The sequence below is a fragment of the Dyadobacter tibetensis Y620-1 genome, assembly GCF_000566685.1.
Taxonomy (GTDB): domain Bacteria; phylum Bacteroidota; class Bacteroidia; order Cytophagales; family Spirosomataceae; genus Dyadobacter; species Dyadobacter tibetensis.
In genome coordinates, this window is sequence record NZ_AZQN01000001.1 from 1 (window position 1) to 57,671 (window position 57,671).

The window sequence follows — 57,671 nt, forward strand, 5'->3', positions numbered from 1 at the left end:
GGGGGCGTCTTAGCTGGCCATATGATTCAACCATTTTAATAATGAATGTTTGCCAGATTTTCCATATTGTTTTTAATAAGCCTTTCTCAGCTGATCTGCCAGCTTGTCGGGAAGTGAACTAATTTCAATTGCCTTAGCTGCTTTTTCAATGTCATACTTTACCCGAATAAAATCCGTCTTAATATAGTCTGAATCAGCTGGGTAAAATGCATTTTTCGGCGATTGATTATCATCAATGTTTTGTTTTCTAAAGTTATTCCATTCCTAGAAGCTTCAAAGAAAAGTAATGATGGGGTTATACGGGCTGTTGTTTTCTTTCAATTAACGCCTATAGAATCTGGCAAGTCAGTCATCAGCAATGGCATGGTAGGCATGAGATTCCATTACTTTTTTAAAAAAAAGTTACAATTTTAGTTACTTGTGAGTTCGATATTAGTCCTAAAAAAAGCTGGATGATGTTCGATTTTATGGCTAATGTATGTGTAGAGTCTTGTGGCTCTAAAATAGTTTGTAAAAGCCTCATCTATATATAAAATAGCAATGTAGAATTATTTAATCGGTAAAATATTAAACCAATCAAGCAGAAAAAATATGAAAAAAATAAATTATGAACAATTATTTGTTGGTGAATTTACTAGAGCCAATTGTATAGCTTTCTAGAAGCTATTGAATTGGGAGTACCATATCTGATATGCTATTGGCGTTTATACAGAACAAATGAGAAGGGAATTCGGAGTAGGGGGGGAACAAGAAATTTACGGTTATTCGGTTCCGGATTTTAAGAATAAGTTATAAATAGGTTATTCGGATTCAAGATCTAAATTTTATCTATCGAATATCAAAAGAAATTTGAGAGGTGATGATGAATTATTTTAGTATTCATTTTGGAAAAAGTGGTTTTATATATAGATTTATGTTTAATTATTTAGATCAAATCTTGACTAAATTGGATTTTTTTGTTGGCTCCCCTGGCCTATATACGACTATAATATAATAGCAAGTGATAATTAATACATGGTTTCGCCTATAGTAGAATAGGACTCACATTAATTATAACCAAGAAAACATCAATCTCATATTTATTAAATATATCTGAACTTCCAATCAGTATTTAAGTTAAGCCCATTTTTACCATTGTATTATGGTTAGGGCCAGATTTAGAGCAAGCGTTAAATGACTTGAATTCAATTTAACCGGTAATTATTGCATACTATTGATGAAATGATATGATCAGAAACTTACAGTAGTTAGAAATTGGTAAGCAGAAATCATTCATATTTCCTGCTGGTTGCTTGTGGTAAAATTGCAGCTGGTGCGATAAATATAAATTTTTCAATTAGCTCGTCTATCTGGGAGCAATCCATACAAGTTAAAACACCCATATTTTGGGATTCGGAGCAGCAAACCTCCGAATATCAATGAATTATTCAATTCACTCAAGAAGTATTTTAATCTATTTTCTTACCTAAATACACTTATAATGAAAAATCACATACTATCAATTGGATTAACATTGGTTTCCGTATCGACTGTTTTAGCTCAATCAAAAATTAAGGATGGTACCGTTTCGGGGACATCTTCCTTACCCAACGCGAATGCTATTTTAGACTTGGAAAGTGCTAATAAAGGACTGTTACTCCCAAGAGTAGCGCTGAGCAGTACGACATTGGCAGCTCCATTAAGCGCTCACGTTGCGGGTATGGCCGTATATAATACTGCAACAACTGGGGATGTAGTACCTGGATACTACTATAATGATGGAAGCAAATGGGTGGCAGGTGTAAGTGCCGCGAGCTCCACAGAGCCTTGGTTTAACCAGGCAACGGATGCGGAAGCAAACGCCAATACCCAGAGTATATACCAGATGGGTAATGTAGCAGTGAATAAAACGGACAATCTTGTTGGTACATCGTTGGATGTGGAAGGAGCAGTTCATGCTGGTACCGGCCATTCGGGCACTGTAGGTTTGAATTCCGCAACTTTTGGTCAAAATAATGTGAATGCAGGGCCTTATTCATTAGTAGCAGGGGGGAATAACGTGCTTTGGGGGACAGGTTCTGCCGTGTTTGGAAGGGATAATAATATTGGTGCTGCCTCCAATGAGGGTAACTGGAGTCTAGTAGCCGGTCTACGAAATCAGCTAGACGCAGGTCCAGCATTTGTTTTCGGGACAGATAATTCTATTGTATCTCACCCCAGTGGAAATACTAGCAATTATATTCTAGGAAATAACAATAACGTTAACGGTCGTTATAATGCAGCCATTGGACGGGATTTAGTGCTAAATACGGGTGATCAGGTCGTATTAGGTAGGATGAACGCAATAAGAACTTCGGGGAATGCCGACCCAAATTCTATCCCTGCGGCAACGGATCCAGTATTACAAGTAGCTGTAGGTAATACGCAAAAAAATGCTATGACAATCCTTCAAAACAGCTTCACAGGTATCGGAATAACTGGTACGGAAGCTGCAGCCAAACCAACTCAAATGTTGGACGTCGGCACGGGCAACGTACGCGTAAGAGATATTAATACAGTGGCCGGAGGCGTCTCCGATAAAATGGTTGTGGCTGATGCCAACGGAGTTTTAAAAACGATGCCCAAGCAAAATACTTTATTAGTTGGTGGAGATTTGTCTGATGCCCTCTCAGTCGTCACCATTACTAATACACCCGCAGCCGCCACTTATAATACTTCATTACTAAATAGTTATAGCATAGTGATCACACAGAAATCCCTGGTTACCTTTTCCTATGATGTGAGTTTTACCGTCAATGATGCGGCTGATAATAAAGCTCGGTTTATCGAAACTTATTTTGATATCGCCAGTAAACCTGCAGGGAGCAACTTAGCCCTCAATAGTGCATTTGCGCATGTACGAGTTCCATATTCTACTGCTACTGGAGGAATTCCGGGTTTTTATCATAATTCAAGCTCCAGTAGGTTGGTATTAGAGCCGGGAACCTATACCGTGAATATAACGGGTGGTTTTTATACACCAGCATCTGGTGGTGGGACCGTCATCTTTGGAGGAGCCGCAAACGATCATGTAACCATAGTCGCCGATCCTAATTTTTAATGAATTATCCACATTGGGTATCCGAATTTTGAGAGGAAAAATCTTAGCTGGTCAGAAAAGGCTTTTCAAGCGCATATTACGTTTTCAGTCTTTCCTGATAGCTCTGTTTGTGATTTAACACCCAGGTAATAAATAACTCTTATTCATTGAAGCGGTCGCTTTTAATCGAAATTAAAAGGTTTTATGCAGACACTTCGATTGTATTATAATGAGAGTCCCTTGGAGAGTCGCTTGGAGTATATTGGGGTTGTTTGGGTTGATGAACTCATTCCTGCTGGATTTTCCTCAATTCGATATAAAGCTTAATTAAAATAGAAGCACTATGAAAAATTTTCCGAGTATATTAATAATGATACTGGTGCTTGCCTTAATTGGTGGGTATGCCAAAGCGCAGGCGCCTGGCTCTGAGACGACATACGGAGGTCCGCTGAGCACGGTCAGTATTGCTCCCGGGGGCACCCATGCAATTTCAATTGCCTTAGCTGCTTTTTCAATGTCATACTTTACCCGAATAAAATCCGTCTTAATATAGTCTGAATCAGCTGAACCCTCCTGTAAACCGAGGTTCAAAATCGTGTAACAAGCCCTTGGGTCACCGTCTTTTGGCTTTCCTATTGAGCCGGCATTTATTATGTGGCGAGGCGTTTTTTCGGCATTTGTCTGAGAAAACAGAACACGATGATAGGGTATATGTGAATGTCCGCAGCACAGAATATCAACTCCATTCGTTTGGAGCATTTCTTCCAGATATTCCTCTGGGAGCTCTTCAATCAGATATTCGTTAACACTGCGTAGACTGCCATGAACCATTGCAAGCTTAAGTGTAATGTCCTTTAGTTTGAATTCCAGAATAATATGTCGGGGTAAAGTCTGTAAATAATTCCTTTCTGAGTCTCCTATCAACTTATAGGCATATTCATTGCTTACCTCTGTACTGCATGCTGCATTGGGCGCGGTGGGAAGCTGAACTTTCAGGTCATGATTGCCTGCAATCGTGGCGATTCGATGTTCACGTATCAGGGCAATCACCTGGTTAGGCCAAACATTATATCCTACCAGGTCACCTAAACAGTAAATGGCATCCGGTTTCTGGCTTTTCAGATCTTCCAACACAGCTTCAAGAGCAGGTAGATTGGCGTGAATATCAGACAATATCGCAATTCTCATATTCCACTACGTAAAGATTGCGCATAGGTATTTGGTAGAATACTATTTTCCACTGCCATGGCAGCCTTTTCAATATCATATTCGAATCGTATGACTTCCACGGAAACAGATTCTCGGTCTGAGGTTGAAGTTGTTTGGTTAATATTCAGGATAACATAAGAACCTCTGGGGTCACCATCTTTGGGTTTGCCCACGGATCCAATATTAATGGCGTGACGATAACGATCATTGCCAAAAGAGTCAGTTGTATGTAGTATCCTATGATAGGGTTTATGTGTATGGCCAAAAAGCATAACGTCGGAATCGGCTTGCTCCATTATCCTGAGTAAACTTTTCTGGTCCCGGTCTTCAAATAGGTATTCATTGATACGTCGGGGACTGCCGTGGACCAAAAGAACCTTTAGCATTTGCTCGTTTAACTGGAATTCCAATTGGATGTGAGCCGGTAAGGTGCGTAGGTATAGCCTCGATTCTTCCTCAATAAGCTCATTCGTCAGGGCTATAGAAATGGCGCCGTTGGCCTTTTCATCTTCTGTTTTGTAGGCGCAGCCGCAGTCATTACTGTTGCGACCTATACCAAAATCGTAGTTTCCTGCAATGGTGGGGATGCGTCTTTTTCGAATTTCTGCTATAACTTCATTGGGCCAAATATTATAGCCAACCAAATCGCCTAAGCAATAAATTGAATCCGTATTGCGCTGATCAACATCCCGGAAAAATGCTTCTAGGGCAGGTAAATTTGCATGTATATCTGAAAAAAGGGCGATTCTCATATATTTTAAGCTTTGGTTTTGTAATATTTTTTTCGCAGCCAAAAAGCGACATTTACTAGGGCAATGAGCGCTGGTACTTCTACTAATGGGCCGATAACCCCCACAAAGGCCTGGCCAGAGTTTATCCCGAATACCCCTATGGCAACGGCAATGGCAAGCTCAAAATTATTCCCAGCCGCGGTAAAGGCAATGGAGGCATTCTGCGCATAGGTAGCTCCTAGTGATCTGGCCATTAAGAAGCTAATCAAAAACATGACTGCAAAGTAGATAATTAATGGAATAGCAATAAGAAGAACGTCTCCAGGTAGCTGCACGATAAGTTCACCTTTCAAACTAAACATTAGGATGATTGTCGCTAATAAGGCTATCAGGGTGATAGGTGAGATGAAAGGGATAAATTTTTTCTCATACCATTCTTCTCCTTTGAGGGCCGTCAGCCCTACTCGGCTGATGATGCCTGCTGCAAAGGGGACTCCCAGATAAATACCTACACTTTTTGCTATTTCGGCGATGGTAATGTTTATATTTAAACCTTTCAATCCAATAAGTGGAGGAAGCACAGTAATAAAGAAATAGGCATAAACACTATAAAGTAACACTTGAAAAACACTATTCAGGGCTACTAAACCTGCCGCATATTCTCGGCTACCTTCTGCCAGTTCGTTCCACACTAAAACCATAGCAATACAACGGGCTAATCCGATTAATATCAGTCCAATCATATATTCCGGATGATTGGGAAGGAAAATAATGGCCAGAATAAACATAAGGGCCGGGCCAACGATCCAATTGAGGACCAATGAAGCCGTCATCACCTTAGTATTACGGAATACTTCTCCCATTTGGTTGTATTTTACCTTGGCCAGTGGGGGATACATCATCAGAATCAGACCAATAGCCAAGGGAATGTTGGTGCTACCATTAGAAAAACTACTGATATATTTTGGTAATGAAGGTAGAAAATTTCCCATGCTCACACCTAGGGCCATGGCCAGAAAAATCCATAAGGTGAGATATCGATCCAGGAATCCAAGCTTCTTACGATTCGCTGCGGGAGCGCAATTATTTGCAGACATAATTCTTAATTAAGGTTTTCTTGAACAAAACGCTGAGCATACATTTTAATCATTTCCCGCACCGCTCGAAACTGCGCTGATATTTCTTCCTCACTGCCAGTAGCTTTTGCCGGATCGGGAAAATTATGATGAAATTTTTGAGAATTGGTCGGAAAGTAGGGACATCGCTCATTAGCATGATCACATACGGTAATGACAAAATCAAAGTCTATATCCTGGTACTCTTCAATATGATTAGAGGTATGAGTGGAAATGTCAATTCCGTCTTGAGCCATAATGGCTATCGCTTTTGGATTCACGCCGTGCGTCTCGATTCCTGCACTATAAATGCTTGCTTTCTGACCAGCAAATTTTCTGAGGTAACCTTCTGCGATCTGACTCCGGCAACTGTTGCCCGTACAGAGTACTAATACTTTTTTCATTGCTTTTTATATACTAAAATGTTCATTTTACTTAATTAACCAACACCAATCCGATGTTACTGTGCACTATGCTTAATTCATATGTCTATTGAACTTCTCATTCAGGTCTGTCACTCCCTGAAAATTCTCTTTAATGAATCTGCCGATCCGCAGATTCTATTCATCGATAGATTTAGATACAAAGGCATATTGAAACGCTTGCTCACCAGAGTGAATATTTTTATTCTTTGGAATGCTGGGTACAGTCTCTTTAATCAGTAAGAAAGTAGCTGCAAAGCCTGGACTCTATTATTTCATGAGGTGTAATGTCGTTAAACCTTATCGGATATATTTGGTTTCAGATGAGTCGGTATTCCGGTCTTACCATTTTCTATAGTTCAGTGGCCTGTTTCTTTCTGGGAACAAAGTTATGACATGTTTTATATATTGCAATAATACGATGGGTTTTTTGCTTTTAATATTTCATCGTATCTTTACGATCTATTAAAAGTCTATTATTTTTTCAAAACAGTGACCTTATGAAGCTTATTTCACTCATCCTATTATTTTTAGTCCCCACCTCCATAATACTAGCTGAGGACCCCATTAAGCAGGTGATATTCAATCCAGGTTTATTAAATTATATTCATCAGATAACTTCTGATTTTTCAACCATTTCAGAGGAAAGGAAAAATGAGTTAGATAAAATAGCCCTTTATATGCAAAATAAAGTTAGTGCTAAGGAGCCCATTAGTCTCACATATATTTGTACCCACAACTCCCGGCGCAGCCATTTTGGTCAGATCTGGGCCGCAACAGCCGCTGCCTATTATTTAATTCCAGAGGTTAAAACCTTTTCGGGGGGGACCGAAGCTACGGCCTTCAATGAAAGGGCGGTTGCTGCATGCACCCGCGCCGGATTTATAATAAAGAAGACTTCAGAAGAGAAGAATCCACTATATGAGGTGCGATTCGCAAGGGATGTGGAGCCCATCAGAGCCTTTTCCAAAAAGTATAATGATGCAAGTAATCCACAAAAAGATTTTTGTGCAATCATGACCTGTTCTCAGGCCGATATGGCCTGCCCAGTGGTAAAAGGTGCTTCTGCACGTGTGGCGGTTCCATATGATGATCCCAAAGAATTTGACGGCAAATCTCAGGAAGCTGCCAAATACGATGAGCGCTGTAAGCAAATTGCAATCGAGACGTTTTATGTCTTTTCTCAGGTAAAGACGGGGACTCCATAAAGTATATTTCTTTCCTTATATGTGATCTATGCATTCTGTTTAATCGCACCCCCTTTCTTTCAAGGTAGGGGGTCAGATATGTATTGTTACGCTTATTGTCTCCTATCCGTAATAGCTGCCATAGTAATTGAGGCCTGGACAAGTCATTGGGTCATTTAGGTCTACAGAGGGTCTTTGCCAAAATGGTATTGGTCTTTGCTAATGTAGTTTTAAGGTCAGCCCCCGGTCTTGCATAAATTTGTATGATTACTTCTTTCGATAGTACCATTCCGATCGATTTGATCGGAATGGTTTACTATGGAAAGGGTTTCCATTGTAAGAACATTGGTACAATCTTCACTTTTATTTATCCTGCTAATATGTTACAACCCTTTAAGCGCATCCTTGGGGCTTCACTTTTTCTTTGGTATTTTGGATGCCATCCGAACACCTATTGCCTGGCGCAATCCAGGGTTACTGTAGACTTTACAACCAAGAGAAGTATAGACGGTTATACATTTCTGGACCGCAATGCCTATTTCAATATGCATCACGGAATTCCCGATACAGAATTTACCGATAAAGAGCGCGAATTCCTGTATAAGGAATTAAGAATTGGTAACGGAGGGAGATCGTTTAGCGGAGTGGGGGGGCTTGGGCATCAGTTGACTCAGTTACCAACGGATGCCATGATGCGGGAGAGTGGGAAATCCAGTCTAGAAAAGGTAAAAGATGGGATAAAATCAGATGGACAACTGATTGTTACGGAACATCCTAGGATGGTTTTTAACGCAGAGGTTCCATTGGATAGCTTGGCAGCCTTTGCGACTCGCTATTTTAAATACTATTATGGTGTTTCCAGGCCACTTCCGCAGTTTTATGAGCCTATGAATGAGCCTTTTGTTCATGCACGTGAATTCGGTAAGGATCCGCTCGCTATCATTGAAAAAATGAGCAACTACCATGCAATTTTAGGACAAATGTTACATCAGCATGTTCCCAATTTAAAAGTGGTAGGCTATTCTTCCGCCTGGCCTGAATACGATCTGCATGATTTTGAGATATGGAATACCCGTATGAAAAAGTTTATGGATATTGCTGGCGCCGAAATGGATTATCTTTCCATTCACCTATACGACGGGGTCAACCTTGCCGGGGAGGTTGCCAAACGATCGGGAAGCAATTCAGAAGCCATTCTGGATCTGATAGAATCGTATTCCTATATAAAATGGAACAAGGTTAAACCTATGCTTATTTCCGAATTTGGAATTACAGGAAAAGGTTGGAGCGATGTGTATAAGGAAGAGAGACTGCCTCTGACCATCAATTCAATGCATAATCTGGTGATGGGCTTTATGGAACGTCCGGAAGTTATCAAACTCAGCATCCCCTTCATAACTGGGAAATCGAAATGGAGGCTTTCCGCTGGTAATACCATACCATATCAGTGGTGTATTTCTCGGCCTTCTAAAACCGATCCTTCTGGCTGGGAATTTACTGCTTTAACTCAGTTTTACGATTTCTGGAAAAATGTGGAAGGGGAGCGTGTGGCCATAACTTCCAGCGATCCCGATCTTGCTACCCAGGCATTTATCAAGGATAAAAAGGCATTTATTATTATAAAAAATCTGGAGCAGGAAGACAGCAGAGTGAATCTGTCCAGCATAACTGGTCCTATGCAAGTTAAAAGTATTGTTCAAAAATCCTGGTCAATCAATCCGGACAGCAGCATATTATATACTGTAGGTAAAATAGAATCTATTCCCGATTATCTGGACTTACCTTCCGAGGGAGCCGTATTATTTGAAATAGAACATAAAGCCAAAGCATCATCGGTGACCAGAAATATTTTATCTGAGAAAAAGTTTTATGCGCGTGAATATATCAAGCCCATTATAGAAGGGAATCCATTGACTTTTAATATTGCCAGTGACGACACCACCTCCAATTTGGCAGAAATACGACTTTCGATTGCACGACAATTGGGCAGATCATTACAACCCTATGTTGAAGTTAATGGAGTGTCTCAAGTGGTGCCCGATGACTGGGCTGGCTATGATCAGGCGTCACGACATGGGTATTTCGGGACCTTAATCATACCTGTTAAGGGAACTGGTATTAAAAAAAATAATACTGTAACTGTTCGTTTCGATGACGCAGACGGGGGACGGGTGAGCTCCGTTGTATTAAAAGCCGTAAAAATTAAAAAGCAATAGACCATTGGGATAGCTAATTCCTCCATTTAAATTTGAATTCAGAATAATGATGAAAAAATTGACAATTTTAGTTCGAACCGTACTTCGCGGCCTTCCTATATCCCTCGTCCTCGTCCTTTGGGGAATGATTGTTGAGGCGCAAAAGCGACCCAATATTATCTATATTATGTCCGATGACCACACCTCGCAGGCTATAGGCGCCTATGGTGGGAGGTTGGCAACACTTAATCCCACACCCAACATCGATCTGTTGGCGAAGGAAGGGATGTTATTTGAGAATGCCTTTTGCACCAATTCAATCTGTACACCAAGTCGGGCCAATATCATGACTGGCCAGTATAGTCAGACCAATGGTGTGCTGGACCTGGATGGTATTTTGCCTCCCGAAAAGCAATATCTACCATTAGAAATGAAAAAATTAGGGTATCAAACCGCTATGATAGGGAAGTGGCACCTTAAAGAAGAGCCGGCTGCCTTCGATTTTTACAAGGTTTTGCATAGCCAGGGAGAGTATTTTGACCCCAAATTTAAAGATAATACGAAAGGGAAATGGCCCAATAATTATACCCATACCAAGGGATATGTCTCCGATGTGATTACCGATCTTACTCTCGATTATTTGGACAAAGTGGATAAGTCGAAGCCATTTTTTTTAATGCATCATCACAAGGCACCACATGACGACTTTGAATATCCCGAGCGTTATGAAACCTACTTGGCCGATACTTTTATTCCCGAGCCTGCCAATATGTATAGCCAACCATTCTTTGGATCGGAAGGAACCCTAGGTCGTCATGGAACATTAAAACATAGAATTGGGACTTCGGTTTCGGGGAGACATCCCTACAGAAGTTACCTCAGACAATACGGCTTGGACACCATTCGGAATGAGGCCGCAGGCACTTCAGCTGCTTACCAGATGTATCTCAAAAAATACTTACGCTGCGTTAAGGGTGTTGATGATAATTTAGGTAGATTGTTTGCCTACCTAAAGAAGAATAACCTCTGGGATAATACTATTATTATATACACGTCAGATCAAGGGATGATGCTGGGGGAACACGACTATATGGACAAACGGTGGATGTATGAAGAGTCAATGCGTATGCCTTTCGTGGTTAAAAATGTTAAATCGGCTCAGGCGAATACACGTACCAGTGCCATGATAAACAATACGGATTTTGCACCCACCCTACTAGAGTTGGCGGGGGGGAAGATACCTACTTATATGCAAGGAGAAAGTTTTACCAAGGTTCTGAAAGAACCTAAAGAGCAATTCCGTAAATCGACTTACTATCGCTACTGGATGCATTTGACACATCATGATATTCCAGCTAATTTCGGATTGCGGACGGACAAGTACAAATTGATTTTCTATTATGGAGCTCATTATTTGCCTGAGCTTTATGGACAAAACACAATGGCCTGGCATAAGGATCCTAGTAATTCCTATCATTTTGAGCCCACTCCTGCCGCCTGGGAGTTTTATGATTTATCGTTGGATGCCGAGGAGACAATTAACCGTTATAAGGATCCCCGGTATAAGGATATAATAGCCGACATGAAAAAGGAATTGATGGCTCAGCGCGAGAAATATAAGGAGACAGATACGCAATATCCCCATATCCAAAGTGTAATTGAGAAACATTGGAACGACTAAAATATAATGAAATGAATACTGATAACTTGAGAAGATATTGCCTGACACTAGACTTGGTGGAGGATGAAGCATCCATAGCTAAGTATCGGTGGCATCATGAACCGGAGAACCAATGGCCAGAGATTAATGCCAGCATACGTGAGGCCGGAGTAGAATCCATGGAGATTTACCTACTTGGTGAGCGGATGTTTATGATCATGGATGTTAATGATACATTTTCGTTTGAAAGAATGAATGAAATTAATCAAAGGCCCATATCGGTAGAATGGGAAAATCTTATGTGGGGTTTTCAGAAAGCCATTCCAGGAGCCAAGCCTGGAGAAAAATGGGTATTAATGGAACAAATATATAAGCTGCCATCATGAAAAACCTTTCGAAAGAATTTTGCCCTCAGAGGGAGATTTTCGATTTCCCTGAAAAGGCTCTTTTCTTCGGTACCGGAGTTTTACTACGGGGACTCCCTCTTTACTTTATAGACAAGGCTAATAAAAATGGTGTCTTTAAGGGGAGGGTAGTGGTTGTTAAATCTACAGATAAAGGAGATATTTCGGCCTATGCTCGACAGGACAACTGCTTTACGACGGTGGTTCGGGGAGAAGAGAAAGGCAAGTCTATCATGGAAAATGAGGTGAATTATGCCATCAGTAGAGTCCTTACTGCAGCTGATGAATGGTCCGACATATTAGAGTTCGCCCGTTCTCCGAATCTCAATTTGGTGGTCTCCAATACCACAGAAGTGGGTATCACTTACGTAGATGAGGATTTTATGGCAGGCCCTCCTAGCTCATTTCCGGGTAAATTATTGGCGGTGCTTTATGAGCGGTATCAGGCTTTTAAGGGAGATCCTGCCAAAGGTTTGGGAATTGTGCCCACAGAGCTTGTATCCGAAAATGGAGATCAGTTAAGGCATATTTTGCTTCGTCATGTGGAGCGAAATGGTTTGGAGACTGGCTTTCGGCATTGGCTGCTTACGGCCAATCACTTCTGTAATTCCTTAGTGGATCGAATTGTTCCAGGAGAAATTAAAGGCGCATTAAAGGATAAATTAGAAGCTGAATTGGGTTATCAAGACGATCTTATGATCATGGCTGAACCCTATCGCCTCTGGGCTATTGAGGGTGATGCGCAGGTTAAAGAACTATTGTCTTTTGCCCAAATAGACGAAGGCGTAAAAGTGGTTCCGTCCATTGCTGATTATAAAGAGTTAAAATTACGATTGTTAAATGCGCCTCATACATTTTGTTGTGGGGTAGCTTACCTAAGTGGGCATAGTTCGGTGAAAGCAGCCATGAAAGACAGCAACTTCGTTCATTTCATGGAAGGCATCATGTCCCAGGAAATTGCACTATGCCTTCCCAAGCATATAGAAAAAGAGCAGATTAAAGCCTTTTCTGAAACGGTATTAGATCGCTTTAGAAATGAATTTCTCGATCACCAATGGCTTTCCATCAGTACGAATTACACCACCAAGATGAAAATGCGCTGCGTGGGTCTTATTGAAAACTGGTATCAGAATAGTGCTGAAGTGCCCCACTATATGGCTTTTGCCTTTGCCGCCTACATCCGGTTTATGAAAGCTGTGGATAGGCAGGGGAATGGCTTTCAAGGCGAGGCTAGCCAGGGCTGTTACACCATCAACGATTCTGAAGCGAGTCTTTTGGCTTCTATTTGGGCGGATGCGTCTTTAAATATGTCTGCCAAAGTTCAGGTGATTTTGAGTCAGATAGGCCTTTGGGGTAGTGATTTATCCTCCCTTCCGGGGTTTGCAAAAACCGTAGAGAGGTATTTAGAGCATATGTTGGCAGACCGCCCCATTACTCTAAAGGCCTGGAAAAATATTGTTGCGTAAGAGACAGATTGTCTAGCAAGAATTAATATCGCTGCTGCCAACTTGGCTGAATGCAGCGATATTTTTTTTGGTTACTGTAACAAAAAAATCCCCTGATTAATACCATTTTATTCGAAGGGTACAATCAGGGGGGTATATTTAGATAGGTTGGCTTATGGCCTTACTTCTTTTTCTACCAGATAGAAGTCGTCGAAGTAGTAGGAGCCTGCCTCAGGAAGGTGAATATACAAGTATCTCCCATTGGGATCTCCTTCGTATTTGATTTCTCGTGTAATAGTTTCCCATTTACCTGTTTTCACATTGGCTATGCTGGTCCAGAACTGCTGCCAGTTGGGGAGTATCCAGGTATTAAGCGATTTGGCAGGAGAATTGGCGTCGATCCATACCTTATAGCTATATACATAGGTAACTCCGTTTTTGAGGCTAAATGGCGCCTTTTCACTGGTAAACCCTCCAGCTCCCGAAGTAACATCCACTTTAAGGCTATAGCTTCCGCTGGCAGCCTTAGCCGTGGTAAATTCGTATGAGGCGGTATTGGTGCTATAGGGTACCCATCCTGTGCCCGCTCCTTCAAATCCATAAACGGATGCAGGAAGCAGATTGACATCATGCATGATCACGGGTTGGTTGGAGAAGGGCTGGACTTCTCTTTCGTCTACCGACTTCATACCACTTCCGGGCAACAAACTAACGGTTATGACATCGGGACGGTATATTTTTTCGACGAGCTTAATGTCCAAATTAGTTTTGTTTGCCAATACGGATTGAACCTTGAAGGCTTGTCCATTCACTTTTACCTCAACAAAATTCACTTTATTGGAAAAAGCAGCAAACTCTCCGTTGAAGGGGACTTGTATAGTCTCATTCTCCAGCTCCCGAATGGCACCGGTAAGAACGAATGGTTTTGAAGACTTAATCACCTTGATTGGGTTGGGGATTTTAATAAAATCACCATCGGGAGGAATATTTAGTCCGGTACGGCTGGAATTAAAAGTAGCATTAAAAACACCCAAGGAATTGAAAGCTATAGAAGCTACCGAATCTGTGCTTGAAATGCTTCCAATAGTCCAGCGACGCGTATCGGGTCTACCGATTGTAGTTAGGTCGACAAACTCCAATTTACCTCCAGCCTCTACAAAGATGGTATCTTTGGAAAGTGGGCGAACCACACCGTCTTGTCTGATTTCTATCTGGGGTACAATGGTATCGTATACATCCACCATAAAGGTCTTGTCGATCACCCAGACATTACCTTCTTTAACCGAATGAAGCGTGTCCAACCCTCTGAAGGTCACTGAATCTGGAAAGGTATTTCTAAGCCTTACAGTTTGTATCCCTCCCTTTTTGAAATACACATGAACGGTAGGATCAGAGGAGACCAAGCCAGCATCCTTTTTTATGAATTTTTCAAGAACCGTGTCTCTTCGTGTGATGACACCTTCAAGGAAATGATTCCCTTCACTAATTTCCCAGGTATGGGTCAGGGTGTTTTGAGAGACATCCGTAAAAGAAATGAAGTCGTCGATGCCGATTTTAAATGTTTGTTGCGTGAAGTTGCTGGTATACCAGCCCACATCTGAAAAGCTGCTGGGTTCTACATATTCCCTGGAGCATCCCACCAGTAAGGTGACGAATGCCAGTAGTAGGGTGGTTATATTTTTTTTCATTGTCTTCAATATTTTAGGACGGAATTTCTTGTTCAAGATTTACTTTACGTCGGGATTGGTTAGGAGTTCATTATTAGGTAAAGGCCAGTAGGCATGAGCGGCCTCCACGTAATTTTTGGCCGCTTGAGTATAGTCGGTAATTTCTACATAAGTGGCCTTAGTACCTTCTGTTAACACACTCGCCCAGCGTGTTCCTTCTTTCCCATTGATATCCGTATATTTATAATGTTCCCCATAGTATTTTTTTGTGGCTAACTCCTGAAAACGCTTTTTGGTAATACCCCAGCGGCGCAAATCGATCACCCGCGTAGCATGCCCTTCAATACTTAGCTCCAGCGGCCGTTCGATGTACATCAAATGATCCATCAGGGTGGTTGCCGTATAGGCTACTCCGTCATGACTTGAGGCAGGATATTCGCTCTGAGCAGCTGTGCCCAACAAACGTAACGCTGATCGTCTGCGTACCTTATTCACATACCGTATAGCGTCCTCGACTCCTGCTTCGTCGGTTCCCCCTTTAATCAGGCATTCAGCATACATCAGATAAATATCTGCCAGACGAATGACACGTACATTAGCCCCTGAGCGGAGGGTCGGCTGTATATCTTTTTCATTTTTAACAATATCCCAATTGGAATATTTTCGGAAATAAGCTGTTTCTCCATTATTGAATAGGGTGGCCTGAGCGGGAGTAAGTTGGTAATATTTAGTGTCCATATCGTCGGGTAAAGCTATGGAGTAGGAGGTCCGCAGAGAATAGCTTCTCAAGCGACGTACCCCTTTGCTATCAATGACATAGTTCCGCTCGTCGTTGGTGTCCATCACCTCCTGCTTATAAGCCATGATCAGCCATGAGCTTGGATAAATAGCTCTATATCCGCCCACTGGGCTAACCATAAAATTAAGATTATTGGAAACCTGCTCTTCCGCATATGGATTTTGCTCTGCTTTAAAGGCAAGGCTATAACTGATTTCTAAGATCGATTCGGAATTGAATTCATTCGCACTGGTAAAGTTGTCGCCGATATTTGGAGTTAAAGCATAACCATAATTGGTGTTAGTGATCACATCTTTAAAGTAGGTGGCGGCTTTGTCGTAATTCTTATCATAAAGATAGCTCATGCCCAGCACTGCAGAGGCGGCGCCTGCGGTAACCCGACCAAGATCCTTGTTGGCAGTCCACTTAAAAGGTAAGTTGGCCAGAGCAAATTCCATATCTGCTCTGAAAAAATCCTGAACCTTTTGTGCTGATTGAAGTGGTTGATAGAATTCACTTTCATCTTGCGGGACAAAGTCGAATATCGGTACGCTTCCTCCATTAAAGGAACTATGCAGATAAGAATAAAAGAGCCCTCTGAAAAAATGCGCCTGGGCCTTAATTATAGTAGCCCTCTTAATGGAGGCGGCATCTTTTTGAGCAGGCATTAGCAGGTCAATTGCTGCTATTACTTGATTGGCACGGAAAATGCCCTTATACAGTGCATCCCATTTATTATTGGGTGTAGAAGATCCATTATTGAAATTCTGCAGATAATATTCGTTTGAAGTGTTGGGTCTTCCCCAACCCGGATAGGTCATATCACTTCGGTTATTTTCGTCACCAATTGCTAGGACATTCTGGTTCTTAAAGGCATTATATACCGAAATTAATCCAGCATCCGCATCGTCCAGGGTTTTCCAAAAACTGTCCGTAGACATCTCATTAGGGTTAACCTCCTCAAGGAAGTTATTACATCCCAACTGGCTTACGGCCAAAAGGCCCAATGTCATATATTTAAATATCGATTTTTTCATCATGATAGTTTTTAATGCTTAGAAATCCAATGAGAACCCTACCCGATACTGTGAGCTAACGGGGTAATTTCCTCGGTCAATTCCTCTGGATTGTAGCCCATCGCCTCCCACTTCAGGGTCGAAGCCTGTGTATTTGGTAAGGGTAATTGGGTTTTGTGAGGCGACGTACACGCGCATATTATTAAGGCCTAATTTCTTAATCGCCTTCTTAGGGATATTGTAGCCTAGGCTTACATTCCTTAATCGCACATAGGTGCCGTCTTCAATCCAATAATCCGACCAGCCCCGGGCGTTAACATGGCTTCCTCCTAAATAGGTAGGGATATTGGAGTCAGGGTTTTGTGGTGAATATTGATAAACCAGATCCTTATGCGTCCCGTAGTTATAGGCCTGTATTTTGCTTCCATTGATAATTTCGGCACCAAAAGCACCAAACCATTGCATAGAAAGATCGAAATTTTTATAGCTCGCATTCAGGTTCAACCCAATTTCAAAATCAGGGGTGCCGCTACCTGCGAAAACGCGGTCATTTTCGTTGAGAAGATTGTCGCCTTTGTCTGGAATGCCATCCCCATCCGTATCGATGGTAAGGGCATCTATATAACGCAAATCGCCAATTCGGGCAGTAGGAACCAAGGTCTTATAAGCATCCAACTCCTCTTGAGTTCTGATTATTCCGTTGGTAGGCATTACCATAAAGGCACCCGCTATATATCCTTCCTTAATTACTGTTACCCGGTCCTTATTGTCAATTGAGCCTCCGGAAAGATAATTGACCTTATTGGAGCCTGCCATTTTTGTGATTTTATTTACATTTTTAGAGAAGGTAGCGTTGGTAGACCAGGAAAACTCTCCCGACTGGCGGAACCCTGCTGCTAGCTCTAAGCCCTTATTGTTCATATCTCCTACGTTCAGGATTACGGTAGAACCGGAGCCCGCGCCAGTGGATGGCGGAACCAATAATGGGAATAGCATATCCTTTTTATTGGTATTATAAATGTCTGCTGAGAAAGTGAAACGGTTGTTGAAAAAGGCCATGTCCAAACCGATATTGCTCTGAACGGTAGTCTCCCACTTTACATTTCTATTGGCGAAACTGGTCTGAATAGCGCCCAATCCGAGCACCTCGTTTCCATTCATTCCGAAGGCATAATCCTTCCCTAAGGAAATAGTAGCAGCATTACTATAATCCAAAAAGTTTTGGTTACCTGTGGTACCTTGGCTTGCACGGATTCGCAGATTGTTTATGGTATTGGCTAAAGGCTTGAAGAATTCTTCATCAGAAACGTTCCAGCCCGCCGACAATGATGGGAAAAGCCCCCAGCGATACTTTTGCGAGAAACGAGAAGAACCATCCTGTCTGGCGCTTAGGCTGAGCATATACTTGCCCTTATAGTTATATTGTGCCCGTCCGAGCAAGCCAATTAATGAATTGGTTCGGTCTTGGTTCCATCCCGTGCCCGAACCGGCATTTGGGTCTAGCGTGCCACCATTTATAACCGTAATATCGTTACTGATCAGGTCGAATTTCTCGGCGAAAAATGAACTGTATTTATAAGATTCCATGGTAATACCTGCAAATACATTGAGGTTGTGGCTTCCATAGCTCTTATTAAAGCTTAAGGTATTTTCAAATGCGAAGCTACTCCCTCGGTCGCTGGTATTCCGGACTCCCGACCTTACTTGCTCAGGTTGTCTTACACCAAGATTGTCGTAAGTAACAAATAAAGGGTTAATCCGAGCTCTGGTATTGAAGGTATTGGAGCCACCAAAACGACTCATGAATTTAAGATTATTAGTGATCTTATATTCAGCCTGAATATTTCCGTTAAACTGACCACCTTTTCTTCTGTCTTTTTGTTTGATGCGCGCCGTGAGATAACCCATAGCCACTGCTTCATTGCTTCCATTATTTCCAGCGTCCTGTATGGTGTTTACATTGGGGTCGAGCATTTGCTGATAAGGCTTATAGCGAAAGACCTCTGCCAATAAGCCCCAGGGCTCATACTGTTGGTCCTCGGTACGAATTCCTAGACTGGTACGTATGGTCCATTTGTTTTTAGTGTAATTTGTGTTGGCACGTACGTTAAATCTATCATAACCCGAGTTGATGATCATACCCTTCTGACCGAAGTAATTGGCATTGATACTGTAACTAAGGTCTTGCTTCCCTCCCGAAACATTGAGACTATAATTCTGAATGGGCGCATTGTCATTCTGAATCACATCATTTAAATCACTGTTATTGGTAAACCCATAACGATTGGATTCCAGAGAGGTCCAGGTGTTTCCATAATGTGTTCCATTCAAATTCTTTTTAAGTAGGAATTCCACATAAATATTCTCTTCAAAATTGGTGCGTGGTACACCTGAGGTAATACTCTGGATACCATAATATCCATCTAAAGATACTTTCATGGCTCCCGCCTTACCCTGTTTGGTGGTAATGAGGATTACGCCGCCGGCACCTCTTGTACCATAAATAGATGCTGATGCAGCATCCTTTAGCACGTCGATTGTTTCTATTTCTGATATACTGAGTTTAGGATCGCCGCTATATGGGATGCCATCGACAACATAAAGCGGTTCGTTGGCCCCTGTTACAGAGCTAATACCCCGAATTTGTATATTGGACCCTGATCCAGGACTTCCAGAACTTGCCTGTACGGAAACACCGGCGATTTGCCCCTGAAGGGCAGTACCAAGATCTGCTGTTGAAGACTTTGATAACACTTCATTATCAATCTGTACTACTGCTCCGGTCACCTCCTTTTTTTTCTGGGTGCCGTACCCTACAGTTATCACTTCCTGGAGTTCAATCGCGTCCTCTTTTAAAACGATATCCAGTTTGGATTTTCCGTCTATGGGTACTCCGGTGGTAATATAACCCACAAAAGATACCATAAGAGTGCCTTTGGCAGGGGCAGAGATCTTGTATTCCCCTTCCGCATTTGTAGTAGTTCCATTTTGCGTGCCTTTTACGATGATGGTGGCCCCGGGAATCGGCCCCCCATCTTCTCCAGTGACCTTGCCACTGACCGATACACCCTGGGCGAAGCCGATACCGATCTGTAGTAAGGTGATGAAAAAGCCAGCTAATAATAACCGACTGATTTTTGTAATTATTTTAGTCATACGATTGGATGTTTACAGTGATACTTATGATTCTATACGGTTTTGTTCTCATGTCTTTATTATTGATAATTGGGAAATAGATTATGTATTGATAATGGAGTAAAATTGTGAAATGCACCAGAGTCCGGGCCAAACAGTCGCAGGTCATAGCGCGTGTTTATGATGAGGTCGTGAGGCACCTGGAGTGCCTGTTATCAATCCTTGGGTTTATAAGACTTTCGTTCTGAGCTGGATTCTACAATACAAATTTGAAATTATTAACTACATCATACCATAATCAAATTGGCATAAGGTGGTATTAAATTAGCATTGATAGGAGGAAGAGAGTATAATATTGGATTTTATAAGTAAAATCTGAATGAGATTAGTACAACTTCGGAAAAAAATTGAATGAAATTCCTGATTCCGTGGAAGATGGTGTCTAAGAATACCAACAGTTTAAAATTTGATTAAAGCATTGAGATAGCATTAGGTTGAGGTAACCTTCTGTAAATGAAAGTTATAATGTCTATATCAGGGCTTATGTCATAGGGGAGTGGAGGAAGCAGTTGGGCAGTAATTGCGTGTACTGACATTAGCCCTTTAATTTGAAGCAAAATAGTATTACGTCCGACTCCAGCAGTATGAAAATTAAAAAACCAGCCAAGCCTATTTCTAGACCTTAGCTGGTTTCTCTCCAGGAAGGTATTTTAGGAAGGAATTTCCTTTGGGTTATATAAAATTTATTTTAATCGGTCAATATTGGCTTTTAATCTTTGCAGGGCTTCGACATACATATCGGGGATTAACCCCTCTTTATTTGGGGGCACGTTCAATAAGAAATTTGCTCCCCGCGATTTATTGATTAGGTACATGCCTAACAATTCCTCATCAGACTTAGGTAAATCACCTTCCACAAAAAACCACTCGTTGCCAATTGGAAGATTCATTTCTCCGGGCAAATAATAGTGCTTGCCATCTACCGTTTTCCAGGGTTCATATTTCGATTTTTTACTCATAAAATTTCCGTCCGGAAGCTGTCTTTCCATCTCCAGTAGATCGGTGGGCCAGGTGGAATGGGTTTTCAGCGTGGTGCCATCGCCGTGTCCATTATTAAAGGTTATGATCGTGTTGGGCTGCCACTTTAATATTTGGTTATAGAGGTCGTTACGATAGTCTCGTGGCAAGAAAGAAGGTATGTCAATCCAAACTTCTCCTATTTCCCCATACAGGGTGCACAGTTCCTCTAATTGCTTCCACTGGAAATCACGGTAGGCTTTGGTGGTATATGCCTGACCAAAGGTAGTGTGAGCAGGAGGAGTCTTGCTGCCAGATAAATTTTTGTTATCCCAGGAGCAGTAATATAATCCAGGCATCAACCCGTATTTTCGGCACTGAGTAACAAATTCTTTCACAATATCTATTTTAACTGGGCTGTTGCGGACATTGTATTCATTGTATTTTGTGGGCCATAAGCAAAATCCACTAACATGTTTGGCGGTCAGAACCGCATACTTCATTCCAGCTTCCGCTGCCGTCCTTACCCACTGCTCTACATCCAGCTTGGTTGGATTAAAATCGGAGGCCGGAAGCAATCCTTGGGACATTTCGACGCCGTCATAGGTGCTCATTCCAAAATGTATGAACATGCCATAGCCCAAAGATTCCCACTTTTGGATTTGTGACTTAGTCAAGCGCTGGGCGCCATCTTCGATTTTCCTTTCAGTATCAGAATGTTCCTGCTTTTGCGCTACTCCCATGTAGGTGGTGCCTAATAGAAGGAGGCTACTTAGTATAATAATCTTCATGAGCTTGGAAATGAATAATTTAAGGTGATTTTTTTAAAAAATAAATTCTATATGGATGCTGTCCCGCTGAAATGCCGATATTTCATGATGATTGGCATTGGTCTGCCAGACATATACTTTTTTCAGATTTGGCAGCTCTTTTAACTGGCTGAGACCCTCTCCCGAGATTGGATTGCCATAGAGATTCAAGGTTTTAAGATGCTCTAATCTGTTTATTACCTTCATGCTTTGATCGGTCAGATCATTTTTTCCCAGATTTAGTTGATTAAGGTTTTTAAAATTTGGGATAGGGGCAATATGCTCATCCTTAAGTGCTAGGTCAGATAGTTGGAGACTAACGATATGCAAAGCCAGGCCTTGAAGCGACTTAAGATCAGGTGACTGCTGCTTTTGTCCCGGATGGTACGATATATCCAGCAAAACGGGGTTATGGCTGACCGTCCTGATTTCGAAACCTTTACTAATAGCCTCCCGCAGGAATGTCGTGTCCAGCTGTTTCGGTATGCCCGAGATATGGTACTCGCTTGTGGAACTTCCTGCATTATTTTCAGTATTTGGGAGGCCTGGTACATTCGTTATCATTGGTAACATGGCCTCATATCCTTTAACGGAGGTTAACAAAATATTTTCCTCATGGGATGCATGCTCAATCCACCATTCAATGAGGGCTACTTCATGGGCGGTCAATGGGGTTTTGCCTTCTGTGGGCATAAACTTTTCGTGATCCGGGTCCAATGTAATACGCTTGAAGAGTTCACTTTGCTCCGGTTTTCCAGGAGTAAATGAAGGTCCATGCTTGCCCCCTCTCAAGAGTTCGGTATAATTCTTCATGTTCAGTTCGCCCTTCAATTTTCCATCTTGATGACATGACTGGCAACGTTTTTGAAGAACAGGAGCTACCATATGAGCATAAACCGCCACTTCTTCTATAGTATCAGGTGTTTCTATTTTCGAAGTATTAAGTTGGCTAAAGGCCAGATACTCCGCTCCATGTGTAAGGTTTCCTCCTTGGTGACCCACATATGACAAGAGTCCTACCAACAAGATATAACTTATGGAGACTGATTTTTTAGGTACTTTAATCCATTGTCTTTCCATTGCCAGATGTACCAGATATAGCAAAATGCTTAGGAGGCATAAGCTTAAACCTGAAAACATATGATTGTTCAGATAAATGTCGTCGTAACCTCCAGACCAGGAGAGCATCCAGCCTAAAACACTAGCAATTATAGCAGAAAATGCTCCCAGTAGCAGGGTTGCGGAAGAGGCTACCTTTAAATAAGCGTAACGTGACCAGTACGAAGACCAGTCGAAAATGGCTGCCAGTAAAATAAAACCAATGGGCAGGTGTACCAATAAGGGATGTAGGCGGCCAATAAAAGATAGTATATCTATATAATCCATCTATATGCGCGTTAACTTTACAGGTGGGGTATAATTGGCTTTCCACTGACATATGTACAGGTTCTCCTCATCGTCCACGCAGACATCGTGGCCATGCTGGAAGGTACCATTTTTGTCTTGCAAAGTGGGGAGTAACTTACCGTGCTCATAACGCGGAGGCATACCTCCGGGGTTGCTTACTACTTTGTTTTGAGCGTTAAGTATAGTGACAAATCCTGAATCTCCATAATCGGTATTCCCTGCCTTATCTTTGCTCCAGCATACTCCTGCATATAAGGTGTTTCCTTTAATAACGGCTCTGCACACATGCATTCCGGGTAGATCGATTCGCTCCAGAAATTTTCCGTCTAAGCTGAAAACTTTGAAGCAGTTTTCCGCTCTGGAAGTACAGATTAGTTTTGGCGATGAGGGATCCCTCAGATCCACAGTTACACCATGCGCATTATGTAAGTTATATTCCTTATCGCTATTCTGGTGCCCTCCAAAGTGTCGGATATAGCGCCCTTGCTGGTCATATTGAATGATATAATCACTCCCATAACCATCAGCTACATATATATCGCCATTCGGGGCCACGGCCGTTTCTGTAGGCATAAATGGTGCATCTGGAGGATATATTCCTATAGTTTTAGGATGGCCAATGGTCATTCGAATCTTGCCGTCAGTTGTTGTCTGAACCACCTGTCCCTGCTGTTTGCCCCATTTACCGGTTCTATCCTGGTACCAGCCACAATCCGTTATTAATAAAAAATCATCTCCAGCATCGTCGAGGCCCAGGGAAAGTCCATGCCCCCCAGGAAAGGCATTACCCCAGCTGTCGAGTAGCTTTCCAGATTTGTCAAAAATAAGTATATTATTATGGGTATGGTCCCCAAGCATTATTAGGCGGCCTGAGCTATCCTGTATCATTTCATGACAGTTGAATAGGGGGGTGGTATTGGGACTAATTTTGCCCCAAGCCTTGTCTACCTTGTACTGATAGTCTCCATGGCCGATGACGGCCTCCTCAGGTAAAGGGTGGCTATTCCTGGTAATGGGATAGATGGCTTCAAAGGGAGTAGTTGCCGAGGTGCCCAATAACAGGGCTGCCTTTTTAAGGAAATCTCTTCTTGGACTCATGGAATAATGAGGTTCGTAAAAAACTGTTGGTTATTGGGAAGGATTCAAGATGACTACAAAGATATAGGTCTATATTTTGTTAAAATTATCCATATTGTATAAATTTGTATACAAATCCTACAACAGACCCTCAGGATAAAGATATTTATTCCTCCCAACACTTATTAATGATACAGCAATGCATGCACTTATTGCCAATAATCGCTTCAATTTGCTCAATACAGCCGAGGTAACCCTGGATATTAGCTGGAGTTATTTCAACGTTATGAGTCCTTTTTACCGACTTTATTACATTAAAGGGGGAAGCGGTACTGTGCATTTTGCTGGTACTGAATTGAATCTGAGATCGGGCTTCCTGTACCTGATCCCAGATTTTCAATTATCTCATTATGAATGTACCGATTTCCTTCATCAATTATATATACATTTTGAGGAGGAAATGGCTCAGGGAGTTTCCGTCAAATCTATTTATAGGATTATTCACGAACGGAAGGCAACGGATTTGGACATTGCCCTAATCAATAGAATATTAGAAATTAATCCGGACAGTAAGTTGCCTTCCGAAAGACCTTCTACACTTTCGGAGGTACAGGTAAGTCGGGATGAGACCTATCAGTTAAGAAGAATGGAAACTCAGGCCATTCTACAACAGTTGTTAGCTCGGTTTATGACGGGAACCATTTTGGCCGAGACCACCGATACGAGTAACGATAATAGAATATCTAAGGCTCTGCAATATATCCACAAAAATCTGGATCAGGAACTGTCAGTAGCTTACCTGGCTTCCCTGGCCCATCTTAATCCGGATTATTTCAGCCGTATTTTTTATGAGCTGGTAGGTCAAAGACCCATTCCTTACATCCATCAGCTTCGGATTCAAAAAGCTCAATATCTACTATTGTTTTCGGAAGCTACGCATGACGAGATTGCTGAGCTGACTGGATTTCCGAATCGCCCTTATTTTGCCAAAATATTTAAAAGGTATACCGGTTTGAGTGTAGGTCAATATAGAAACCAGTCGCCGGAGGTATGATACTTCACCACTTGATTTCACAGGGAGGAATCACTATTATGTATTTTACGTATACTTGCTATCGGTAGGAATTGGATTTTATATCATATACATGGGTTTGGGATATGGATCAGAGCCAGATTAATATTTATTCCCTATAAGCGATTAGCTGGTTTTATTGGCTTATCTAAAGTTGAACAGGTATTATTTAAGGTTTTGTTTTAAGCCCTAATATGAAATATTTGGCTTGAACTGTACAACATAGGATATATTTTAAAGTGGTTGAAATTTATATAAATGGTTGAAAAAGAAATAGATAGGATTAATTTTTCTCGATGTTCAGTTTTTGTCTAGTTGATATTTTACAGCTTTATCCCTAAATAATTTCATATTTGCTGAGTGCAAAAAGGAGAGACAATTTTATGCGAACCGAAAGTGAATTGGAAATGAATATTATAATAATATGGATAAAACGGAAGTTCCGAATAGAAGAAAGGCAAATAGGATATCTAAAGGTTTAGGATTAACTATTAGCACTATACGTTCATCTTTTGTTTGGATAATTTGATAAGTTCTGGCCTGCAAACGAGCAAAAGTCTCAGGAGGCAAAGGGAAAGGCGGATAGAGTACTGAATTTTGATTTATGAATTATGAACAACTGGAATGCTATTATAGTATTGTTTTATGCCAAACGACTCATTCTGTCATAGTTATGGATTGAATAATTTTGTTTTAAAATTAAATAAAACCATGTATGTCTAGAAAAATTTTAAGTTTGGTAATGCATTTCGGGATCTTTTCAATGGCCGTGGCGCAGCCAGCACCACCCAAAGGGTTTAAATGGGTAAAAAATGAGGCATTTTCTGATGAGTTCAATGGAGAGAAGTTAGACGCCAATAAATGGCACGATCGCTCTCCCTATTGGAAAAACGGCCGTCCACCTGCTGATTTCAGAGCCGAAAATGTCTCTGTAAAGGATGGTATGTTACAGATTAAAAATGAGGTTCTGGATCCGGCGGAGGGTGTGTACAATCTCACGGGAGGAGCCGTAGCTTCTAGAAGCAGTGACGCCTCTTTTGGTTATTATGAAGCCCGGATGAAGGCTTCTGGTGTGTCAATGTCGTCAACATTTTGGTTAAAGGCGCCACGTCATCAGGTTGGTTGTAAGACTATTCAGCAAGAATTAGACATAGTAGAAGCCATAGGAGGAGCCAAGAAATTCGCCGCATTCAAATATAAAATGAAATCTAACGCTCATATTTTTAGAACTGATTGTGAGGGTAATAAAATGGAAACCTTATCAACGCCAGGAGAAACAGACCTAGTTGCCGCCGCTGACAGTATGTTTCATGTTTTTGGTTGTTGGTGGAAGGATGCTAATACTTTGGATTTTTACTATAACGGCCAATATGCTTTTACTATTAAGCCTGATACTACCGAGAGTAAAACACCCTTTGATACACCAATGTATATGCATTTAGTTACAGAAACTTATAATTGGGAAACGCCTCCTACACCAGAGGAATTGGCGGATAAGACCAAAAATGTCACCTATTATGATTGGGTACGAAGCTATAAACTGGTGCCGGTCGATGTAAAGAGTTGGATAAATTAAGCATATTTCCATTTAAGGATTATTTAAAGCTAATAGGTCCTAAGATCTCATTGAATATCCTTTATAAGGGTATTCAATGTTAAATATCAGAATTTTGCAAGTATTACAAACGAGATCAGCCAGAGATATGGACACAAAAGCCTGTCCAAGGGAAAGGGCCATGCCTCGGGGGCTGGCAGGACGGCTCACAGAATACTCCATGATGTGTCGCCGATTAATCGCCCACTCGGATCATATATATATTAAAACAGGTCCTTTCGTATGGTCATAAAGTAGGAGGTACTATTCCGATGACCCGGATATGCAAGCTGAAGAAAAGGTATTTCGGGTATAATACTACAATGGAGGTAGTATTCAATTTTTAACCAATTATATTAAAATGAGAAAAATTCTTTTACTCATATCAGTACTTTGCTGGTGCATTTCGGTCATAGCGCAGCCTCAAACCAGTAGCTTTAAAGAGGGAGAGACGCAGGTAGTGCGCGACCTCTCGGGGTTCCGTTGGAAGATGAAGATGATGCTCCCTGGTCAGGGTGAAAAAGAAGGTTTGAATAAACTGCCACCAGAAGATATAGAAACCTTGGTATGGAATATCGCTCAGGTGCCTGGGGATGTATATACCGATTTATGGAAGAACGGGATTATTGAAGATCCTTATTTTGGCAGGAATGCCTCAAAAGCTCAGTGGGTTGGGCAATATGAATGGTGGTATGCTACCCAATTTAACGTGACCGACGACTTGGCAAATAAGTTTGTAGAATTAGAATTTGCAGGTGTAGACTACAGCTGTGATATATGGCTTAATGGTCATTACTTAGGCCAGCATCAAGGAGCATTTTCATCTTTCTCCTTTGACGTAACGGCTCATTTGCGTTCATCTAAGAAAACCCGGGAGAGTAGTAATATGCTGATGATCAGACTAAATCCCCCTCCAAAGGTCAATGCTCTTGTAGCGGGGAGAAAAACACCCTGGTTTGGAGATTATTGGAGAGATATAATCCCTTTTGGTATCACCCGGCCAATCAGACTACGCAGCACAGGGGCTAGTAGTATCAAGGACATCTATGCCAAAACGACTCTGCGCAAAGATGGCAAAGCCACGGTAAACCTGGAATTGGAAATCAATAATACTACTACCAGCCCGCTTCATATAACTGCTTTAGGAGAAATTACTGGAGAGAATTTCAAATCAGCGATTTATAGTAAAAGCACATCCATACGGTTGAAGCCCGGGCTAAATAAGGTAATTCAGAGTTTCGAAATTCCTGATGCTAAACTCTGGTGGCCATGGGATCTTGGTGAGCAGAACCTTTATAAAGCTAAAGTCTCTATAACCCAGCAGGGCTCCAGTCATGATTTCGCCGAAACTACTTTTGGAATCCGCGAAGTAAGGATGCAATGGAATCCAGGTTTTACCAGGGATGAAGTCAGTTTTCCCCGCACTACGACTATTAATGGTAAGGTTCATTTCATTCGCTCTGCTTGTTGGGGAGGGCCACCGGATATATTTGTGGGCCGCACTTCGGTTGCAGAATATGCTCAATTAATCGACCTGGCGAAAAAGGCGAATATGAATAACATTAGAATATTTGGCTGGCACCCTCCAGAAATTCCTGAATTCTATGAACTCTGCGACCGGGCTGGGATCACTGTCTGGCAGGATGTTATCCCTTTTGGTACCGGAAATATACCCTCTGATAAGGCTTTTTTAAACCAGGCTATTCAGGAAGGAATTTCGGTAATTAAGGAACGAAGAAACCATCCTTCTCTCATCATGATGGAAGGGGGAGAAGAGATGATGCTCCGAACCAGAGATCCTAAATTTACCAGAGCTTTCCTGGAACAATTTGGAGATAGCCTACAGAAATATGTGGACCTGCCCTATGTTCCGGATTCTCCACTTACGGACGAAGCATCGCTGGAGGCAGGCTTTAAGCCAAAGGAGGCGGTGCATGCTTTGGGTTATTTCTATAATATGGGTAATTGGCTTATGGAAGATTGGTTCAAATCCTTAGATTATCCGATTGTACCCGAACTGGCTATAACCTCGGTTCCTGCTGTAGAAAGTCTGAAGAAATTTATTCCCGAAAATGAAATGTGGCCCCCAGGACTAAGTTGGGGCTATCATTGGGCTGATTTGGATAAGTTGCGCATGCAGAATTTTGATGCCTTCGGGAGTGAAAAAACAGGCTCTCTGGATGAATTTGTAAACGCTACCCAAGATGCACAAGGCATTATCTTTCAGTTGTCAGTAGAGCATTTCAGACGTAATAAGCCTCGGCTTAGCGGCATCTCCTTATGTCATTTTATTACTTATTGGCCTGATATGAAATGGGGAATAGTGGACAATTATCAGGTGCCAAAACGATCCTATGATTATGTTAAAAAAGCTTACCAGCCACTTTTGGTCAGTCTTAATTTTAACAAACGACGCTGGCAGTCAACAGAATTGTTTAAGGGAGAGATCTGGGTGGTAAACGATTACTATAAAAACTTCCCTAATACTTCAGTCGAAATTGAAGTGAAAAATGATCGGAAAGAACAGATTTATAAGCATCTCTACAAGTTGGGAACCATAGAGGAAAACAGCGCAAGGCAAATGATTGAAGTGGACGAAAAGTTCCTTGATAAGGTGAATTCTGAATTTTATGTAACGCTCAAACTGATAGGAGATCAGGGTCAGGAGCTATCCACGAACGACTATTTATTTCTAATAGGGGATCAACAGGAGGCGTCTAGAACATTTAAGGAAATGGGCAAAACGATGAAAAAACATATTTCCAAATATGGAGCGGGTAATTATTTTGAATATTTCCCGGATCTGATGGGGGAAGGGGAGCAAAAAATCAACAGTGATTTAGATATTCCAAGGGCAAGAGGATTCGAACCGAAATAGCAGATTCTACTAAACATTTATATATGGAAAAATAACTTAGAAAGTAAAATACCAACTGTGTTTGCAGCACAGCTGGTATTTAAGTCCAGATGTATGTACTAACATATGCTCTGTGACTCCGTGTTCATTTATACAATTAAACATCATTTCAAAAATATGAAAAAGGTCAACTCGTACCTAATGCTATGGGTCAGATATTCAGCGATTCAGTTGCTGCTGGTGATATTATCCTTTGGGGTTCTGTCAGCCGCTGTCCCACCCACTAAAGAATTATTGGAGAAAAGAACCGCCCTAGAAATCAGGCAAAAAAAGTTATTAGCAGTTAATGGAAATAGGGAAAGTATTCCGCCGGCTCATACCAGGTCTACTTCCGATAACACCTTATATCCACTAAAGCGTACCGAGCAGAATCGAAATCTGCAACTTATTTCAGGGATTGTTACGGATGAAAAAGGAGAGGGCCTGCCTGGAGTTAGTATTCTGGTGAAGGGGACCCAGGTAGGGACGACCAGTGGCGTAGATGGTAGCTACAAATTGGACATGCCGGAAGGGAAGTCCATTCTGATATTCTCGTTTGTTGGATATGTCAGTCAAGAGCTTAATGTAAGCACTACCAAAAACTATTCGATCTCCCTGGCCTTAGACACGCAGACCTTGGAAGACGTGGTTGTGATAGGTTATGGTACACAAAAGAAGTCAGATGTAACGGGCTCGGTAGCCACCGTTTCAGGGAAGGATATTGTGAAGACAACGGCCCCAGGTATCGATCAGGCTTTACAGGGCCGTCTGGCAGGGGTTACAGTGACAGCCAATTCAGGGAGTCCAGGCAGTGCAGTCACGGTCAAGATCCGAGGGGTAGGCACTGTGGGCAATTCGTCCCCACTGTATGTAGTGGATGGAGTGCCGCTTAGCAGTATCCTGAGTTTGAACATGCAGGATGTGGAAAGTATTAATGTCTTGAAGGATGCATCGGCTTCGGCCATTTATGGATCACGAGCCGCTAATGGAGTGGTGCTGGTTACAACCAAACAAGGGGCCAATGGAAAGCCTCGTATCAGTTATAGTGGAAGCATAGGTATTCAGCAAAGTTGGAAAAAACTGGATGTTCTCGATGCGAGCCAATGGGCGACTTTATATAATGAGGCGACTTTAAACGATGGTCTGGCCATCAACCCGGAGCTTGCCAATCCTGCTGCCTTGCCTAGTTATGACTGGACCAAATTGGCGTACCAGAATGGGGTGATTCAGAATCATCAATTGTCGGTATCAGGAGGATCGGAGAAGGGTAAATATTATCTTTCCCTCAACCAGCTAAAACAGGAAGGGATTATAAAAACGTCGGGATACGAGCGTTTAAGTGTCCGTAGTAATAATAATTATTATCTCAACGATCGGATAGAGGTAGGGAGTAGCTTGTCTTATTCACATGCCTCCCGGACTAGTTCGGGTGGGGAAAGTGGTATAGAAATTGACAATCGGCTCGCTTATCAGGGCTATGTCATGGATCCTGTAACCCCGATCTATAAGGAAGATGGAAGTCCGAATACTAGCCCATATAGAACCAATTCCATCTCTCCATTGGTACAGATGAATTATAATAAGACAGAGTCATTCGAAAATTACCTCTACGCCAACGGATTCATCAAGTTAGACCTGGGTAAAGGTCTTTTCCTACGTTCGAATTATGCGGTCACCAGAGGAGAGAATTTTGGTGATAATTTCCTCCCAGCATACTTCGCCTCTGGATATCAGAGTCGTAAAGTCAATACCTATTCCTCAAATCGTGCGGTTACGACCTATAACGTATGGACAAGTACGTTAAACTACTCCGGCCAGTTTGATGCACATCATCTAGATGCCATGTTAGGATATGAAACCCAGTCGAATAAGTATAATTTTATTACGGCCTCAAGAAACGATATTCCGACCAGTATTTCCAATCCCACGCTGGGGTCGGGTAATATCGGATCGGCTAGCAATGGTGGTACGGCAAACCAATCGGAGCTGATATCCTTTTTTGGGAGGATTAATTATAATTACTCAGGTCGTTATTTTATCACTGCCAATTTAAGAAGGGATGGGTCTTCTCGTTTTGGACCGAGCAATAAGTGGGGGCTATTTCCTTCGTTTGCCGCTGGATGGGACATCAGCAATGAAAAGTTTTTTAACTCCAAATTGATTAATTTACTCAAGTTAAGAGGAGGTTATGGGGAAATCGGAAATCAAAATTTTGCCGATTATGCATACTTTCAGACTATAGCAACTGGAAGTAATGTAACTTTTGGCTCCCCCGAGATATTGAATCCTGGTCTCGCACCACAGTCACAAGGCAATCCCAAGCTCAAATGGGAAACGGTCAAGTCTACTAATGTGGGGATGGACCTGGGGTTGTTTCAGAACCAACTGAATCTAACGGCCGATTATTTTGTGAAATATACCACTGATATGATCTTGCGACTTCCGATCGTGGACATAATCGGTCTGGTAACGCCTCCATATCAGAATGCGGGGAAAATGAAAAATAATGGTTTAGAAATTTCAGCAAATTATAGAAAAGAATTCGGAGCGCTGAAACTAAATTTAGGTGGTAACATCTCTTTTATCCGTAATAAAGTCTTAAACTTAGGACCTGCCGGCAACAGCATTCAGGTAAAGGGCCTTATTAATTATGCACCCATTGGAATCACCCAGGTGGGCGGATCGGTAGGTTCATTTATTGGCTATAAGGCAGACGGACTATTCCAGACCCAGGACGAGATCGATAATAGCAGTCAGCCTACGGCCAAGCCTGGAGATGTAAAATATGTCGATATCAATAATGATGGAGCCATTGATGGAAGCGACCGAACCATTATCGGTTCTCCGCTCCCCAAGTCTACCTATGGAATTAATCTAGGCCTAGAATTTAAGAATTTTGATCTGAGTACTCTTTTCCAGGGATCTCAGGGGAATGATATCTATAGCTTGGTTGATTACGCAATGAATGGAAATGTTACTACCAATTCCACGACCGATATCCTGAATCGATGGACAGGACCCGGAACGTCCAATACCATACCACGACTTTCGCGAATTTATAATGGACAAAACGTTATGCCCTCTTCACGTTTCGTTCATGATGGATCCTTTTTTCGTCTGAAAAATATTCAATTAGGATACAATTTTAAGCCGGAAATGCTTAAAAGCATCTATTTGTCCGACCTGCGAATCTACCTAGGGGCTCAAAACCTGCTGACCTGGACTCGATATAAAGCCGGACTTGACCCCGAGATTGGTAATGACCCTCAAGCCAATTCTCCTTTAGATTTGGGAATGGATCGTGGTACTTATCCCCAGGCTCGAGCATTTATTATTGGTCTAAACGTATCATTTTGAAATTAGAATCATGAAAAAAAATATCATCAATCTCCGTACTTTCCTTCATTTAGGTACCATAGTTTTGCTCTTTCTGGGCACATTTTCCTGTTCAGATAAATTAGAACTGACTCCCTATGGAGAGCCTGTGGAGCAAACCTTTTACAAGACTGAGCAGGATGCTATCCAGGCTATTAATGCTGCCTATTACCCTTTACGTGAGCTGGGACAGGGTTGGCGTAACGATTTGGTAGTCGGGGACGTCGGTACCGACGATGCCATAAAAGGAGGTGTAAATGTGGAGGATAATGGGGGGCTGCTGGAAAAGGAAACATATCAGCTAACTTCTGCCAACGCGACCCTCGCCATGCGCTGGAAGGCTAATTATCAAGGGATCTACTATGCCAACATCGTATTGGAGAAGATTCCAGGTATCAATATGTCGGAGGAGCTAAAGAAAAGAATCCTGGGTGAGGCCCATTTCCTTAGGGCATTTTATCATTTTGACTTAGTAAAACTTTATGGAGGGGTTCCTATTGGCGATCGAACGCTTCCTATTGATGGTAAATTCTCCCGAGCTTCGAGGGAAGAAGTGTATGCATTTGTAGAAAAGGATTTTAATAGCGCTATGGACTTACTTCCCTTGAAGAGCAAGAATACCGGTGTGAACGTAGGAAGGGCAGATAAGGGAGCCGCCATAGGCATGATGGTGCGCGTAAGTGCCTATCAGAATAAGATGGAAAAAGTGGTTCAATATGCCAATGCCCTTTTTGCCTTAGGAGAGTACCGCCTTGCCGATGACTTTGGTAGTATCTATCAGCCCACTGGTGAGTGGGGAGTAGGTTCGATTTTCGAAATCAACTATTACCCTTCCAATGATCCAGGTTGGTTGCAGGGGCAGGGGAATCTAACCGCTACGGCGGCAGGTCCCCGAACAATTGGCGGTTGGGGATTTGGTCAATTCAAACAAAATCTGGTGGACGAGTTCGAAGAAGGTGACCCACGAAAAGAAGCATCAATCTATCTGGTAGGGGGACAGGCCTATGGTACTGGCATCTTTAATCGTAAATACTCCTATACACCCTATAGCAAATATGACTATGCCAAAGTTGGTTCTGTCCCAACCAATGGTCCTCATAATTATCGGGTGTTGCGTTTGGCAGACGTATATCTGATGTATGCTGAAGCCAATTATGCCCTGGGAAATGAGTCGGTGGCTAGGGAATATGTAAACAAGGTACGCACCCGGGCGCGTGGGAACCAGCCTGCATCCGTTCTCCCAGATATAAAAAGTACCGTTACGGGTCAGGCGCTGTTAGATGCCATTTATCATGAGCGAAGGGTAGAGCTGGCCGGGGAAGGTCTTCGCTATTGGGATTTGATTCGGACGGGTCGTGCAGAAAAAATACTAGGTCCTCTAGGTTTTAAAAAGGGAGTTAACGAGGTACTTCCACTTCCAATTTCCGATATCATTCTCTCTGATGGAGCATTGGTTCAAAATAATGGTTATAACTAATCACTAATTAGATTTCAGTAGTATCAATACCTGGGCACTACTGAAATTTTATACCTTAAATATTGATGAAAAGATTATTCTTGAATTTTTTATTGGTTTTTTGCTGCTCATATTCGCAGGCACAGGACCTTCCTGCCTTTCCTTTTAAATTGCCGGCTAAAAAACCTGATCGAGTGCTTAGTGCAGCCATGAATAGACTCTACGATCAGTATATGGCTCCTACACCCCAGGAAAATGAGCTTTATTCCCAGTTTAAATATACCGAGTTGCAAGGCTTCGATTATCATGATGGGGACGGTACCATTTCTCGTCGCGATCCTTCTAAAATTATTTTTGCCAATGGTAAATATTATGTCTGGTATACCTATAGAAATACTCCGGTCCCTCCTCAGGGCCCTGATAAGGCTAACGATACTATTCCTTCAAGTGATTGGGACCTTTCTGAAATCTGGTATGCCACAAGTTTAGACGGATTTGTATGGAAGGAGCAGGGCGTGGCTATCAGCAGACCCCCGAAACCGCAGGTTGGTTGGCGTTCGGTAAGCACGGCTGATATCCTTTTTTTTGAGGGGAAATATTATCTTTATTATCAGGGATTTATGGAGATCAGCGGGAAAAGAGGGGATGATTGCCCCGTAACAGCCTCCTATGCCGATAGCCCAGATGGCCCCTGGACCCCATGTAATAAAATAGTAATCCCGAATGGTAAGGAAGGCGCATGGGATCAGTTTTCCATTCATGATCCTTATCCTCTGATCTATAATGGAAAAATATATTTATATTATAAATCAGATTATAATGGTAAGCCTGATCTGATACGTTCTTCAGGTCTCGCCGTTGCTGACCATCCTCTTGGTCCTTTCAAGAAAAACCCCCTTAACCCTGTGCTAAACTCAGGTCACGAAACGACTCTATTTCCATTTAAAAAAGGGATTGCTGCTATGGTAATCCGGGATGGTCAAGAACATAATACGATTCAATATGCTGAAGATGGTATTCAGTTTGAAATTGCCGCACATGTCTCACTGATGCCCAACGCTGCGGGGCCATTTATTGCAGATGCTTTCGATAGCAAGGGCAATGGCAGGGGAATAACATGGGGCCTCTCACACTTCACTAACGCTGGGAGTCGCGGTAAACAACATTCCATTCTAGGCCGTTTCGACTGTGACCTTAGTCTGGATCTGGACGACCCTTTCATGAAAAAAACCGGCGCCTTACTCAGTCCTGAGATTCACTTTCAAAACGGACTTAATAAAGAGCAGATGCAGCGTATAAAATCTGAAAAGCCCGGGAGGTGACAAAACTTAATAGACAGAGCGTAGCTGCTTACAATTATGATTCGAATTCTGACGATTTTAATACTATTTCAGTCCTGTATTACCCTTGCGCAACATCCATGGCCAGAGCCCAATAGGGCGCAAACGATGGTTGTCGATCAGTGGACGGTTCACGACGTTTCGTATCGGGTAGCTGAGATAATGGAAGATCCTTTTGAAAGGCAGGTTTTTGCCAATATGATTTCTCAAGAGGATACACTGCATATTCCTCTTTTTTTTAATGGGGAAAATGAGTGGGTACTTCGGTTCTCTGGTAATAAGCCGGGAGACTATTATTTCGAACTATCTGGAGATATTGAAGAACTGAATGGTAAAAAGGGACATTTCAGTGTTGGCAAAAACAAAAAACAAAACCGGCATGGTGGTGTTGTGTTGAACAAGAAAAATCCCCAACACTTTTACTATCAAGATGGTACACCCTATCGTAACCTTGCCTTTGAATGTGATTGGTTATTTGCCTTGGATTACGGCCAGAAAAATATGGAAAAGTCTCGCCAACTATTAAATACTATAGCTGAAAATGGATTTAATCAAATCGTTATGAACGTCTATTCATTCGATGTGCCGTGGCCGAAGGATTCGTTACTCTTGGCTCATCCTGAACACGAATACGGGGGAAGGAATGATATATATCCGTTTTTGGGTTCTAACGCCCATCCAGATCATGATGCATTAAATGTAAATTTTTTTAAGCACTTCGATAAGGTAATGGCAGAAATGCATGATCGTGAGCTGGTAAGTCATCTGATGATATATGTCTGGAACAAAATGGTAGTATGGCCTGAAATGAATTCTACAGCTGATAACCGCTACTTCGATTATGTCATTAAAAGGTATCAGGCCTTTCCCAACATTATCTGGGATATCTCTAAAGAAGCTCTTTTCTATGGAAGGGCTACTAATGAGTACATATCAGAGCGTATTGAGCGCACCCGAAATTTAGATGCCTATGATCGGTTGCTGTCGGTTCACGACTATGGATTTTGCCGAAACCACCCTGAGGAAGTAGATTTTATTTCTACTCAAGATTGGAAACATACCTTATATCAAAGCATGCTCAATGTACGTCAGGAATTTCCTTCAAAACCCATTTTTAATATTGAACATGGAGGGTACGAAAAAGCACCCTATGTCGTATTCCCGGGTGCTTACGACGATGCCGAGGTATGCCTTAGACGCAATTATATGTGTCTTTTTGCTGGAGTATACACCACCTATTACTGACAGGGGGTATCTTGGAATGCCATCATTCATAATCCATTTGACCAGCCGAGTTCCTTTTTCAAACCACGGTTCGATTATTTTTCACATCTCTCCAGTTTCTTTGAAAAACACCCATTTGAAAGCTTGAAGCCAACCCCTCATTTTAATGCCAGTGGATATAGCATGACTAGTGACATAGATGGTCTGATGCTGGTGTATGTTCCTAAAGAAAATAATGCGACGAGTACTGACTACCAAATTGATAAGAACTACTATTGGGACCAAGCCAGTGTACAATGGTTTAATACCTTGACAGGGGCCTATACCGAAGAAAGGAAATATAGTTTAAATCCAAATATATTTTGGGTTCACCGACCCTGGAAAATGGAAGCGGACGCTATTATTATCATAAAAGGACTCCGTCCGAAAACTAAATAAATGATCAGGCCACAATTTCCTATTATTGATTGAGAGTCACCAAGTATCAGGTCTCATTTTCTAATTACCGAATCTATCTCTTATTGATCCAAGAATCACATTCAGAGGAGTGGATGTGGGAAATGGGGTGGAATTTCATTGAAAACAACAGGAAATTAGCATTAAAAGTAAACTTTTTGCCGGATGTTCAGTTTTTGTCTAGTCAAATTTTCTCTTTTAAAACCTTATCCTACCGTTATTTGAATGCCATAACAAGCTTTGACCGGGAGCGGGTCAAGCAGGGGAATTTCCCCCTCGCATTGATAGGTATACCCAACAGAAGATATATCTAATATAATTTAATCTTTGTAATATTATATAGAAAAATTAATGAAAAATACTCTTTATAGTTTTTTGGCCTTAGGCCTCTCCCTAGTTTCTGCATCATGTAGCAAACAGCAAACGAATCAGCAGACTGGAAAAATACAAATTTCAGATGAGGAAATGGATTATCTGGGTATCACAGATCGGGAACATGTAAGTGCTGCTTCTTTACGGGCGCTGAAGTGGCCAAAAATCGGAAATGAATGGTTTATAGAGTTTAGTAAACCCCAGCCATTGAAGGGCGATTTGGCCTATGAAGAAGGGGTCGTACGACGTGATCCTAGTGCCATGATTCAGGAAAATGGCTTGTATTATGTTTGGTATAGCAAAAGTGTGGGCCCTACCCAGGGGTTTGCAGGAGATATAGAGAAGGATAAGGTATTCCCCTGGGATCGTTGTGACATCTGGTATGCAACTTCCAAGGATGGAATCACGTGGAAAGAGGAGGGAATTGCTGTAGCCAGAGGCAAGAAGGGAGCCTATGACGACCGTTCTGTATTTACGGTTGAAATTATGAAGCACCAAGGGAAATATTATCTCTGCTACCAAACGGTGAAATCGCCTTATATGGTGCGTGTGAAAAATCAGATCGGTCTGGCCTGGGCGGATTCCCCAAATGGGCCATGGACTAAAAGTGCCGAGCCTATCTTAAGTCCCGCTGATAATGGCATTTGGAAAGGGGAAGAGGACAATCGATTCAACGTAGTAAAAAAGGGAGACTTTGATAGCCATAAGGTTCATGACCCTTGCATCATACCCTATAAAGGAAAGTTTTATCTCTATTATAAAGGAGAGCAAATGGGTGAACAGATCACATTTGGAGGACGTCAGATACGCCATGGGGTGGCAATTGCTGATAATCCCTTGGGGCCATATGTGAAATCGCCCTATAATCCGATCAGTAATAGCGGGCACGAGATCTGTGTTTGGCCCTATAAGGGTGGTATCGCCGCATTGATAACCACCGATGGTCCCGAAAAAAATACCCTGCAGTGGGCAGAAGATGGAATCAACTTTGAAATAATGGGCTCTATAAAAGACGCTCCACACGCCATAGGTCTCAATCGATCAGCGGATAATGAGAAAGAACCCACGGAGATACTTCGATGGGGATTGACACATGTATATAATAATTCCAATGACCAGAGTATTATGCGCTTTACTTCCAATAGGGTGACTAAGCATGTGGCTAAAGGAGAAAATGGAAAATCAAAATAACTGAATTCAATAAATGAAAGCAACCGTATATCAGGGGAATAAAACTTTCTCCGTGGTGGAAAACCCTATAGAGGAGCCAAAGGAAGGTGAAGTAAGGATTAAAGTAGCATACGTAGGAATTTGTGGAACCGATGTTCATGTCTATCATGGGAATATGGACAAAAGGGTTCAAATACCCCAAACGATCGGGCACGAAATGTCGGGGGTAATCGATGCAGTAGGCCCTGGTGTCACCGACATAGTCGTAGGTGATAAAGTAGTGGTAAGGCCCCTTGACGACCGGGCACAACAGGCTTCTGATAAGGGTATCAGTCATATTTGTGAGAAGTTGAAGTTTATTGGCGTGGACAGTCCGGGAGCTATGCAGCAATACTGGAATGTACCAGCATTTACCATACACCAGTTACAGCCAGAAACTGACCTGAAGTTAGCAGCACTCACCGAACCCTTGGCGGTGGCATGCCATGATGTCCGACTAAGTGAATTGATCGCTGGTGAGACAGCGGTGGTCTTAGGGGGTGGGCCTATCGGTCTGCTTATTGCTAAGGTAGCGGCGCGTAAGGGTGCTCAGGTTATTATTTCGGAAGTGAATGAAGCCAGGGTCCAGATTGCACAGGACTTGGGTTTTACCGTAGTTAACCCTATGAACCAAGATATTCAGGCCTATGTACAAGAGGTTACTGATGGACGAAAGGCTGATGTTGTATTTGAGGTTGCAGGCGTCCAGCCCTCTGTAGATATCATGACCAAACTGGCAGGAATTAGGGGTCGTGTGGTCATGGTAGCCATCCACGCCCAGCCCAAATCGGTAAACTTATTCGATTTTTTCTGGAAGGAACTTCGATTGATCGGCGCAAGGGTTTACGAAAAAGAGGACTACGAAGAGGCTATTCAGTTGATAACTGAAAATGAGCTAGCCTTCGAGAAATTAATTACAGAGGTTCTTCCTTTAGATTCGATTCAGGAAGCATTTGAGTCTATAGATAGGAATCCTGCCGGAATAAAAACACTTTTGAAGTGTCAATAAAACAAAAATAATAATGAGTATATTAAACAAATTTAGCCTGGCTGGGAAGACGGCCTTGGTAACGGGATGTAAAAGAGGAATCGGAAAGGCCATGGCCGTTGCCTTGGCAGAAGCAGGGGCCGATATCATTGGAGTAAGTGCCTCCCTGGAAACGAAGGGAAGTGAGGTTGAAATGGCTGTACGTGCCACTGGGAGAGAATTTGCTGGCTACAGTTGTGATTTTTCGGATAGGAAGGCATTGTATCATTTTATTGCTCGGGTAAAGACCGATTTTCCTGTTATCGACATTCTGATCAATAATGCAGGCACCATTCTCCGTGCCCCGGCTGCCCAGCATAATGACGAGTTATGGGATAAAGTGATAGAGATAAATCAGAATGCTCAGTTTATTCTTACCCGTGAAATTGGGAAGGAAATGGTGGCGCGTAAAAGTGGAAAAATTGTATTTACAGCCTCTTTGCTAACTTTTCAAGGGGGGGTTACCGTACCAGGATATGCAGCTAGCAAAGGGGCAATTGGCCAGCTTACCATGGCTTTCGCTAACGAATGGGCATCTCAGGGTGTAAATGTTAACGCATTGGCACCAGGTTATATCAACACAGATAATACTGAGGCCTTACGGAATGACCCAGAACGGTCCGTTTCCATTTTGTCACGTATCCCGGCGGGTCGCTGGGGGGAACCCGAAGACTTTTCGGGCCCGGTCGTTTTCCTTTGTTCCGAAGCAGCCAGCTATATGCATGGCACCGTAATGCTTGTAGACGGAGGTTGGATGGGGCGTTAGGTAGGTACAATAATTCAATAGAAATTCATTCAAGTCCATATTATTCTCATGTCTGAAATTAAGCAATATGAACTCTTCATCAATGGAGAGTGGGTGGCTCCGCTGAGTGGGGAGTCGCACCGGGTTACAAGTCCTACCGACGAATCGTTGGTGGGTGTGGTCGCCAGAGGCGGAGAAGCCGATGCCCACCGTGCCCTGGAAGCCGCTGAAGCGGCACAGCGCCTTTGGAAAAAAGTCCCTGCAAAGCAACGTGCTGAGCTGATGAGAAAGTTTGCTGCCGAAATTCGCGCGCAGAAGGGAAATCTTTCACAGTTGCTCGTCAGAGAGCAGGGAAAACTGATTGGAGTTGCTGAAATGGAAGTGGAAGTAACGGCTTCGTTTATAGAATATGCCTGTGATGGGGCCCGCAGTATTGAAGGAGATATCGTACCATCCGACAATCCTAATGAACAGATATGGATCAACAAAGTGCCTCGTGGTGTGGTAGTGGCCATTACGGCATGGAATTTCCCACTCGCACTGGCTGGTCGTAAATTGGGGCCTGCTTTAATTGCCGGGAATAGTATCGTAATCAAGCCTACTGAAGAAACCCCACTCGCCACCTTAGAACTGGGTAATATCGCTCTTAAAGTAGGACTGCCCAACGGTTTGTTGAATATTGTAACGGGCACTGGAAGGATTCTTGGTGAAGCACTGGTAGGGCATCCCATTACAAAAATGGTTAGTATGACTGGGAGTACACGGGCAGGGCAACAAATTTTTAGAACCGCAGCCAATCACCTTATACACGTCCAATTAGAATTGGGTGGCAAGGCACCCAGCATTGTTTTTGCCGATGCCAATCTAGACCAGGCAGTAGAATCAACATTTCATTCCCGATTTGATAATTGTGGCCAGGTTTGTACTTGTAATGAGCGGATGTATGTTCATGAAGCCATTTATGAGGAGTTTATGATAAAATTTATGGCCAAAGTCAAGGCTCTGAAGCTCGGTGATCCCATGGACCCGTCTACCACGATAGGTCCTAAAATCAATGCTTCGGAACTGGCCAATATGGAAAGATTGGTCGCTGTCTCACTAGAGGAAGGCGCCGTCCTGGCAAGTGGTGGTAAAAAACCCACAGGGGCCGGATTTGAAAAAGGATATTGGTTCGAGCCTACCATTCTGACCAATGTAACCCAGGAAATGACCATCGTACACGAAGAAGCGTTTGGTCCAATACTCCCTGTAATTAAATTTCAGAATTTCGATCAGGTAATAGGATATGCCAACGACTCGGAGTACGGATTGGCGGCTATGATTTTTACCAAGGACATGCGCACCATCATGCGCTGCAAGGATGAACTGGAATGTGGGGAGATTTATGTCAACCGTGGCCATGGGGAGCAGCACCAAGGCTTTCATAATGGTTATAAACATAGTGGAACGGGAGGAGAAGACGGTAAATATGGGTTGGAGCAGTATCTGGAAAAGAAAACCTTTTATGTAAATTATAATGACTGAAATAGATACGCGAATACAAAGTGTTGATGTGCAGCTGTTTCGTGTGCCACTCCCTGAAATTTTAAGTGACGCAAAGCATGGAGATCACAGTCATTTCGAGCTGATAACGACGACTATTACATTGGCTGATGGCAGCGTCGGAACGGGTTATACCTATACCGGAGGTAAGGGGGGGCATGCGATCAAAGCCATGGTGCTATACGACATTGTTCCAGCCCTTTTAGGAAAAGATGGTGTTCAGATAGAGGAAATCTATGATTTTCTTGAGTGGCATCTCCATTATGTAGGACGGGGTGGAATTGCTTCATTCGCCGTATCTACGGTAGATATTGCCTTATGGGATATCCGGTGTAAAAAAGCTGGTAATCCTCTCTGGAAAATGGCCGGTGGAGCAGATAATAGCTGTAAGGCATATTGTGGAGGAATAGATCTCCAATTTCCTATCGACAAATTGCTAAGAAATATAACCGGATATCTGGAAGCCGGTTTTAATGCGGTAAAAATAAAAATAGGGCGGGAGAACCTGGACGAAGACATTGCTCGAATTAAGGCGGTGAGGGAATTAATTGGTCCCGATATTACCTTTATGGTCGATGCTAACTACTCTATGAGTGTGGAGAAGGCCATTGAAGCTGCCCGACGATTCGAACCTTATGATATACTTTGGTTCGAAGAACCCACTATCCCTGATGACTATAAAGGTTATGCCAGGATTGCCGAAGCAACGGGTATGCCCTTGGCCATGGGTGAAAATCTGCATACGATTCATGAATTTGAGTACGCATTTGAGCAGTCAAAATTGTCATACATTCAGCCGGATGCTTCAAATTGTGGAGGAATTACCGGATGGCTGAAGGCGGCAAGGTTAGCAAAAATGTATCAGATTCCCGTATGTTCTCACGGCATGCAAGAGCTACATGTCAGCCTGGTATCCGCTCAGCCCAATGCAGGCTGGCTGGAAGTGCATAGCTTTCCTATCGACCAGTATACCACCCGTCCATTGGTTGTTTCTAACTTCCGGGCGGTTGCTTCCGACGAGCCAGGAATAGGAGTTGATTTCGATTGGCAGAAACTCGAACCATATCGTGTGGTCTAAACTTCACGCTTAACTTTAATTTGAATTTATGTTAGAAGGTATATTAATTGCCGTGTTAGCCGGCATTTTGCTGGGCCTTTATGCTCTTCCGGAAAAATTTACCAGAGATTTTAAATTTGAAAATACCTGGGGATTATTTTTTCTGATTAATATGCTGATAGTTCCCCTGGTGGCTACTGGTTTATTGATGAAAGGGGCCAATGAGATTTTTCTTTCGGTGCCTTCCGATGTTCTCTTCAAAATGGCAGTAGCTAGTGTGTTATGGGGAGTAGGGGTGATGTTATGGGGAAAGGCTATCAACTATATTGGTCTGTCTCTTGGCTTCTCTTTGTTTATCGGAACGGTCATTTTAATAGGCTCATTATTGCCCTTTTTGGTTGAGGGGCTGCCCCCAGCCAATGTATTTACCACAATACTTACCGGCATCTCTGTGGTGCTAATAGGTATTGTAGCCAATGCAAAGGCGGGATTGTCACGTCAGGAAGACGAAGATGCTGAGCAGGCTACTTTCGAGGATAGCTCAATGGTTACTGGAATATTTATTGCCGTGGGAGGGGGTATATTAGCCACCGGCTTCAGTTATGCCAATGCCGTTGGTCGCCCCTTTATTCATCAGGCCAGTCAATCGATGGGAAATGCGGAATGGGTGACAGCATTAGCCGTGATGTGCGTGATTTATATTTGTGGCGGCATTCCTATTACCCTGTATTTTATCTACCAATTATCGAAAGGTAAATTATGGGCCAACTTCAGAACCTCTGCATTTAGTATCAATGTTTCCCTGATATCGGTGATGGCCATATTTAATTTTGCTGCATCTATTCTCTTTGCCTTTGCCGCTTTCAAACTAGGTAATAGTGGTAATACAGTAGGGTATGCTATATTTAACACAGTCTGTGTGGCCGTTGCAATTATCAGCGGACTCGTGACAGGAGAATGGGCAAGGGCTACGGCACGCACCAAAAAATATCTCTATGCCGGACTTGCCTTTATGATCTTGGGCGTGATTATCATTGCATTAGGCAATAGCCTGGTATAGGAGGTTGCCAATATAGTATTGTCTTTAGCCAATATTATGTTCTATTTGCAGAGTCGATTTTGGATAAATTTGTCATATACTAGAACTTAATGTATTGCTCTGGCAAGCGTTCTGGTATATGCATCCCTATATCGACTCTGCCATGATCATTCATTTTATAAGACGACATTTATCAATATTATTACTTGCCTTTTTTTTTCCAACATTAGGATCCGGCCAGCAGAACAGGCCCAATATTATTTTCCTGCTCACTGACGATCAACCTTATGATTTCATGGGTTGTGTAGACAACCAGTTAATCGATACGCCTCATCTCGACCAAAGGGCAGGAGAGGGAATCTTGTTTACAAACTATCATGTTACCAGAGGTCTGGTCGACTCCCGCATAAACCCACCTTCAGGCATTTTCATTACAGGAACCCCTGATCATCCCATCGGAAGGATCAACCTGATTTCCGTTGAAATAGAACTTCCCGGAAGCGGCAATGCTAGTCTAAATAAGCAAATGGTGGAGGAACAGACCGAACGTTATCCGGAATATTCATTTTTTGGACCATTGCCTGCATATGGGATCATGGCACGCCATGTTAATACACTTAAATTGGCAAAGGTTCAATTTTTCACCAAGGAACCCGATGAAAGGCAGATTTATAAATTCGAGGATGTGAGTCACCTGATTGAATAAGTTCGGAATGCAAGTAGGATATAAGGGGGAATTGTCATTTTCGAGTCTTGCTGGTAGCCATCATCGTACTGGAAAGCTGAGGGCCTTCCGTAGTGATAACCGCATGAGTGGAATTTTTAATAGTTAAAATTCTTTTAGGAGGTCTAAATTTCAGCATACATGTTATCAGAAAAGAATATTACATCGAGTTTTTGCTCTAAGTCACTGCAAGAGTAGAAGCTAAGCATGAGCATCTTTGTCCTATTGACTATCACTAGTGAAGAGATGGTCTCCCAAGAGAAATACAAATCACCCAGCAGATTTTACTACGGATCATCGCCGTTTTTCGACCAGGGAATATGAATGATGGACTACTTAATCTTTTAAACGAATGATAACAAATCAATTCCTTTACAATGAAATATCTTTTTAAATCTTTCGGGTTCTTCTTGATTCTCCTCGCCAGTGTTTCATCGATCAAAGCCCAAAATCCTAATGTGGTTTTTATTTTGACCGATGATCAGGGCTATGGTGATATTGGTGCACATGGTAATAAGAATATCAAAACTCCTCACCTTGACGCTCTTTACAGGAATAGCATTCGGTTTACCGACTTTCATGTGGCTACTACCTGTGCTCCATCACGGTCGGGTCTGTTAACGGGTAAGTATTGCAATCGGGTAGGTGTATGGCATACCATCTTGGGTCGGCAGATCTTGGCTCGGGAGGAAAAAACCATTGCCGAATTATTTCAGAAAGCAGGTTATAGAACCGGTATATTTGGTAAATGGCATCTCGGAGATAATTATCCCTACCGTCCCCAGGATCGTGGTTTCGACGAAACTTTAATTCATGGCGGCGGGGGTATTACCCAGGCTCCGGACTATTGGAATAACGACTATTTTGATGATGTATATCTGCATAATGGGAAACCCAAAAAGTTTGAAGGTTACTGCAACGACGTCTGGTTTGAAGAGGCAACAAGTTTCATCTTAAAAAATAAGAAGAAACCATTTTTTTGCTATATCCCTACCAACTCACCTCATGGCCCATACCATATTGAAGACGCGTTTAGTGCGCCTTATAAAAATAACCCTGAGATCCCCAATCCAAATTTCTACGGGATGATCACAAATATTGACCAGCAGGTTGGTAAGCTTATCGACCGCTTGAAAAAAGAAGGCCTTTACGAGAATACAATTTTCGTATTTATGACAGATAATGGCACTGCAGCTGGAGTAAAGTTTGGAAAGGATAATGCAGTGGTCTCCGGTTTCAATGCCGGTATGAGAGGTACCAAAGGGTCACCCTATGAGGGCGGGCATCGGGTACCCTTTTATCTGCATTGGGCCAAAGGGGGTTATAATAAAGGGCAGGATATCGACCAGCTCGCGGCCTATACCGATTTTATGCCTACACTTCTCGACTTATGTGGACTCAAAAATGCTACACCAGAGAAATTAGATGGAAATAGTTTATTGCCTATCTTAAAAAATCAAGCTTCCTCCTGGCCCGATCGTACTTTCGTAGTCGATGTGCAAAGGGAAGAAAACCTTGTTAAGTACAAGCAATATTCGGTAATGACTACCGACTGGAGATTGGTGAATGGTAAGGAACTTTACAAGATTAAAACTGATCCGGGCCAAACCACCAACCTTGCTGGAAATAATCCGCAGAAAGTGGCAGAGCTTAAAGCAGCTTATGAAGATTGGTGGAAAATCAACTCTGAGCGTGAAGATGAATTTAGTAGAGTAATTATCGGCTCTAAATTCGAAAATCCAACAGCCCTGACTTCCCATGATATCCATGTCGAAGCCAAAGATTACCCCGCCTGGAACCAAATGCAGGTACGTGCCGGGGCAGGGGCCAACGGATACTGGGCCTTAGAAGTAAGTGAATCGGGGCAATATGACATCGAACTTCGACGCTACCCGGTAGAAAGTAAACTGGCCCTAGGAGCCTCGGCTCCCGAAGGGGATCGGGTGCCCGGAGGTTCACCTTATCGTCCGGGAGTACCACTGAAGATTACGAAAATGAAGCTTAAAATTGGAGATAAAGTCCTGGAAAAATCGGTGCAGCCCACCGATCTTGGTGGCGTATTTCAAGTGCAGCTGCAGAAAGGCGATCTAGACCTATGGAGCTATATGGTCGACGACAGCGGGAAAGAATTGGGAGCATTTTATTTGTATATCAAGAAAAGGTAATTCCTTGCCCCTTGAGCCCGTTTACTTTTGAGCGGGTTCAAGGGGCAATACAAAGATTTTATTTATATATTTTTCATGATGAAAAGGATAGTATACCTGCAATTGTTATTGTTATGGGCATGGATGGGCTATGCCCAACCCCCTGCTCCACCCGCTGGAAAAAGATGGGTGCTTAATGAAGCATTTTCTGACGAGTTTAATGGCGCTTCGCTCGATACCACCAAATGGCTCGACCACCACCCTTCTTGGAGAGGCCGACCTCCCGGATTATTCTTGCCTTCACAGGTGTCAGTAGCCGATGGATATCTCCAGTTAAAAGGTGGAAAAATGATGCGGGATAGCATCATTACGAGTGCCTCGGGAGAAAAACTCCTATTCAATATCGCGAGTGGTATAGTGGTCTCTAAGTCTAATGATGCCTATTTTGGCTATTATGAATGCCGATTCAAGGCAGCCAAAACCACCATGTCCTCTACCTTTTGGCTTTCGACTAGTGGTAATACCGATGGCCCCAATGACTGTAAAGATAAGTACGGTTTAGAACTGGATATCCAGGAATGCATCGGTCGGGAAGGGAATTTTGATGGCAAGTGGTTCGCCAAGGGAATGCATTCCAATGGTCATTTTTGGTATACTGACTGTCAAGGCATCCGACACGACTACCGTTCTCCCGAAGTTAGGTTTCCCTCTGACAAATTGGAGTCCGCTGATTTTAATATTTATGGCGGCTGGTGGCGTGACGAAAGTAGTGCGAGCTTCTATTATAATCAGTCAGATCCTAAGCATATGCACTTTTACGACAAAGTGAAAACCAAGCCTTTCGACCAACCAATGACCATGCGCCTCGCCTCTGAAACGTATCCAGCACCATGGATTGCCTTGCCAACGGATGAAGAGCTAGCTGATTCTACGAAGAATATCTGCTATTACGATTGGGTCCGATCATACTACCTGGTCGATATTGATGAACCTTCTAAACCTCAGAATCTGAAAAAAGGAAGTAATCCGGAAGCCAAGAGCATCCTTAAAACTAGTTCTCCCCTTTGGACCATGTTTCCTGACAGCGCATTTGTGAAAACAATAGAAGGAAATGTACCAGCCCAGGACTCTATTTCGATTACTTATATGGCACCGTCGGATAGAGAATTACGGATAGCGATAATTAATAGACGGGGAGATCTATTAGGAGAGCAAAAGGTTGAGGTATACGCTGGATATGGCACGAAAAACATGGCCATCTCCAATCCTTTATACAGCAGAGAATGCACCTTTAAGGCTACCCTACATCCACTCAAGTAAAATTTCATACAGTGGGAGTTGTGTCCAAACACGCTCATACTCTAGAAGTAATCTTCCAAAGCTTTTACCGCTGAGTCTGATTAATAATTAAAAATCACAGTATTTTAGAAATATAATACCAATTATATTGGATTATTCACTGTGTTTTTTATTTTTGTATACAAAATACAATATACATGATTAGTCATAGTGATTTAAGTCAGCTGGCATTTCTGGAATTAAAACGTCAGATTCTTAATGGTGAGCTAGCCAGGGGTGAGAAGCTCGTTCAGGAACGTATTGCTGAGCAATTGGGCATTAGTCGTATGCCGCTTCATAAGGCCTTTCAGATGCTGGAGGGAGAGTTTCTTGTGGAAGCCATACCACGACGTGGTTATTTTGTTAAGAAATTTGAGTTCCAGGAGTTGATAGATGCCTTCGAGTGCCGGGAAGTCCTAGAAGGACTGGCCGCTCGCAAATTAGCCCTACGTCCCGATCACAAGGATATCGCAGAAACCTTATTCGCTATTTTCGAGCCCTTTGTCAACCAAAGGAATATTGATTCGGATGCCTATAGGCTACAAGATCAATTATTCCATAATACCATCAGGAGACTGTCGGACAACGCCGTACTTAAAAAACTAGATGCATTAGGTAATTATCTTCAGATGACTTTTTCATTGGGCCTGGTACGTCAACCTATAGAAACGCTTCATGAGCATTTGTCGATTATAGATGCCATCAGAAAAGGCGATGGTGAGCGCTCGGAAGCCTTGATACGGATGCATGCAAATAAAACCATTCAGAAACTAGTAAATACGAATCAATGAAAACGTACAGTATAGCCGTAATAAATGGCGATGGAATAGGACAGGAAATTGTACCCCTGGCAGCGCAAGTCATGCAGGTTGCCGCATCCAAGCACGGCATTCAAATGCAAACCACGAATTTCCCATATGGCGCCGGTTACTATATGGAGCATAGTGATTTTATGTCTCCCGAAGGTTTGGGAGCACTGAAAAAGTTTGACGCCATCCTATTTGGTGCCGTTGGGCTTCCCGAGGTTGATGACACCCTTCCCTTCAAAATGTTTACCAATAAGGTTCGAACCGCATTTAAACAATATGTAAATTATCGTCCGGTCCGGTTGTTGGACGGAGTTCAGAGTCCACTCCGGAATAAAACCCAGGAGGATATTGATTTTATCGTAGTAAGGGAGAACAACGAAGGCGAATTCGTTCAAAATGGCCGACAGATGTACCCTGATGAATCCTACGGATTTGCTACGGATACTAGTCTTTTTACTCGAGTAGGTATTGAGCGAATCGCTCATTATTCATTTCAACTTGCCAGAAAGCGTAGAAGTAAAGTTACCAATGTCACCAAATCCAACACCATGATTAACACCTTGGCCTATTGGGATCGTGTGATACAGGAAGTTGCCGACCAGTATCCAGACGTTGCATATCACAAAATGTATATTGATGCGGCCACGGCCAATTTTGTTCTTCATCCGGAGTATTTTGATGTGGTACTTACAACGAATATGTTAGGAGATATTTTGTCGGATCTGGGAGGAGCCATCATGGGCAGTTTGGGTTTTGGACCCAGTGGAAATATCAATCCGGAAAAGACTTTTCCTTCAATGTTTGAACCCATTCATGGTTCGGCACCAGATATCGCTGGTAAGGGGATTGCTAATCCCATAGGGCAGATTTGGTCAGTCGCTATTATGCTTGAACATTTGGGAGAGAAAGAAGCCGCCACCTCCATTATATCGGCCATTAACCAAACCACGGCCGAAGGTATTTTGACCAGTGATGTAGGAGGAAAGAGCTCGACCCGGGAGGTAGCTCAAGCTATTATCGATCGGATATGAGAGCCGTAGATCTTACTTTGCCTTATTCGGAAAAGTTGAGAGGATTTGCTCAGAAGCCAGCCAAAACCTTACTTCAGGATGGCTGGAATGCAACTACATTGACCATCTATTCTCATGCCGGAACCCATATGGATGCTCCTAAACACTTTGGTGTTGGTACCCAGTCCATAGATCAATTCGATGTTTCCCGGTTTATAGTAGAGAAAGCGTGGGTAGTCGATTTGAGCCACGTTGCTGAAAAGGCATTGTTAGAGGTGCAGGACCTTGGGACTATTCCGGAAAAGCTAGTCCCGGGGGATGCTATTTTACTACGAACCGATTGGTATCTTCGTCTGGGGACGGAGGCTTATCGGGATATGCTTCCCCGGATCAGTGAGGAGCTGGCTCATTGGATAGTTGACAGAGGAGTCAGTATAATAGGGGTGGAAACACCCTCTGTGGCCGATGTTCATAATCTGAAAGAGGTAACTCGAATTCATCAGATATTACTTGAAACAGTGATCATTATTGAAGGTCTAGCTTTCTTAGATGCCATTGATCAACCCTACGTCAAACTTCTGGCTTTTCCATTAAAAATCGAAAATGGGGATGGCGCACCCTGTAGGGTTATTGCGCTTCAGTAATTGGATTTTACTCTGACTGAAAAGTCTGGCTTGTTTTGGAAATTCAAGGGTTCGTATACATAATACCGTTAATTCGTAACGCATGTCATTCACAAGAACGATTATTGTCCTGGACGACGATCCTACAGGAACGCAGACAGTGCATCATATACCGGTTCTGACGGGCTGGTCGGACCGAGAAATTCAGGAGGAATACGAAAGAGGAACAGCATTGTTTTTTATTCTAACCAACAGTCGTGCCTTTTCTCTTAGCGAGGCAAAGAAGATCAATTATGACATCGGCAGGGTCATTGCAAATCTGCCGGGCCCTACTTGGATCATCAGTCGGGGGGACTCTACATTAAGAGGACATTTTCCTGGTGAAACGGATGCTCTCTCCGAGGGTTTAGGCTGGGGGACCGACTTTTTATACGTATTAATTCCAGCCTTTTTCGAAGGGAAGCGTTTCACCCATCAAGATATACACTATCTGATAGAAGGGGGGGAATGGGTGCCAGTGGGAGAAACTCCCTATGCCAGGGATTTAAGTTTCGGATTTAAAAGTTCCAATCTGCGAGACTGGGTCATGGAAAAATCCCAGGGAAGCATCGGGCCCGATCAGATTCATTCACTCAGGGTAGAGGATTTGGAAGCGATGAATTTGGAGGAAATACGTGAAAGAATACTTGAGACGCCCGCCTTACTGATTGTCAACGCACTCGGTCCAAAACATCTCGACCGGTTTGTAGAAGCAGCGGAGGGCTGCGATCGGCGGATAATATTTCGAACTGCAGCCTCTTTTGTAGCATCGGCAGGCCATATCTCTCAGCAAGAACTTCTAACCAGTAAGGACTTAAAAGCTGAAATAAAGGGTAATGGAGGTGGGTTGGTGGTTGTAGGCTCTCATGTCCCCAAAACCAACGCACAGCTAAAGGTATTATTGAAAACCGATATTATAGGCGTCGAATTTGAAGTTATTAAATATTTTAACCATCCCCATACCTATCTGACAGACATAGTCCATAAAGTGGAAAAGCATCTCAAATCTGGTATGCATGTAGTACTTTACACGAGTCGGACAGTGCTTGCCGGCTCTGACGAACAGGATAGCCTGCATGTAAGCACAAAGATATCTGAAGGGCTGGTAGCGGTGGTGGCAAACCTAGCAACTCACCCTTCATTTCTGATAGCCAAAGGAGGAATCACTTCCAGTGATATTGCTACCAAGGCCCTATCGATCAAGAGGGCACTGGTACTTGGTCAATTATTGCCTGGCGTTCCCGTATGGGAGGCCGACGCCACCTCACGCTTTCCTGGATTGCAATATGTTATTTTTCCGGGAAACGTTGGTGAAGAAGACAGTTTGTTTCAAGCCTATCAAAAAATACGAAATGACTAAACTGCCCACCCGTTACCGACTAGTTGCTACCACGTTTTCTCTGACCATCCTGTTATATATCGATAGGGTGTGTATCTCGGCGGCCAAGGATCCAATAACGGCGGGATTAGGCTTATCCGACACTCAATTTGGCTGGATATTATCGGCCTTTGCCCTTGGCTATGCCTTATGTCAGACTCCTTCGGGGCAGTTGGTAGATAGCAAAGGCCCCCATCTGGTATTGGCAGTAATTGTGTCGTTATGGTCGATCATGACCGCGTTGACCGCTTCAGCCTGGAACTATCTGTCTATGCTGATTATTAGATTCCTTTTTGGAGCGGGGGAGGCGGGGGCTTTTCCCGGAATTTCCAAGTCCACGCTGGCCTGGATCCCCCTCTCTGAAAGGGGAATAGTGACCGGTATCAATTTCTCTGGTAGTCGGTTGGGCGCAGCCTTTGCCATGCCTTTGGTAGTGATTATGTTAGATGCCTTTGGCTGGCGCTGGACCTTCATTTTGCTAGGGGCCATTGGAGTAGGGTGGGCATTGTACTGGTATTGGTGGTTTCGTGACAGTCCGGAAGATCACCCATCTGTCAGTGAAAAGGAATTGGACCTTATATTAAAAAACCGTCAGCAGATTGAGCGACATACCAAAATGTTGCCCATGCGGAATCTTTTGGCCAATGCTCCCGTATGGTGGGCCATGCTTCAATATTTTAGTAGTAATTATATCTTTTTCTTCTGTCTTACCTGGCTCTTTCCTTTCCTGAAAACCAAGTATCAGATGGATGATCTGGAGGTGAGCTATTGGGTTATGTTGCCATTCCTTGCCGGTGCACTAGGTAATTACTTTTCTGGGTTTTTGGTAGATTATTTATTTAAAAATTTAAACCTTACCCGTTCTCGTCAAGTGCCGGCCATCATCGGGTTTTCTCTTATTGTTTTAGGATTATGGGGTAACCTCTATACTTCTACCATTTATGGATCTATTGCCTGGTTATCGCTCGCAATTTTTGGGGCGGATATGACCTTGAGCCCTTCCTGGTCCTACTGTATCGATGTTGGAAGAGAATATGCAGGAACCCTGTCGGGCACCATGAATATGGCGGGAAACTTGGGTTCCTTTTTGACTGCCCTCGCTTTTCCCTATCTACAAGCCTGGACGGGAGATGAAGATACCTTTTTCTACGTGGGAATAGGATTGGCCCTAGTGGCTATTTATAGTTGGACGCAAATGAACGCAGCATTTCCGCTGAAAAATAATGAATAAATTGAAAGGAGTAGTGATAGGTGCCGGCTATTTTAGTGATTTTCACTATGATGCCTGGTCGCGAATGCCAGAAGTAGAGATTCTGGCTTTGGCCGATACCAATTGTCAGAACGCCAGATTGATGCAAGAAAAATATAAAATCGAGGCTGTTTACGAGGACTATCTGCACATGGTCATGGAGATAAAGCCAGATTTTGTAGATATTGTGACCCCCCCAGCTACCCATCTGGACATCGTATCTGAGCTTGCAGGGATGGGTATCCCTATGATCTGTCAGAAACCCCTGGCACCTAGCTTGGAAGAAGCCAAACAGTTGGTAGGTTTGGTAGAATCGACGGCTGTGCCCTTTATGGTTCACGAAAATTTTCGCTTCCAGCCCTGGCACCAGGAGATTCAAAAATTAGTGGCAGAAGGCACCATCGGGGAAATTCATAACATAAACTTTCATTCTAGAATGGGAGATGGCTGGGGGCCTGATGCCTACCTGTCTCGTCAGCCCTATTTTCGGGAGTATGATCGACTATTAATTTATGAAACAGGAATCCATTTTATTGATTTGATACGCTTCTATGGAGGAGAAATAGTAGCGGGGATGGCCAAAATCCGTAGACTCAATCCTGCAATACGCGGTGAAGATAGGGTGCTTATGCATTTTGAAACGGAAAGAGGTATCTGGGCACAGTGGGACGCTAATCGGTACAACGAGCCCGATACTTCCAATAGTAGATATACCTTTTGTAGAATGGAAATTGAAGGGTATCAAGGTACCATAGGATTGGATTATCAAGGTAATATTACAATTCAGAAATTGGGACAACTAAAGGAGCAGCATTCTTACAGCCCCAGCAACCAAGGTTTCGCAGGGGACAGTTGTCTGGCTACTCAACGACATTTTATCCAGGGGTTATCAGGTGGTGCCAAATTCGAAACCAACGGGTTATTTTATTTGGAAAATCTTAAAATTCAAGAATTGGCCTACCAGTCGGCTATAGAGGGGCAGCCATTTAAAGTATAATTCAATATTCACTTAATTTAAAATTGATGATGATGCATAACACCAAAATTAATGTTGCTTTTGCTTTGCTCTGCTTCCTGATGGCAGGTGTAGGCCTTGCGATGGGGCAAGGAACCGTGACAGGTAAAAAATGGGATAATACTACCCTAGATTTTCAGGGGCCTGCGACCTCTGAGTTGGCTATGCCCAATCCGTTCACTTATTACCGCCTCGACGTAACGTTTACCCATGAAGACGGTCACCCGATCATGGTTGTTCCGGGCTATTATGCCGCAGATGGAAAGGCTGGGAATTCTTCGGCGAACACAGGGAATATTTGGCGTGTACACTTTGCCGCCCCTAAAACTGGAACATGGAAATATAGTGTTAGTTTCAAAGCGGGTGAAATGGTAGCCGTACAGGATAACGGAGTTTCTGCCGGCTTTATGGATGGAGAAGAGGGAATTCTGCACATAAGCAATGCCAACTATAAATTGCCGGATAATCGGGCAAAAGGTCGCCTGCAATATGTAGGAAAGCGTTATCTGAAATGGGCCGAGATCGACCGCCCCTTCCTGAAAACAGGAGCCGACTCCCCCGAGAATATGTTACATTATGCCGATTTTGATGGTACGTTGGATGCCTATGGCAAGTTAGGAAAGCAATATTATCGGTTGATGAAAGACTGGGCACCCCATCAAGGGGATTACGAACCGTCAGCAGCCGAGTACACCTGGAAAAACGGTAAAGGGAAAAATTTACTTGGAGCCATTAATTATCTTTCCAAGGTAGGGGTAAATGCCATATCCTTTCTAACGATGAGCATCGATGGTGACGATGGAGGGGTATACCCTCATCTGGTAAAAGATGATAGTGTTTTTATTGCCAGGTCTCAGGAATCCCGTTCTTGGATAAATGCCGTGCATCAGCAGCGTTTCGATTGCTCGAAACTCGACCAGTGGGAGAGAATTTTTGCTTATGCCGAAAGTAAAGGCATGTTTTTACATTTCAAAACCTTTGAAAACGAGAACGTGTGGTTGATGGGGACCAAGGAGTTAACCATGGAAAGGAAGCTTTACTACAGGGAGTTAATCGCACGCTATGCTCATCATTTGGCGTTGAACTGGAACCTTAGCGAAGAGACTAACGTCGATGTTGCCCTTATCAAGAAAACCGCATCATATATTCGACTAATTGATCCCTATCAGAATCATGTGGTGCAGCATACCTTTCCTCTGGGGCATGGTAAGGGCACGCAAAAACCTACCTATGAATACTACTATCCAAACCTAGTAGGACAGCAGTCAGAACTGACTGGCGCCTCCTTACAATTGCAGGTAGATGACATTTACACCGAGGTAAAACGATGGGTGCTGGCTTCAGCGAAAAGTGGCAAGCCCTGGGTGGTGGCCAATGATGAGCAGGGCGGAGCAGGAGTAGGGGTAACTGTAGACGAAAACTTCCCTGGTTATACCGGTAAAATGAAACTCGATAACCGAGATATGGTTCGAGATAAGGTATTATGGGCAACCTTTATGGCTGGTGGAGCAGGAGTGGAATATTATTATGGCTATGATACAGAACAGAATGATCTTAATGCCCAGGATCATAGAAGTCGGGAGAAGAAATACCAGGATGCGGCTGTTGCCCGGAAGTTTTTTGAAAGTATCGATGTGGAATCACTTCAGCCTCTTGACGATGCCTATGCAGGCAAAGGGAATTATGCTCTTGGTAACGATAGTTTAGTCCTTATCTATATGCCAAAAGGGGGAGCTGCTTCCGTTCAGTTGGAAGGTAAAAATTGGAAGGGAATGGTGGTTGATCCGAAAACAGGGAAGACCATTAAGCAAATAAGTATAGCAGGCAACAAAATTTCGGCACCTAATTCCAGCCAGGACTGGGTAGTTGTCATCCGGAAATAGAAAACAGACACCGTCTATAGCTAGCTAATTCAGGGCCGGCTATAGACAATGTCTAAGTTTTCTATTGGATTCCTTACCTGTGGATACTCAACTGCCATCAAAGGAGAGCGAACCGCCACTCCCAATCTTTTGGTAGTTTCGTTAGGGGTATCATATGGAAAAGTCGTCACATGGATAGGTTACATCCGCTTAGTGGAGCATTGCCCTGTAATTCAGGGCACAACATCGGGTTTTACTTGCTGAATGTAAGCTTTAATCTCATGATTAAACGGGGACAGGTTTGGAAACTACTAAAATTGCAATCGAGTATGGTGCTGAGGATCCGCTATGGCAAAGCCTGAAGGCTGGGGATAGTGCCGCTTTTGGGCGTATTTTTCATGAAAACTATCGGCCCTTGTTTAATTACGGTTGTCGTATCAATAAAGATCAGGAGGAGGTTAAAGATTGTATTCAGCTCTTATTTCTAAAAATCTGGGAAAGCAGGGAGCGTCTTGGAGCCTCCGATAATATCCGCAATTACTTATACTCCTCCCTACGCCGACTTATTATCAAGCGGATGCGTTCCGACTCTAATCTTTTCGTTGAAATCGATCAGGCCTCAGTGGCATTTCACGCCGATTTATCGATAGAGAGTACTTTTATTCAGGATGAAACCAGCAAGCAAGATATTTTGTCCCTTCAAACTGCCCTAGAAAAGCTTCCGGCCAGGCAAAAGGAAGCACT

42 protein-coding genes (1 of these 42 running past the window's edge) are annotated in these 57,671 nt (G+C 42.9%); 32 read left to right on the top strand and 10 right to left on the bottom strand.

All coding sequences use genetic code 11. From position 1 onward, the window contains the following. Nucleotides 1-1,480: 1,480 nt before the first annotated feature. Nucleotides 1,481-3,079, top strand: a complete 1,599-nt coding sequence (locus tag X939_RS23745; protein ID WP_025761171.1) for a phage tail-like protein — start codon at nucleotides 1,481-1,483, stop codon at nucleotides 3,077-3,079. Nucleotides 3,080-3,385: 306 nt separating this feature from the next. On the opposite strand, the gene X939_RS0100015 is transcribed toward X939_RS23745, so the two are convergent. The 4 genes from X939_RS0100015 to X939_RS0100030 are packed head-to-tail and all read right to left on the bottom strand — an operon-like array spanning nucleotide 3,386 to nucleotide 6,517. After that, nucleotides 3,386-4,246 carry a metallophosphoesterase family protein gene (locus X939_RS0100015; protein ID WP_025761172.1) on the bottom strand — a complete coding sequence of 287 codons (861 nt, stop codon included), beginning with the start codon at nucleotides 4,244-4,246 and terminating at the stop codon, nucleotides 3,386-3,388. Then, entirely contained in the window at nucleotides 4,243-5,019 is a 777-nt protein-coding gene (locus X939_RS0100020; protein ID WP_025761173.1) for a metallophosphoesterase family protein, read from the bottom strand. Before X939_RS0100020 ends, X939_RS0100015 begins: the two co-directional genes overlap by 4 nt. Before the next feature lie 5 nt (nucleotides 5,020-5,024). After that, nucleotides 5,025-6,095, bottom strand: a complete 1,071-nt coding sequence (gene arsB, locus X939_RS0100025; RefSeq protein WP_025761175.1) for an ACR3 family arsenite efflux transporter — start codon at nucleotides 6,093-6,095, stop codon at nucleotides 5,025-5,027. Between the two features lie 5 nt (nucleotides 6,096-6,100). Continuing rightward, nucleotides 6,101-6,517, bottom strand: a complete 417-nt coding sequence (locus X939_RS0100030) for an arsenate reductase ArsC (protein WP_025761176.1) — start codon at nucleotides 6,515-6,517, stop codon at nucleotides 6,101-6,103. Nucleotides 6,518-6,598: 81 nt separating this feature from the next. Here X939_RS0100030 and X939_RS23525 point away from each other — a divergent pair, with 81 nt between their 5' ends. The 6 genes from X939_RS23525 to X939_RS0100055 all read left to right on the top strand — a co-directional run bounded on the left by X939_RS23525 (nucleotide 6,599) and on the right by X939_RS0100055 (nucleotide 13,447). Beyond that, a complete protein-coding gene (locus X939_RS23525) occupies nucleotides 6,599-6,778 on the top strand; it encodes a hypothetical protein (protein WP_131694692.1) in 180 nt (59 codons plus the stop codon). 257 nt (nucleotides 6,779-7,035) lie between these two features. Then, nucleotides 7,036-7,743, top strand: a complete 708-nt coding sequence (locus tag X939_RS0100035; protein WP_025761177.1) for an arsenate-mycothiol transferase ArsC — start codon at nucleotides 7,036-7,038, stop codon at nucleotides 7,741-7,743. A 242-nt stretch (nucleotides 7,744-7,985) separates the two neighbouring features. Continuing rightward, nucleotides 7,986-9,938 (top strand): hypothetical protein, encoded by a 1,953-nt coding sequence (locus X939_RS0100040; protein ID WP_025761179.1) that lies wholly within the window; start codon nucleotides 7,986-7,988, stop codon nucleotides 9,936-9,938. A 46-nt stretch (nucleotides 9,939-9,984) separates the two neighbouring features. Beyond that, nucleotides 9,985-11,598: a sulfatase family protein gene (locus X939_RS0100045; RefSeq protein ID WP_025761180.1), complete on the top strand. Its 1,614-nt coding sequence runs from the start codon at nucleotides 9,985-9,987 to the stop codon at nucleotides 11,596-11,598. Nucleotides 11,599-11,609: 11 nt separating this feature from the next. Further along, a complete protein-coding gene (locus X939_RS0100050; RefSeq protein ID WP_229235894.1) occupies nucleotides 11,610-11,963 on the top strand; it encodes an L-rhamnose mutarotase in 354 nt (117 codons plus the stop codon). Next, nucleotides 11,960-13,447, top strand: a complete 1,488-nt coding sequence (locus tag X939_RS0100055) for a tagaturonate reductase (RefSeq protein ID WP_025761182.1) — start codon at nucleotides 11,960-11,962, stop codon at nucleotides 13,445-13,447. The genes X939_RS0100050 and X939_RS0100055 overlap by 4 nt, the downstream gene beginning before the upstream one ends. 152 nt (nucleotides 13,448-13,599) lie before the next feature. On the opposite strand, the gene X939_RS0100060 is transcribed toward X939_RS0100055, so the two are convergent. From X939_RS0100060 to X939_RS0100085, 6 genes are all read right to left on the bottom strand, one after another. After that, on the bottom strand, nucleotides 13,600-15,114 hold the full coding sequence (locus X939_RS0100060) for a carbohydrate binding domain-containing protein (protein WP_025761183.1): 1,515 nt from the start codon (nucleotides 15,112-15,114) through the stop codon (nucleotides 13,600-13,602). Between the two features lie 39 nt (nucleotides 15,115-15,153). Then, a complete protein-coding gene (locus tag X939_RS0100065; RefSeq protein WP_229235896.1) occupies nucleotides 15,154-16,911 on the bottom strand; it encodes a RagB/SusD family nutrient uptake outer membrane protein in 1,758 nt (585 codons plus the stop codon). A gap of 15 nt (nucleotides 16,912-16,926) precedes the next feature. Then, nucleotides 16,927-20,043 carry a SusC/RagA family TonB-linked outer membrane protein gene (locus X939_RS0100070; protein WP_025761185.1) on the bottom strand — a complete coding sequence of 1,039 codons (3,117 nt, stop codon included), beginning with the start codon at nucleotides 20,041-20,043 and terminating at the stop codon, nucleotides 16,927-16,929. 722 nt (nucleotides 20,044-20,765) lie between these two features. Beyond that, nucleotides 20,766-21,830 carry an alpha-L-fucosidase gene (locus X939_RS0100075; protein WP_025761186.1) on the bottom strand — a complete coding sequence of 355 codons (1,065 nt, stop codon included), beginning with the start codon at nucleotides 21,828-21,830 and terminating at the stop codon, nucleotides 20,766-20,768. A 33-nt stretch (nucleotides 21,831-21,863) separates the two neighbouring features. Then, nucleotides 21,864-23,234 (bottom strand): c-type cytochrome domain-containing protein, encoded by a 1,371-nt coding sequence (locus X939_RS0100080; RefSeq protein WP_025761187.1) that lies wholly within the window; start codon nucleotides 23,232-23,234, stop codon nucleotides 21,864-21,866. Further along, complete coding sequence (locus tag X939_RS0100085) at nucleotides 23,235-24,353, bottom strand: NHL repeat-containing protein (RefSeq protein WP_025761189.1); 1,119 nt, start codon at nucleotides 24,351-24,353, stop codon at nucleotides 23,235-23,237. A 178-nt stretch (nucleotides 24,354-24,531) separates the two neighbouring features. Here X939_RS0100085 and X939_RS0100090 point away from each other — a divergent pair, with 178 nt between their 5' ends. The 25 genes from X939_RS0100090 to X939_RS0100215 form a co-directional block, all read left to right on the top strand. Then, on the top strand, nucleotides 24,532-25,386 hold the full coding sequence (locus tag X939_RS0100090) for an AraC family transcriptional regulator (protein ID WP_025761190.1): 855 nt from the start codon (nucleotides 24,532-24,534) through the stop codon (nucleotides 25,384-25,386). Nucleotides 25,387-26,119: 733 nt separating this feature from the next. Continuing rightward, on the top strand, nucleotides 26,120-26,980 hold the full coding sequence (locus X939_RS0100095) for a family 16 glycosylhydrolase (protein ID WP_025761191.1): 861 nt from the start codon (nucleotides 26,120-26,122) through the stop codon (nucleotides 26,978-26,980). 379 nt (nucleotides 26,981-27,359) lie between these two features. After that, entirely contained in the window at nucleotides 27,360-29,876 is a 2,517-nt protein-coding gene (locus X939_RS0100100; protein WP_025761192.1) for a glycoside hydrolase family 2 protein, read from the top strand. A 156-nt stretch (nucleotides 29,877-30,032) separates the two neighbouring features. Then, a complete protein-coding gene (locus X939_RS0100105) occupies nucleotides 30,033-33,251 on the top strand; it encodes a SusC/RagA family TonB-linked outer membrane protein (protein WP_025761193.1) in 3,219 nt (1,072 codons plus the stop codon). 10 nt (nucleotides 33,252-33,261) lie between these two features. After that, complete coding sequence (locus tag X939_RS0100110) at nucleotides 33,262-34,746, top strand: RagB/SusD family nutrient uptake outer membrane protein (protein WP_025761194.1); 1,485 nt, start codon at nucleotides 33,262-33,264, stop codon at nucleotides 34,744-34,746. Between the two features lie 65 nt (nucleotides 34,747-34,811). Next, the gene (locus X939_RS0100115) at nucleotides 34,812-36,047 is read left to right on the top strand and encodes a glycoside hydrolase family 117 protein (protein ID WP_025761195.1); all 1,236 of its coding nucleotides are present in this window, start codon (nucleotides 34,812-34,814) and stop codon (nucleotides 36,045-36,047) included. 36 nt (nucleotides 36,048-36,083) lie between these two features. After that, nucleotides 36,084-37,310: an apiosidase-like domain-containing protein gene (locus X939_RS21910; RefSeq protein WP_052353386.1), complete on the top strand. Its 1,227-nt coding sequence runs from the start codon at nucleotides 36,084-36,086 to the stop codon at nucleotides 37,308-37,310. Between the two features lie 123 nt (nucleotides 37,311-37,433). Continuing rightward, nucleotides 37,434-37,727 (top strand): hypothetical protein, encoded by a 294-nt coding sequence (locus X939_RS23530; protein WP_131694691.1) that lies wholly within the window; start codon nucleotides 37,434-37,436, stop codon nucleotides 37,725-37,727. A 369-nt stretch (nucleotides 37,728-38,096) separates the two neighbouring features. Next, entirely contained in the window at nucleotides 38,097-39,308 is a 1,212-nt protein-coding gene (locus X939_RS0100130; protein ID WP_025761197.1) for a glycoside hydrolase family 117 protein, read from the top strand. Between the two features lie 13 nt (nucleotides 39,309-39,321). Next, complete coding sequence (locus X939_RS0100135) at nucleotides 39,322-40,335, top strand: zinc-dependent alcohol dehydrogenase (RefSeq protein ID WP_025761198.1); 1,014 nt, start codon at nucleotides 39,322-39,324, stop codon at nucleotides 40,333-40,335. A gap of 19 nt (nucleotides 40,336-40,354) precedes the next feature. Next, on the top strand, nucleotides 40,355-41,119 hold the full coding sequence (locus X939_RS0100140) for an SDR family NAD(P)-dependent oxidoreductase (RefSeq protein ID WP_198034356.1): 765 nt from the start codon (nucleotides 40,355-40,357) through the stop codon (nucleotides 41,117-41,119). 48 nt (nucleotides 41,120-41,167) lie between these two features. After that, nucleotides 41,168-42,622 carry an aldehyde dehydrogenase gene (aldA, locus tag X939_RS0100145; protein WP_025761200.1) on the top strand — a complete coding sequence of 485 codons (1,455 nt, stop codon included), beginning with the start codon at nucleotides 41,168-41,170 and terminating at the stop codon, nucleotides 42,620-42,622. Continuing rightward, nucleotides 42,615-43,718, top strand: coding sequence for a mandelate racemase/muconate lactonizing enzyme family protein (locus tag X939_RS0100150; RefSeq protein ID WP_374754290.1), 1,104 nt, complete (start codon nucleotides 42,615-42,617; stop codon nucleotides 43,716-43,718). The genes aldA and X939_RS0100150 overlap by 8 nt, the downstream gene beginning before the upstream one ends. Nucleotides 43,719-43,746: 28 nt before the next feature. Then, a complete protein-coding gene (locus tag X939_RS0100155) occupies nucleotides 43,747-44,757 on the top strand; it encodes an L-rhamnose/proton symporter RhaT (RefSeq protein WP_025761202.1) in 1,011 nt (336 codons plus the stop codon). Between the two features lie 118 nt (nucleotides 44,758-44,875). Beyond that, nucleotides 44,876-45,442 carry a sulfatase-like hydrolase/transferase gene (locus tag X939_RS0100160; RefSeq protein WP_025761203.1) on the top strand — a complete coding sequence of 189 codons (567 nt, stop codon included), beginning with the start codon at nucleotides 44,876-44,878 and terminating at the stop codon, nucleotides 45,440-45,442. Between the two features lie 395 nt (nucleotides 45,443-45,837). Further along, on the top strand, nucleotides 45,838-47,625 hold the full coding sequence (locus X939_RS0100170) for an arylsulfatase (RefSeq protein WP_025761204.1): 1,788 nt from the start codon (nucleotides 45,838-45,840) through the stop codon (nucleotides 47,623-47,625). 75 nt (nucleotides 47,626-47,700) lie between these two features. Next, a complete protein-coding gene (locus X939_RS21915; RefSeq protein WP_025761205.1) occupies nucleotides 47,701-48,924 on the top strand; it encodes a LamG domain-containing protein in 1,224 nt (407 codons plus the stop codon). A gap of 176 nt (nucleotides 48,925-49,100) precedes the next feature. Next, nucleotides 49,101-49,733, top strand: a complete 633-nt coding sequence (locus tag X939_RS22845) for a GntR family transcriptional regulator (RefSeq protein ID WP_025761206.1) — start codon at nucleotides 49,101-49,103, stop codon at nucleotides 49,731-49,733. Beyond that, complete coding sequence (locus tag X939_RS0100185) at nucleotides 49,730-50,782, top strand: tartrate dehydrogenase (RefSeq protein WP_025761207.1); 1,053 nt, start codon at nucleotides 49,730-49,732, stop codon at nucleotides 50,780-50,782. Before X939_RS22845 ends, X939_RS0100185 begins: the two co-directional genes overlap by 4 nt. Beyond that, nucleotides 50,779-51,405 (top strand): cyclase family protein, encoded by a 627-nt coding sequence (locus X939_RS0100190; protein WP_025761208.1) that lies wholly within the window; start codon nucleotides 50,779-50,781, stop codon nucleotides 51,403-51,405. Before X939_RS0100185 ends, X939_RS0100190 begins: the two co-directional genes overlap by 4 nt. A gap of 82 nt (nucleotides 51,406-51,487) precedes the next feature. Then, a complete protein-coding gene (locus X939_RS0100195; protein WP_025761209.1) occupies nucleotides 51,488-52,783 on the top strand; it encodes a four-carbon acid sugar kinase family protein in 1,296 nt (431 codons plus the stop codon). Further along, the gene (locus tag X939_RS0100200; RefSeq protein WP_025761210.1) at nucleotides 52,776-54,032 is read left to right on the top strand and encodes an MFS transporter; all 1,257 of its coding nucleotides are present in this window, start codon (nucleotides 52,776-52,778) and stop codon (nucleotides 54,030-54,032) included. Before X939_RS0100195 ends, X939_RS0100200 begins: the two co-directional genes overlap by 8 nt. After that, a complete protein-coding gene (locus X939_RS0100205) occupies nucleotides 54,025-55,047 on the top strand; it encodes a Gfo/Idh/MocA family protein (RefSeq protein ID WP_025761211.1) in 1,023 nt (340 codons plus the stop codon). The genes X939_RS0100200 and X939_RS0100205 overlap by 8 nt, the downstream gene beginning before the upstream one ends. Before the next feature lie 26 nt (nucleotides 55,048-55,073). Continuing rightward, nucleotides 55,074-56,948: a DUF5060 domain-containing protein gene (locus tag X939_RS0100210; protein WP_025761212.1), complete on the top strand. Its 1,875-nt coding sequence runs from the start codon at nucleotides 55,074-55,076 to the stop codon at nucleotides 56,946-56,948. Nucleotides 56,949-57,228: 280 nt separating this feature from the next. Next, a protein-coding gene (locus X939_RS0100215) for an RNA polymerase sigma factor (RefSeq protein WP_025761213.1) crosses the window boundary here: on the top strand, nucleotides 57,229-57,671 show its 5' portion. It continues 166 nt past the right edge of the window; only the first 443 of its 609 coding nucleotides appear in the window; its start codon is at nucleotides 57,229-57,231; its stop codon lies beyond the right edge, outside the window.

Coding starts and splice junctions, on each gene's coding strand:
- X939_RS0100080 (WP_025761187.1), bottom strand. CDS start 23,234: ATGGATTATATAGATATACTATCTTTTATTGGCCGCCTACATCCCTTA.
- X939_RS0100045 (WP_025761180.1), top strand. CDS start 9,985: ATGATGAAAAAATTGACAATTTTAGTTCGAACCGTACTTCGCGGCCTT.
- X939_RS0100060 (WP_025761183.1), bottom strand. CDS start 15,114: ATGAAAAAAAATATAACCACCCTACTACTGGCATTCGTCACCTTACTG.
- X939_RS0100105 (WP_025761193.1), top strand. CDS start 30,033: ATGAAAAAGGTCAACTCGTACCTAATGCTATGGGTCAGATATTCAGCG.
- X939_RS0100030 (WP_025761176.1), bottom strand. CDS start 6,517: ATGAAAAAAGTATTAGTACTCTGTACGGGCAACAGTTGCCGGAGTCAG.
- aldA (WP_025761200.1), top strand. CDS start 41,168: ATGTCTGAAATTAAGCAATATGAACTCTTCATCAATGGAGAGTGGGTG.
- X939_RS0100095 (WP_025761191.1), top strand. CDS start 26,120: ATGTCTAGAAAAATTTTAAGTTTGGTAATGCATTTCGGGATCTTTTCA.
- X939_RS0100185 (WP_025761207.1), top strand. CDS start 49,730: ATGAAAACGTACAGTATAGCCGTAATAAATGGCGATGGAATAGGACAG.
- X939_RS0100200 (WP_025761210.1), top strand. CDS start 52,776: ATGACTAAACTGCCCACCCGTTACCGACTAGTTGCTACCACGTTTTCT.
- X939_RS0100160 (WP_025761203.1), top strand. CDS start 44,876: ATGCATCCCTATATCGACTCTGCCATGATCATTCATTTTATAAGACGA.
- X939_RS0100155 (WP_025761202.1), top strand. CDS start 43,747: ATGTTAGAAGGTATATTAATTGCCGTGTTAGCCGGCATTTTGCTGGGC.
- X939_RS0100190 (WP_025761208.1), top strand. CDS start 50,779: ATGAGAGCCGTAGATCTTACTTTGCCTTATTCGGAAAAGTTGAGAGGA.
- X939_RS0100020 (WP_025761173.1), bottom strand. CDS start 5,019: ATGAGAATCGCCCTTTTTTCAGATATACATGCAAATTTACCTGCCCTA.
- X939_RS0100115 (WP_025761195.1), top strand. CDS start 34,812: ATGAAAAGATTATTCTTGAATTTTTTATTGGTTTTTTGCTGCTCATAT.
- X939_RS0100170 (WP_025761204.1), top strand. CDS start 45,838: ATGAAATATCTTTTTAAATCTTTCGGGTTCTTCTTGATTCTCCTCGCC.
- X939_RS0100205 (WP_025761211.1), top strand. CDS start 54,025: ATGAATAAATTGAAAGGAGTAGTGATAGGTGCCGGCTATTTTAGTGAT.
- X939_RS23525 (WP_131694692.1), top strand. CDS start 6,599: ATGTCTATTGAACTTCTCATTCAGGTCTGTCACTCCCTGAAAATTCTC.
- X939_RS0100015 (WP_025761172.1), bottom strand. CDS start 4,246: ATGAGAATTGCGATATTGTCTGATATTCACGCCAATCTACCTGCTCTT.
- X939_RS21915 (WP_025761205.1), top strand. CDS start 47,701: ATGATGAAAAGGATAGTATACCTGCAATTGTTATTGTTATGGGCATGG.
- X939_RS0100070 (WP_025761185.1), bottom strand. CDS start 20,043: ATGACTAAAATAATTACAAAAATCAGTCGGTTATTATTAGCTGGCTTT.
- X939_RS0100210 (WP_025761212.1), top strand. CDS start 55,074: ATGATGATGCATAACACCAAAATTAATGTTGCTTTTGCTTTGCTCTGC.
- X939_RS0100050 (WP_229235894.1), top strand. CDS start 11,610: ATGAATACTGATAACTTGAGAAGATATTGCCTGACACTAGACTTGGTG.
- X939_RS0100090 (WP_025761190.1), top strand. CDS start 24,532: ATGCATGCACTTATTGCCAATAATCGCTTCAATTTGCTCAATACAGCC.
- X939_RS0100195 (WP_025761209.1), top strand. CDS start 51,488: ATGTCATTCACAAGAACGATTATTGTCCTGGACGACGATCCTACAGGA.
- X939_RS0100055 (WP_025761182.1), top strand. CDS start 11,960: ATGAAAAACCTTTCGAAAGAATTTTGCCCTCAGAGGGAGATTTTCGAT.
- X939_RS22845 (WP_025761206.1), top strand. CDS start 49,101: ATGATTAGTCATAGTGATTTAAGTCAGCTGGCATTTCTGGAATTAAAA.
- X939_RS23745 (WP_025761171.1), top strand. CDS start 1,481: ATGAAAAATCACATACTATCAATTGGATTAACATTGGTTTCCGTATCG.
- X939_RS0100135 (WP_025761198.1), top strand. CDS start 39,322: ATGAAAGCAACCGTATATCAGGGGAATAAAACTTTCTCCGTGGTGGAA.
- X939_RS0100150 (WP_374754290.1), top strand. CDS start 42,615: ATGACTGAAATAGATACGCGAATACAAAGTGTTGATGTGCAGCTGTTT.
- X939_RS0100100 (WP_025761192.1), top strand. CDS start 27,360: ATGAGAAAAATTCTTTTACTCATATCAGTACTTTGCTGGTGCATTTCG.
- X939_RS21910 (WP_052353386.1), top strand. CDS start 36,084: ATGATTCGAATTCTGACGATTTTAATACTATTTCAGTCCTGTATTACC.
- X939_RS0100035 (WP_025761177.1), top strand. CDS start 7,036: ATGAAGCTTATTTCACTCATCCTATTATTTTTAGTCCCCACCTCCATA.
- X939_RS0100085 (WP_025761189.1), bottom strand. CDS start 24,353: ATGAGTCCAAGAAGAGATTTCCTTAAAAAGGCAGCCCTGTTATTGGGC.
- arsB (WP_025761175.1), bottom strand. CDS start 6,095: ATGTCTGCAAATAATTGCGCTCCCGCAGCGAATCGTAAGAAGCTTGGA.
- X939_RS0100065 (WP_229235896.1), bottom strand. CDS start 16,911: ATGATGAAAAAATCGATATTTAAATATATGACATTGGGCCTTTTGGCC.
- X939_RS0100040 (WP_025761179.1), top strand. CDS start 7,986: ATGATTACTTCTTTCGATAGTACCATTCCGATCGATTTGATCGGAATG.
- X939_RS0100110 (WP_025761194.1), top strand. CDS start 33,262: ATGAAAAAAAATATCATCAATCTCCGTACTTTCCTTCATTTAGGTACC.
- X939_RS0100075 (WP_025761186.1), bottom strand. CDS start 21,830: ATGAAGATTATTATACTAAGTAGCCTCCTTCTATTAGGCACCACCTAC.
- X939_RS0100130 (WP_025761197.1), top strand. CDS start 38,097: ATGAAAAATACTCTTTATAGTTTTTTGGCCTTAGGCCTCTCCCTAGTT.